General features: G+C 69.3%; 50 protein-coding genes and 1 tRNA gene (1 of these 51 cut by a window edge). 25 read left to right on the top strand and 26 right to left on the bottom strand.

The window, feature by feature from the left end; translation table 11 throughout:
* Positions 1-145: 145 nt before the first annotated feature.
* Complete coding sequence (locus tag Q0Q23_RS07005) at positions 146-910, bottom strand: IS6-like element IS6100 family transposase (protein ID WP_001389365.1); 765 nt, start codon at positions 908-910, stop codon at positions 146-148.
* A gap of 275 nt (positions 911-1,185) precedes the next feature.
* On the opposite strand from Q0Q23_RS07005, the gene Q0Q23_RS07000 reads away from it, so the two are divergent.
* Positions 1,186-1,311 (top strand): hypothetical protein, encoded by a 126-nt coding sequence (locus Q0Q23_RS07000; RefSeq protein ID WP_295121376.1) that lies wholly within the window; start codon positions 1,186-1,188, stop codon positions 1,309-1,311.
* A 67-nt stretch (positions 1,312-1,378) separates the two neighbouring features.
* Here Q0Q23_RS07000 and Q0Q23_RS06995 read toward each other — a convergent pair whose 3' ends face one another.
* On the bottom strand, positions 1,379-1,927 hold the full coding sequence (locus tag Q0Q23_RS06995) for a hypothetical protein (protein WP_295121374.1): 549 nt from the start codon (positions 1,925-1,927) through the stop codon (positions 1,379-1,381).
* A 2-nt stretch (positions 1,928-1,929) separates the two neighbouring features.
* On the opposite strand from Q0Q23_RS06995, the gene Q0Q23_RS06990 reads away from it, so the two are divergent.
* On the top strand, positions 1,930-2,070 hold the full coding sequence (locus Q0Q23_RS06990; protein WP_295121372.1) for a hypothetical protein: 141 nt from the start codon (positions 1,930-1,932) through the stop codon (positions 2,068-2,070).
* 34 nt (positions 2,071-2,104) lie between these two features.
* Here the strand turns inward: Q0Q23_RS06990 and Q0Q23_RS06985 are convergent, their stop codons facing one another.
* Complete coding sequence (locus tag Q0Q23_RS06985; protein WP_295121370.1) at positions 2,105-2,776, bottom strand: Type 1 glutamine amidotransferase-like domain-containing protein; 672 nt, start codon at positions 2,774-2,776, stop codon at positions 2,105-2,107.
* 133 nt (positions 2,777-2,909) lie between these two features.
* On the opposite strand from Q0Q23_RS06985, the gene Q0Q23_RS06980 reads away from it, so the two are divergent.
* Complete coding sequence (locus Q0Q23_RS06980; RefSeq protein WP_295121368.1) at positions 2,910-3,542, top strand: septum formation family protein; 633 nt, start codon at positions 2,910-2,912, stop codon at positions 3,540-3,542.
* A gap of 44 nt (positions 3,543-3,586) precedes the next feature.
* On the opposite strand, the gene Q0Q23_RS06975 is transcribed toward Q0Q23_RS06980, so the two are convergent.
* Positions 3,587-5,974 (bottom strand): excinuclease ABC subunit UvrA, encoded by a 2,388-nt coding sequence (locus tag Q0Q23_RS06975; RefSeq protein ID WP_295121366.1) that lies wholly within the window; start codon positions 5,972-5,974, stop codon positions 3,587-3,589.
* 176 nt (positions 5,975-6,150) lie between these two features.
* Between Q0Q23_RS06975 and Q0Q23_RS06970 the strand changes: the two genes are divergently transcribed.
* Positions 6,151-6,783 carry an HdeD family acid-resistance protein gene (locus Q0Q23_RS06970; protein WP_295121363.1) on the top strand — a complete coding sequence of 211 codons (633 nt, stop codon included), beginning with the start codon at positions 6,151-6,153 and terminating at the stop codon, positions 6,781-6,783.
* Here the strand turns inward: Q0Q23_RS06970 and Q0Q23_RS06965 are convergent.
* Entirely contained in the window at positions 6,780-8,777 is a 1,998-nt protein-coding gene (locus Q0Q23_RS06965; RefSeq protein ID WP_295121361.1) for a S9 family peptidase, read from the bottom strand. The two genes, Q0Q23_RS06970 and Q0Q23_RS06965, sit on opposite strands and share 4 nt — an antisense overlap.
* Entirely contained in the window at positions 8,774-9,562 is a 789-nt protein-coding gene (locus Q0Q23_RS06960; RefSeq protein WP_295121359.1) for an SDR family oxidoreductase, read from the bottom strand. Before Q0Q23_RS06960 ends, Q0Q23_RS06965 begins: the two co-directional genes overlap by 4 nt.
* Before the next feature lie 127 nt (positions 9,563-9,689).
* On the opposite strand from Q0Q23_RS06960, the gene Q0Q23_RS06955 reads away from it, so the two are divergent.
* The 4 genes from Q0Q23_RS06955 (at position 9,690) to Q0Q23_RS06940 (ending at position 12,401) form a co-directional block, all read left to right on the top strand.
* Positions 9,690-10,190: an NfeD family protein gene (locus tag Q0Q23_RS06955; protein WP_295121357.1), complete on the top strand. Its 501-nt coding sequence runs from the start codon at positions 9,690-9,692 to the stop codon at positions 10,188-10,190.
* Positions 10,187-11,152 carry an SPFH domain-containing protein gene (locus Q0Q23_RS06950; RefSeq protein ID WP_295121355.1) on the top strand — a complete coding sequence of 322 codons (966 nt, stop codon included), beginning with the start codon at positions 10,187-10,189 and terminating at the stop codon, positions 11,150-11,152. The genes Q0Q23_RS06955 and Q0Q23_RS06950 overlap by 4 nt, the downstream gene beginning before the upstream one ends.
* Positions 11,153-11,162: 10 nt before the next feature.
* Entirely contained in the window at positions 11,163-11,912 is a 750-nt protein-coding gene (locus Q0Q23_RS06945) for a glycerophosphodiester phosphodiesterase family protein (protein ID WP_295121353.1), read from the top strand.
* A 117-nt stretch (positions 11,913-12,029) separates the two neighbouring features.
* Positions 12,030-12,401 (top strand): RNA polymerase-binding protein RbpA, encoded by a 372-nt coding sequence (locus Q0Q23_RS06940; RefSeq protein WP_295121351.1) that lies wholly within the window; start codon positions 12,030-12,032, stop codon positions 12,399-12,401.
* A 24-nt stretch (positions 12,402-12,425) separates the two neighbouring features.
* Here the strand turns inward: Q0Q23_RS06940 and lnt are convergent, their stop codons facing one another.
* The 10 genes from lnt to Q0Q23_RS06890 form a co-directional block, all read right to left on the bottom strand.
* Complete coding sequence (gene lnt, locus Q0Q23_RS06935; protein ID WP_295121402.1) at positions 12,426-13,949, bottom strand: apolipoprotein N-acyltransferase; 1,524 nt, start codon at positions 13,947-13,949, stop codon at positions 12,426-12,428.
* Positions 13,950-14,082: 133 nt separating this feature from the next.
* Entirely contained in the window at positions 14,083-16,515 is a 2,433-nt protein-coding gene (locus Q0Q23_RS06930; protein WP_295121348.1) for an RNA helicase, read from the bottom strand.
* Between the two features lie 9 nt (positions 16,516-16,524).
* The gene (gene tatC, locus Q0Q23_RS06925; RefSeq protein ID WP_295121346.1) at positions 16,525-17,313 is read right to left on the bottom strand and encodes a twin-arginine translocase subunit TatC; all 789 of its coding nucleotides are present in this window, start codon (positions 17,311-17,313) and stop codon (positions 16,525-16,527) included.
* A 4-nt stretch (positions 17,314-17,317) separates the two neighbouring features.
* The gene (tatA, locus tag Q0Q23_RS06920) at positions 17,318-17,542 is read right to left on the bottom strand and encodes a Sec-independent protein translocase subunit TatA (RefSeq protein ID WP_295121344.1); all 225 of its coding nucleotides are present in this window, start codon (positions 17,540-17,542) and stop codon (positions 17,318-17,320) included.
* Positions 17,543-17,545: 3 nt separating this feature from the next.
* Positions 17,546-17,896, bottom strand: coding sequence for a hypothetical protein (locus tag Q0Q23_RS06915; protein ID WP_295121342.1), 351 nt, complete (start codon positions 17,894-17,896; stop codon positions 17,546-17,548).
* A gap of 9 nt (positions 17,897-17,905) precedes the next feature.
* On the bottom strand, positions 17,906-18,880 hold the full coding sequence (locus Q0Q23_RS06910; RefSeq protein ID WP_295121340.1) for a YafY family protein: 975 nt from the start codon (positions 18,878-18,880) through the stop codon (positions 17,906-17,908).
* Positions 18,873-19,910 carry a YafY family protein gene (locus tag Q0Q23_RS06905; protein WP_295121338.1) on the bottom strand — a complete coding sequence of 346 codons (1,038 nt, stop codon included), beginning with the start codon at positions 19,908-19,910 and terminating at the stop codon, positions 18,873-18,875. Before Q0Q23_RS06905 ends, Q0Q23_RS06910 begins: the two co-directional genes overlap by 8 nt.
* Before the next feature lie 20 nt (positions 19,911-19,930).
* On the bottom strand, positions 19,931-20,851 hold the full coding sequence (locus Q0Q23_RS06900; RefSeq protein ID WP_295121336.1) for an FKBP-type peptidyl-prolyl cis-trans isomerase: 921 nt from the start codon (positions 20,849-20,851) through the stop codon (positions 19,931-19,933).
* A 64-nt stretch (positions 20,852-20,915) separates the two neighbouring features.
* A complete protein-coding gene (locus tag Q0Q23_RS06895; RefSeq protein ID WP_295121334.1) occupies positions 20,916-21,959 on the bottom strand; it encodes a tRNA (adenine-N1)-methyltransferase in 1,044 nt (347 codons plus the stop codon).
* Complete coding sequence (locus Q0Q23_RS06890) at positions 21,956-22,618, bottom strand: HAD family phosphatase (protein WP_295121400.1); 663 nt, start codon at positions 22,616-22,618, stop codon at positions 21,956-21,958. The genes Q0Q23_RS06895 and Q0Q23_RS06890 overlap by 4 nt, the downstream gene beginning before the upstream one ends.
* A gap of 110 nt (positions 22,619-22,728) precedes the next feature.
* Here Q0Q23_RS06890 and Q0Q23_RS06885 point away from each other — a divergent pair, with 110 nt between their 5' ends.
* Complete coding sequence (locus Q0Q23_RS06885; protein WP_295121331.1) at positions 22,729-23,652, top strand: proteasome assembly chaperone family protein; 924 nt, start codon at positions 22,729-22,731, stop codon at positions 23,650-23,652.
* A 55-nt stretch (positions 23,653-23,707) separates the two neighbouring features.
* Here the strand turns inward: Q0Q23_RS06885 and Q0Q23_RS06880 are convergent, their stop codons facing one another.
* Both Q0Q23_RS06880 and Q0Q23_RS06875 read right to left on the bottom strand, forming a co-directional pair.
* Positions 23,708-24,571 (bottom strand): undecaprenyl-diphosphate phosphatase, encoded by an 864-nt coding sequence (locus tag Q0Q23_RS06880; protein ID WP_295121328.1) that lies wholly within the window; start codon positions 24,569-24,571, stop codon positions 23,708-23,710.
* Between the two features lie 8 nt (positions 24,572-24,579).
* Positions 24,580-25,917, bottom strand: coding sequence for a M20/M25/M40 family metallo-hydrolase (locus Q0Q23_RS06875; RefSeq protein WP_295121324.1), 1,338 nt, complete (start codon positions 25,915-25,917; stop codon positions 24,580-24,582).
* A 122-nt stretch (positions 25,918-26,039) separates the two neighbouring features.
* Between Q0Q23_RS06875 and Q0Q23_RS06870 the strand changes: the two genes are divergently transcribed.
* From Q0Q23_RS06870 to Q0Q23_RS06855, 4 genes are all read left to right on the top strand, one after another.
* A tRNA-Leu gene (locus tag Q0Q23_RS06870) sits at positions 26,040-26,124 on the top strand.
* Positions 26,125-26,214: 90 nt separating this feature from the next.
* Positions 26,215-27,204, top strand: a complete 990-nt coding sequence (locus Q0Q23_RS06865; protein ID WP_295121321.1) for a cation diffusion facilitator family transporter — start codon at positions 26,215-26,217, stop codon at positions 27,202-27,204.
* A 17-nt stretch (positions 27,205-27,221) separates the two neighbouring features.
* On the top strand, positions 27,222-27,887 hold the full coding sequence (locus Q0Q23_RS06860; RefSeq protein WP_295121318.1) for a YafY family protein: 666 nt from the start codon (positions 27,222-27,224) through the stop codon (positions 27,885-27,887).
* A 244-nt stretch (positions 27,888-28,131) separates the two neighbouring features.
* The gene (locus tag Q0Q23_RS06855) at positions 28,132-29,217 is read left to right on the top strand and encodes a VIT1/CCC1 transporter family protein (protein ID WP_295121314.1); all 1,086 of its coding nucleotides are present in this window, start codon (positions 28,132-28,134) and stop codon (positions 29,215-29,217) included.
* A 17-nt stretch (positions 29,218-29,234) separates the two neighbouring features.
* Here the strand turns inward: Q0Q23_RS06855 and Q0Q23_RS06850 are convergent, their stop codons facing one another.
* Positions 29,235-29,771 (bottom strand): DUF1707 domain-containing protein, encoded by a 537-nt coding sequence (locus Q0Q23_RS06850; protein ID WP_295121311.1) that lies wholly within the window; start codon positions 29,769-29,771, stop codon positions 29,235-29,237.
* Between the two features lie 105 nt (positions 29,772-29,876).
* Here Q0Q23_RS06850 and Q0Q23_RS06845 point away from each other — a divergent pair, with 105 nt between their 5' ends.
* From Q0Q23_RS06845 to Q0Q23_RS06825, 5 genes are all read left to right on the top strand, one after another.
* Positions 29,877-30,167, top strand: a complete 291-nt coding sequence (locus Q0Q23_RS06845; protein ID WP_295121308.1) for a DUF6504 family protein — start codon at positions 29,877-29,879, stop codon at positions 30,165-30,167.
* An 85-nt stretch (positions 30,168-30,252) separates the two neighbouring features.
* Complete coding sequence (locus Q0Q23_RS06840) at positions 30,253-31,092, top strand: DUF3097 domain-containing protein (protein ID WP_295121398.1); 840 nt, start codon at positions 30,253-30,255, stop codon at positions 31,090-31,092.
* A 103-nt stretch (positions 31,093-31,195) separates the two neighbouring features.
* The gene (locus tag Q0Q23_RS06835) at positions 31,196-31,906 is read left to right on the top strand and encodes a hypothetical protein (RefSeq protein ID WP_295121305.1); all 711 of its coding nucleotides are present in this window, start codon (positions 31,196-31,198) and stop codon (positions 31,904-31,906) included.
* Positions 31,907-31,908: 2 nt separating this feature from the next.
* Positions 31,909-33,489, top strand: coding sequence for a DNA polymerase Y family protein (locus Q0Q23_RS06830; protein ID WP_295121302.1), 1,581 nt, complete (start codon positions 31,909-31,911; stop codon positions 33,487-33,489).
* Positions 33,490-33,600: 111 nt separating this feature from the next.
* Positions 33,601-36,993 (top strand): error-prone DNA polymerase, encoded by a 3,393-nt coding sequence (locus Q0Q23_RS06825; protein WP_295121396.1) that lies wholly within the window; start codon positions 33,601-33,603, stop codon positions 36,991-36,993.
* A gap of 77 nt (positions 36,994-37,070) precedes the next feature.
* On the opposite strand, the gene Q0Q23_RS06820 is transcribed toward Q0Q23_RS06825, so the two are convergent.
* Both Q0Q23_RS06820 and Q0Q23_RS06815 read right to left on the bottom strand, forming a co-directional pair.
* Positions 37,071-37,622, bottom strand: coding sequence for a YceI family protein (locus Q0Q23_RS06820; RefSeq protein ID WP_295121300.1), 552 nt, complete (start codon positions 37,620-37,622; stop codon positions 37,071-37,073).
* 101 nt (positions 37,623-37,723) lie between these two features.
* Positions 37,724-38,893 carry a glycoside hydrolase family 3 N-terminal domain-containing protein gene (locus Q0Q23_RS06815; RefSeq protein ID WP_295121297.1) on the bottom strand — a complete coding sequence of 390 codons (1,170 nt, stop codon included), beginning with the start codon at positions 38,891-38,893 and terminating at the stop codon, positions 37,724-37,726.
* A 134-nt stretch (positions 38,894-39,027) separates the two neighbouring features.
* Between Q0Q23_RS06815 and Q0Q23_RS06810 the strand changes: the two genes are divergently transcribed.
* Positions 39,028-39,861 (top strand): UbiA family prenyltransferase, encoded by an 834-nt coding sequence (locus tag Q0Q23_RS06810; protein WP_295121294.1) that lies wholly within the window; start codon positions 39,028-39,030, stop codon positions 39,859-39,861.
* On the opposite strand, the gene Q0Q23_RS06805 is transcribed toward Q0Q23_RS06810, so the two are convergent.
* On the bottom strand, positions 39,843-41,231 hold the full coding sequence (locus Q0Q23_RS06805) for an MFS transporter (protein WP_295121291.1): 1,389 nt from the start codon (positions 41,229-41,231) through the stop codon (positions 39,843-39,845). The genes Q0Q23_RS06810 and Q0Q23_RS06805 overlap by 19 nt on opposite strands.
* A gap of 69 nt (positions 41,232-41,300) precedes the next feature.
* Between Q0Q23_RS06805 and Q0Q23_RS06800 the strand changes: the two genes are divergently transcribed.
* Positions 41,301-41,927, top strand: a complete 627-nt coding sequence (locus tag Q0Q23_RS06800) for a hypothetical protein (RefSeq protein WP_295121288.1) — start codon at positions 41,301-41,303, stop codon at positions 41,925-41,927.
* Positions 41,924-42,127 (top strand): DUF6186 family protein, encoded by a 204-nt coding sequence (locus Q0Q23_RS06795; protein ID WP_295121285.1) that lies wholly within the window; start codon positions 41,924-41,926, stop codon positions 42,125-42,127. Before Q0Q23_RS06800 ends, Q0Q23_RS06795 begins: the two co-directional genes overlap by 4 nt.
* Before the next feature lie 10 nt (positions 42,128-42,137).
* Here Q0Q23_RS06795 and Q0Q23_RS06790 read toward each other — a convergent pair whose 3' ends face one another.
* A complete protein-coding gene (locus tag Q0Q23_RS06790) occupies positions 42,138-43,457 on the bottom strand; it encodes an LCP family protein (RefSeq protein ID WP_295121282.1) in 1,320 nt (439 codons plus the stop codon).
* A gap of 196 nt (positions 43,458-43,653) precedes the next feature.
* Positions 43,654-44,247, bottom strand: coding sequence for a hypothetical protein (locus Q0Q23_RS06785; protein WP_295121279.1), 594 nt, complete (start codon positions 44,245-44,247; stop codon positions 43,654-43,656).
* A gap of 330 nt (positions 44,248-44,577) precedes the next feature.
* Between Q0Q23_RS06785 and Q0Q23_RS06780 the strand changes: the two genes are divergently transcribed.
* The 3 genes from Q0Q23_RS06780 (at position 44,578) to Q0Q23_RS06770 (ending at position 46,644) form a co-directional block, all read left to right on the top strand.
* Entirely contained in the window at positions 44,578-45,153 is a 576-nt protein-coding gene (locus Q0Q23_RS06780; RefSeq protein ID WP_295121276.1) for an RNA polymerase sigma factor, read from the top strand.
* A gap of 7 nt (positions 45,154-45,160) precedes the next feature.
* The gene (locus tag Q0Q23_RS06775) at positions 45,161-45,658 is read left to right on the top strand and encodes a hypothetical protein (RefSeq protein ID WP_295121273.1); all 498 of its coding nucleotides are present in this window, start codon (positions 45,161-45,163) and stop codon (positions 45,656-45,658) included.
* A gap of 638 nt (positions 45,659-46,296) precedes the next feature.
* Positions 46,297-46,644 carry a hypothetical protein gene (locus tag Q0Q23_RS06770; protein WP_295121271.1) on the top strand — a complete coding sequence of 116 codons (348 nt, stop codon included), beginning with the start codon at positions 46,297-46,299 and terminating at the stop codon, positions 46,642-46,644.
* Positions 46,645-46,646: 2 nt separating this feature from the next.
* On the opposite strand, the gene Q0Q23_RS06765 is transcribed toward Q0Q23_RS06770, so the two are convergent.
* Entirely contained in the window at positions 46,647-47,018 is a 372-nt protein-coding gene (locus Q0Q23_RS06765; protein WP_286264145.1) for a sulfate permease, read from the bottom strand.
* A gap of 196 nt (positions 47,019-47,214) precedes the next feature.
* Here Q0Q23_RS06765 and Q0Q23_RS06760 point away from each other — a divergent pair, with 196 nt between their 5' ends.
* Positions 47,215-48,246 carry a DNA-processing protein DprA gene (locus Q0Q23_RS06760; protein WP_295121266.1) on the top strand — a complete coding sequence of 344 codons (1,032 nt, stop codon included), beginning with the start codon at positions 47,215-47,217 and terminating at the stop codon, positions 48,244-48,246.
* On the opposite strand, the gene Q0Q23_RS06755 is transcribed toward Q0Q23_RS06760, so the two are convergent.
* Positions 48,204-48,512, bottom strand: the 3' portion of a protein-coding gene (locus Q0Q23_RS06755; protein ID WP_286264142.1) for an ImmA/IrrE family metallo-endopeptidase. 243 nt of this gene lie beyond the right edge of the window; 309 of the gene's 552 nt are visible here — the last part of the coding sequence; its start codon lies beyond the right edge, outside the window — the gene reads right to left on this strand; its stop codon occupies positions 48,204-48,206. The genes Q0Q23_RS06760 and Q0Q23_RS06755 overlap by 43 nt on opposite strands.

Below are 48,512 nucleotides of genomic sequence, written 5' to 3'. Positions count from 1 at the left end.
TGCGTTCGGTCAAGGTTCTGGACCAGTTGCGTGAGCGCATACGCTACTTGCATTATAGCTTACGAACCGAACAGGCTTATGTCCACTGGGTGGCTCTGTTGCAAAGATTGGCGGCAGTCAGAGGTAGGCTGTCGCTCTGCGCCGATCAGGCGGCTGCTGCGAAATGGTGGTTGAGCATGCCCATGGCCTCCGTCAGCGCCGAGGGCCCAATGCCAAAAGCTCTCTCCACAAGGCGCACCTCGCCCCTGATGCCGGGCTGCAGGCACCAGGGGCGAGCCTGTCCTTTGCGCAGGGCTCGCATGACTTCGAATCCCTTGATCGTGGCATAGGCCGTGGGGATCGATTTGAAACCGCGCACCGGCTTGATCAGTATCTTGAGCTTTCCGTGATCGGCCTCGATCACGTTATTGAGATACTTCACCTGCCGGTGGGCCGTCTCCCGGTCCAGCTTTCCTTCGCGCTTCAATTCGGTGATCGCTGCACCATAGCTCGGCGCTTTGTCGGTATTGAGCGTGGCAGGCTTTTCCCAGTGCTTCAGGCCTCGCAGGGCCTTGCCCAGGAACCGCTTCGCTGCCTTGGCGCTGCGGGTCGGCGACAGGTAGAAATCGATCGTGTCGCCCCGCTTGTCGACTGCCCGGTACAGGTAGGTCCACTTGCCCCGCACCTTGACGTAGGTTTCATCCAGGCGCCAGCTCGGATCAAAGCCACGCCGCCAGAACCAGCGCAGCCGCTTCTCCATCTCCGGGGCGTAGCACTGGACCCAGCGATAGATCGTCGTATGGTCGACCGAAATGCCGCGTTCCGCCAGCATTTCCTCAAGGTCGCGATAGCTGATCGGATAGCGACAATACCAGCGCACCGCCCACAGGATCACATCACCCTGGAAATGGCGCCACTTGAAATCCGTCATCGTTCCGTCCGTCCAATCTCCGCCAAGCATGCTCAAGCTTCACGATTTTTGCAACAGAGCCTGTCTGCGTAACCGGCTCAAACGCGTCCACGCACAGCCCCGGGCGCCTTACCGCTGCTCGACATCGTGTACGGAGAGGCATCTGCGCAGGTCAGAGCCCTCGCCAGACGTCTCGCAGCACCATGTCGCCCGGGGGACCGTGGTGATTCATCTGATGCAATACGCAGACTAGGAACTGACATAATGTGCATTATCAGCGTCCGTTGTTGCCTGTCATGACTCGCATCGACGTGCCCCACGCGGCCGCGCTGCTCATCGGTCGCGTCTTCGTCGCCGACGAGGCCGACCGCAGCACGGCACTGGCACTCGCGAAGCAGATCCACCTCGTGAAAGACACCTGAGGAGTCTGCCTCACGAGCGCTCACCAGAGCCGAACTGCTCAGTGCCGCTCGCCCACGACTAGTCGTATCAGGCGCTATCCGCCAGCGAGCCGCCATCGGCCCGGGCCGCGACCCGGAACGCGAATCGATCTCCCGCCGAGAAGCGGTACTCATCGTCGCACCGGTAACCGCGCAGCCACAGTTGGTGATCGACCACGCGCAGATAGAAGCCCTTCGGAAACTCCACATAGTCGCTCAGCGTCGCCGCGGCGACATTCAGCGCGCCCGTCGGCGACCGTCCGGCCGACAGCACCGAATCGGGTGCGTTGGCCTGTGACGTCAGCGCGAGCCGGAGGTACGGTCCCGTGTCGGGCGGACACAGAGCGAGTCCCTTCGCGCGGGCCGCTCCGAAGATGTCGGGCAACGTCCCTCCCGCGCTCAGGCCGAGATCGCCGGCCGAGCGTTCGACGACTTCGACCTCCTCGGCGTCCCGTAGCTCGAAGACCGGGTGTTCGAGCAGCGTCTGCGCGTGCGCGTTCAGCAGAATGCCGCCGGCCTCCAGTGCCGCTTTCAGCTCGGAGCGGGTGAGACCGCCGACCTGGAGACGCACGTCTCCCCCGGGCTCGACAGGTGGCATGGATGAAGTATATCGGCGGCCCGGGACGGGAGCCTGCGCCGTCGGCGGCCGCCTACGAGCTGTTCCCCGAGGAGTTCGCCGAGCGGCCCAGCGGACGGTTCCTGGCCTTCCTGCTGTTCGACTTGGAGTCGTCGAAGGCCTGAGTCGCGCACGAACCGCCCTCGCGCGCGGGTCCCGTCACCCGCTGAGCCGTTCCCAGTGGCCCTCGCTGATCACCTCGACGACTCCATCGGCGACGGCGATCGCGGTCTGGTCGTCGATCGCATACGCCGGGCCTGGAATCTGCTGCGCCCAACGTCGGGCAGCAGCCTCCGTGTTCCCCGACCATCCGGGGTAGTCCAGGTGCGGGAAGATCGAGAAGTCGATTAGTCCCAGTCCGTCGTCGGGGCCATCCGGCTGCCAGTCGAGGAATTCACGGCCGACGCGCGGGGTCAGCACCATGCTGCCGGCGCTGACGCCCACCCAGACGGTGTCGCGCAGCTCCGACATGAGCTCCGCCAGCTTCGACTGCAGCAGCCAGGTCAGCAGATACCGCGCCTCTCCCCCGTCGACCAGCAGCGCGTCGGCTGCGCGAACCCACCCCGTCCAGCGCTCCTCGGCGATGCTCGGCAGTGCCGTGAGTTCCAGCACACCCACCGACCTCCATCCCAGACCGACGAGGCTCGCGTCGTCGCCCCACCGGTCTGCGGTCGACTTCCACACGGTCTGCGGATTGCAGGCGGGCTGACCCCATTGCGCGGTCGGGATGAAGAGCGCATCGCTGTCGCCGATGGGTTTGCCGAGCAGGCCCACCAGAGCGTCGCGGATGCTCTCGTTGGTCACGCCGCCCGATGTCAACAGAAGCTTCATCCTGGTCCCCCGAATCGATCCGTGATCGCGCGTCGACGCCCCACCATAGCCCCCGCGCCGAGCCGGTGCACCCGCCTGCACGACGATCGCAGTCCACGCGAGAGCGGCGTGCGCGCACTCGTAGGATGAATCGGTGAGTAACAGCCGGCCGCATAGCACGTCCTCCGACGGGTTGTCCCGGCGTGGCTGGATCGTCTTCGTGGCGACCACGGTGGTGGTGCTCATCGCTCTCACGGGCGCTGCGGCCATCGCGCTGGGGGCCTCCACCGACTCCGCGCATACGACGACAGCGCCCGCCCAAGGGGATCAGCTCCGCACTCCCCCGGCTGCCCCGGCTGCCCCGACAGCCACCCCCCGCGGCCTGCCCGCACGAGCGGACACGACCCCTGCGGCGACAGCGCCCTCGCGGCCGATCGGTTCGCTCACCTCGGGTGACTGCCTGCAGACCTATCCGTCGCAATCGGCGGACTCGTATCCGGTCGTCGACTGCGCGTCGCCGCATCTCGCCCAGGTGCTGTGGACCGGTGAACTCCCGCAGCCGCCGGGCGCCGCCTTCCCCGGTACGGACGCCCTGCAGACACAGATCGGCGACCTGTGCCAGCAGCACCTCGACTGGGACTGGGTAGCGGTGTGGAACGAAGACGTCCAGATCGATGAGCGCTACCCGGATTCCGCGACGGCCTGGGCCTCCGGAGGGCGCACCTATTACTGCTTCGTCTACACGTACTCACGCCATGAGCTCACCGGGAGCGCCCTCGCGCGCTGACGACCCGGCCACGCCCCACGAAGATCGACCGGGGCCCGGGCGGCTCAGGCGTCGACGTACTGGGCCAGGTGCTGGCCCGTGAGAGTCGACCGTGCGGCGACGAGTTCCGCGGGCGTCCCCTCGAACACGACGCGACCGCCGTCGTGCCCTGCGCCGGGGCCGAGATCGATGATCCAGTCGGCGTGGGCCATCACCGCCTGGTGGTGCTCGATGACGATGACCGACTTGCCGGCGTCGACCAGGCGGTCGAGGAGCGTGAGCAGCTGCGCCACATCGGCCAGATGGAGGCCCGTCGTCGGCTCGTCGAGCACATACACGCCGCCCTTCTCGGCCATGTGCGTCGCCAGCTTCAGCCGCTGACGCTCGCCGCCCGACAGCGTCGTCAGCGGCTGGCCGATGGTGAGGTAGCCGAGGCCGACATCGGCGAGGCGCCGCAGGATGGCGTGGGCGGCCGGGAGGCGGCCGTCGCCGGTCGAGAAGAACGACTCCGCCTCATCGACCGACAGCGCGAGCACCTCACTGATGTCCCGTCCCCCGAACGTGTACCCCAGCACGGATGCGTCGAATCGCCGGCCCTCGCAGACCTCGCAGACCGTGGAGACACCGGCCATCACGCCCAGATCCGTGTAGATGACGCCGGCGCCGTTGCAGTTCGGGCAGGCGCCCTCCGAGTTCGCGCTGAAGAGAGCGGGTTTCACTCCGTTCGCCTTCGCGAACGCCTTGCGGATCGGCTCGAGCAACCCGGTATAGGTCGCCGGGTTGCTGCGACGCGAACCGCGGATGGCCGCCTGATCGACGGACACGACCTCGTCGCGCGGTGAGACCGAACCATGGATGAGCGAGCTCTTGCCCGATCCCGCGACACCCGTCACGACCACCAGGACGCCGAGCGGGATGTCCACGTCCACCTCGCGCAGGTTGTGGTCGCGCGCGCCGCGCACCTCCAGAACGCCGGTCCGCGACCGCACCGACTCCTTGACGGATGAGCGGTCGTCCAGATGCCGTCCGGTGAGTGTGCCGCTTCCCCGCAACCCGTCGATCGTCCCCTCATAGACGATCTCTCCCCCGGCCGCGCCCGCCCGCGGCCCCAGGTCGACTACGTGGTCGGCGATCGCAATCATCTCGGGCTTGTGCTCGACCACGAGTACGGTGTTGCCCTTGTCGCGCAACTGCACCAGGAGCCGGTTCATCCGCTGAATGTCGTGCGGGTGCAGCCCGACGGACGGCTCGTCGAAGACGTAGGTGATGTCGGTCAGCGACGATCCGAGGTGGCGGATCATCTTCGTCCGCTGCGCTTCGCCGCCCGACAGTGTTCCGGAGGGACGGTCCAGCGAGAGGTAGCCGAGGCCGATGTCGACGAACGAGTCGAGGGTGCCCTGGAGGTTGGCGAGAAGCGGGGCCACGCTCGGCTCGCGCAGCCGGCGCACCCATTCGGCGAGGTCGCTCAACTGCATGGCGCAGACGTCGGCGATGCTGACGCCCTCGATCAGCGACGAGCGTGCGCCCTCGTTGAGCCGGGTACCGTGACATTCCGGGCAGGGGGCGAAGGTGACAGCGCGCTCCACGAACGCACGGATGTGCGGCTGCATCGCGTCGACGTCCTTGGACAGCATCGACTTCTGCACGCGCGGCACGAGGCCCTCGTACGTGAGGTTGATGCCGTTGATCTTGACCTTCAGCGGCTCCTTGTAGAGGAAATCATGCAGCTCCGTCGCCGAGTAGTCGCGGATCGGCTTGTCGGGGTCGAAGAATCCCGACTCGCTGAACATGCGCACCGACCAGCCGTCGGCCGTGTACCCGGGAACGGTGATGGCGCCCCCGCTCAGCGACTTCGCGTCGTCGTAGAGCTGGGTCAAGTCGATCTCGGACGCCGTGCCCATCCCCTCGCAGTGGGGGCACATCCCGCCCGTCTGCTCGAAGGTGCGCCGTACGGTCGAGCCTTCCTTGCCCTCGATCGTGATCGCGCCGGAGCCCCGCACCGTCGGGATGTTGAACGAGAACGCCTGCGGCGAGCCGATGTGCGGTCGCCCGAGTCGGCTGAACAGGATGCGCAGCAACGCGTTCGCGTCGGTGACGGTTCCGACGGTCGAGCGTGCGTTGGCACCCATCCGCTCCTGGTCGACCAGGATCGCCGTCGTGAGGCCCTCGAGCACGTCGACGTCCGGGCGGGCCAGGGACGGCATGAAACCCTGCACGAACGCGCTGTAGGTCTCGTTGATCAGCCGCTGCGATTCGGCGGCGATCGTCCCGAACACCAGGGAGCTCTTGCCCGAGCCGGAAACGCCGGTGAACACCGTCAGGCGACGCTTCGGGAGGTCGACGCTCACGTCCTTGAGGTTGTTCTCACGCGCGCCCCGTACGCGGATGACGTCGTGGGCGTCCGCCGCGTACGCACTGTCGGCTGGGGTGTTCGTCGTGGTGGCCGTGGTCATACCTGCTCCGTCCGTTCGGTCTCCACCTCGATCTAAGCAGGTGCCCCCGACTCGGCACCCCTCCCCCGTGGCCGGGAAACGCCGATCACCGCTGCGATGTTCACAGCGCATTATCAGTAAAGTCGGCACCACGGCCCGGGAACACCGCGGCCGCGTCCTCTGAAAGGGTGTGTGCGATGTCCTCCACCGATCCGCTCCGATCCGCTGTTCACGACCTCTCCCTCGACGCTTCCGGGATGACGCGTTCCGCCATCAACGGGATCCGTGCCGTCATCGGCATCAGCGGCGCCGTGGCCGTCGTCCTCGGGATCGTGCTGCTCTTCTGGCCGGCGAAGACGATCGAGGTGCTCGCCGTCTTCCTGGGCATCTACTTCCTGATCGCGGGAATCATGCGCATCGGCATGGGGATCTTCAGCCGCGGGATCGGAGGCGGCATCCGGACGCTCAGCATCGTCCTCGGCGTCCTCCTCGTGATCGCCGGGGTGGTGGCACTGAAGAACGTCTCCACGGCCGCCACGGTGCTGGTCATCTTCGCGCTCGCGTTCATCGGCGTCGGCTGGATCATCGAGGGAGTGATGGCACTCGTCGACGCGGGGCGCGGCGTCGCCTCCGGCTGGGCGATCGCCTATGGCATCCTGAGCATCCTCGCCGGTCTCGTGGTGCTGTTCCTTCCGGCGTCCTCCGCGGTCTTCCTCATCCTGTTCGCCGCGATCTCGCTGATCGTCCTCGGCATCATCGGAATCGTCCGCGCGTTCACCTTCGGCCGCGACGCGCTCAAGACGACCGGCCCCGCGACCGCCGCCGCCTAGCGACTGCCGCCCGCCACCGGGAGGTGGCGCTGCCACCAATCGAGGATGATCTCGAAGCGCTCCCGACGATGCCGGGGACGACCGGAGCGGCTGAGCTCGTGGTCTTCGCCCGGGAAGATGACGAGCTCGGCCTCGACGCCGTTGCGCTTCAGCGCTGCGTAGTAGCGCTCGGCCTGACCCAGCGGGCAGCGCAGGTCGTTGGCGGAGTGCATGACGAGGGTCGGAGTGGACACCCGGTCGACGACCGCCTGCGGGCTCTGCGCCGCGATGGCGGCCGGATCGGTTCCGGTGTACTCGTCGCTGAAGAAGCTCCCGATGTCGCTCGTGCCCATGAACGCCGCCGGGTCGAGGAAGCCGCGCTCGACGATTGCCGCCGCGAACCGGTGATCGTGGGCGATCGTCCAGGCGGTGAGATAGCCGCCGTACGATCCTCCCATCACACCCACGCGCTCGGCGTCGAGACCCGGCACCGCCGCGCACGCGCCGTCGAGGTAGTCGAGGACGTCGTCGAGGTCGACCGTGCCCATCCGCTGACGGATGGTGCGTCCGTGCTCCTGCCCGTAGCCGGCGGACCCGCGCGGGTTGCACAGCACGACCGCGTAGCCGGCGGCGGCGTACACCTGCGCCTCGTCGAACAGCGCCGCCGTGTACGCGGCGAACGGTCCGCCGTGGATGTTCAGCAGGACCGGGTGCGGGCCCACGCCCTCCGGCGCGACGACCCAGCCATGGATCGGGTAGCCGTCGCGCCCCTCGATCGTGAGTTCGCGCGGGGCGATGACGCCGCGCTCGCGCAGTTCGCGCGAGAAGTCGGTCAGCGTGCGAACGCCGTCGCCGCCGACGACGGCGACATCGCCCGTCGTGCCGGCGTTCGCGATGCTCGCGACGATCGTCTCGCCCGCGGTTCCGACGCCGTTCACGACGGTGACGTCGTCGGTGAGCCGTCGTGAGGTGCCGTCGGCCTGGACCTCCGTCAGCACCAGCGCACCGCGGCGCCGGTCGGTCACGAGCACGCTGTCATCGCGGTAGGCGACGATGTCCGACTCGGTGAGGTCGACGGTCTCGGGGTCCGTCAGTCTCCGTGGCGTGGATCCGGGACGCTCGATGGTGTAGAGCGCAGTGTTCCTGGCCACGAAGTCGCGGCCGCTCTCCCCCACGTCCTGTGCACTGAAGTAGAGCGCACCGTTGAGCCCGTACCCGACGGCGACGATCGAGAAACTGCCGTGCTCTCCCGTCACGTCGACAGGATCGCCGCTGCCGTCGATCGGTACGGTGAACACGCTCGAACGGAGGTCGTCGTCGCGCGTCTCGTGTCGGGCCGACACGAACGCCACGGTGGTGCCGTCCGGCGAGAACGCGATGGTCGTGTCGTCCCACTCCCCCGAGGTGAGTGCCCGCGGCGTGGCCGACGTCGGCGCAGGGGCCGTGGTGCCGTCCGGCTCGGCGACCGGGACGATCGCCGGCTCGGCCCAGACGTCCGGGGCCGCCACGACGTACACGTGAGCGCGGCGATCGGTGATGTAGCCGAGGCCGTTCTGCTGATATTTCACGGTGTCGATGCGACGCGGGCGCTCCGCGCCGGCATCGATGCCCTCGACGGTGCCGTAACGGCCCTGCTCGGGCTCGCGGCTCACGAACGCGAGCGAGCGGCCGTCCGGCGCCCACGCCAACTCGGTGACTCCGAGCGTGCGATCTGTGACTGCGACCGGCTCGCCTCCCGCAGCGTCGACCACGTACAGCTGCGGTGCCGACTTCGGAAGGGACCGGAGGAAGGCGATCAGCCGCCCGTCCGGAGAGAAGCGCGGCGCGGTGTCGCGGAAGCCGCGGGTGAGGCGGCGCGGAGCCGCGTGCCCGGAGAGCGGGATGTTCCAGAGCTGGCCGACCGACGCGTCGGCCGTCAGCGAGGGATGCGTCACCGCCACGACCGCGCGGCCGCCTCCCGGGTGCACGGTGGGCCGGGAGACCCCGACGAGGAGTTCGAGGTCGGCCGGCCTCATTCGGAGACCGGCTCGAAGCTCGACACGTCACCGACCAGGCGGGTGTGGTCGGCCGGGACGGCGTCGACGACGGCGGCCGCCACCTCGGCTGCGAACTCGCCGACGTTGTAGAGCCGCCCGGCGGCCTCCTTGCGCGCGTCGATCGCGCCGGGGTTCAGCCGGTTGAGCAGTGTCGCCGTGATCGTTCCCTCGATCATGTCGCCGGAGACGACGACGAACTCGATCCCCTTCTCGGCGAGGCCGGGAAGCAGGGCGCGCAGGGCGTCCTCGCCCGCGCGCTTGCTCAGGGCGACCGCTTCGTACTCGGGCATGGTGGGCGTCGTGCGGATGAAGTGCGCCTGGTGGCTGGTGACGAACACCACACGCGAGCCCGGCCCCATCAGCGGCAGAGCAGCGTTGAGCACGTCGACCTGGGCGTCGCGGTTGAGCTGCATCGCGTAGTCCTCCGCCATGCCCGACTCCATGCCTCCCGAGGCGTTGAGCACCAGGATGTCGAGGCCGCCCCAGGCGTCGGCGACCGTTCGGAGCAGCGCCTCGACGGAGGTGCGATCGGTGAGGTCGGCGCCGACGGTGATCGCGGTGCCGCCCTTCTCGCGGATCGCGTCGGCCAGCTTGACGGCGCGCGCCTCCTTGTTCCGGTAGTTGATCGCGACGGAGGCGCCGGCGTCGGCGAGGTACTGCACGGTGTCGGCTCCGATCCCGCGCGACGAACCGGTGACGAGGGCGCGCTTGCCCTCGAGGCTGCCGGGTTCGAGCGGGCTGGCGGACGCGGACGGGTTGGACACGGATACTCCTCGAGCGTTGGACGACACGGCTTTCTGAGACTACCAAGTGGGTTCGCTGCGGCCGAGCCCGCTGATGCTAGCGTCGTATTAAGTTAGTGACATAGCGAATGCTGGGAGGGGGCCGCTGATGGACATCACATCGTTCGCCTGGATCGCCTGGCTGGTCCTCATCTTGATCTTCATCATCATCGAGATGCTGACGCTCGACTTCGTCTTCCTCATGATCGCGATCGGCAGCGTCGGCGGGCTGGTGGCAGGTCTGCTCGGAGCTCCGTGGTGGCTCCAGCTGGTGATCGCCGCCGCCTTGTCCGTCGTTCTGGTCTTCTTCATCCGACCTCCCCTGCTCCATCGCCTCAAGCGGGGCGGCGACCCCACCAAGAGCAACGTGGACGCGCTGATCGGGATGTCGGGCGTCGTCGTGTCGAACGTCTCGCGCACGGCAGGCCTCGTCAAGCTCGCTGTCGGGGAGACCTGGACCGCGCGCCTGTCGACGACGCCGGGCGGCCCGCTGGAGCTCGTCCCGGGCGAACACGTGATCGTTCTGAGCATCGAGGGCGCGACAGCCGTCGTCGCCCCGTCACCTGTGTCGGCGGGGGCCGACGGCCGCACCGAGAGGAGCATCCCGTGACCGATGTCACCCAGCTCGTCGTGACCATCGTCGTCTCGATCATCATCCTGGTGATCGCGATCTTCGTCCTGGTCACGCTGTTCCGCGCCATCCGGATCATCCCGCAGGCGCGGGCGGGTGTGGTGGAGCGGCTGGGCCGCTATCACAAGACGCTCACCCCGGGCCTGAATGTGGTCGTGCCCTTCATCGACAAGGTCCGTCCGCTCATCGATCTGCGCGAGCAGGTCGTCTCCTTCCCGCCGCAGCCGGTGATCACCGAGGACAACCTCGTGGTCTCCATCGACACGGTGGTGTACTTCCAGGTCACGGACGCTCGCGCCGCGACGTACGAGATCGCCAACTACCTCGGCGCGGTCGAGCAGCTGACCACGACGACCCTCCGCAACGTGGTCGGCGGCCTCAACCTCGAAGCGGCACTGACCAGTCGCGACAACATCAACGGCCAGTTGCGACTCGTACTCGACGAAGCCACCGGCAAGTGGGGAATCCGCGTGTCCCGCGTCGAGCTGAAGGCGATCGACCCGCCGGTGTCCATCCAGGACTCGATGGAGAAGCAGATGCGCGCCGAACGCGACCGGCGCGCGCTGATCCTGACGGCCGAGGGCACGAAGCAGTCCGAGATCCTCAACGCGGAGGGTCTGCGTCAGGCCGCGATCCTCAAGGCGGAGGGTGACGCGAAGGCGGCCGTGCTCCGCGCGGAGGGCGAGGCGAAGGCGATCACCACGGTGTTCGGCGCGATCCACGAGGGCAACCCCGACAATCTGCTGCTGGCGTATCAGTACCTTCAGACCCTGCCGAAGCTCGCCGAGGGCTCCGCGAACAAGCTCTGGGTGATCCCGAGCGAGCTGACGGAGGCGCTCAAGGGCATCGGACAGGCATTCGGTCCGAAGGACGCACCTGCCGCCGGCCCCGGCGCGCCCGGGGTCGTACCCGCCTCGACGCCGCCCGCTCCCCCGGCGTGACCGTGCTCGCGTGACGTTCCTGGACGGAGCGCCGCCGCGCATCATCGCGCATCGGGGACTCGCGATCGACGCACCGGAGAACACACTCCTCGCCTTCCTCACGGCGCTGAACGCCGGTGCCACCCACCTCGAGACCGACGTCCACGCGTCCGCCGACGGTGTCGCCGTGATCAGCCACGACCCGGATCTGACGCGTATCGCCGGCCGCGACCTCCGGGTCGAGCAGTTGACGATGGCCGAGCTGCGGCGCATCCCCCTCGAGCACGGGCAGAGCCTTCCGTCTCTGGCGGAGGCGCTCGATGCGTTCCCCGACGCCCGATTCAACATCGACATCAAGGACGAGCGGGCGGCGGCGCCGACTGCGGCCGCCATTCTGGACGCACGGGCCACCGATCGGGTGCTCCTCACGAGCTTCTCTGCATCGCGCAGGGCCGCGGCAGCAGCAGCCCTGCCCGGCGTGGCTGTGTCGCCGTCGGTTTCCGAGTTCGTGCCGGCCCTCATCGGCGCCAAGCTGGGCATCCGGCCGCTGACCGCCCGTGCGCTCCGTCCGTTCGTCGCGGTGCAGATCCCCGAACGGCGCGGTCCGCTGCGCCTCGTCACACCGCGCACGGTCCGTGCGATTCACGGCGCCGGCGCGGAGGTGCACGTCTGGACGGTCGACGATGTCGCCGCGATGAGCCGCCTGCTCGCAGTCGGCGTCGACGGCATCGTCACGAACCGGTGCGACCTGCTGAGCGACCTGGTCCACTCCCGCGACTGAGGCGAAGAGTCGGCCGTGACGCTGTGAGCCCACTGAGAGTGATGGGCCTCGCGGAAAGATAATCCCCAGCTTGTTGGTTTATAAAAGTGAGGATTCGCGCGAAGAGGAGACCACACGATGGCAGATCGCAGTTTGCGCGGAATGAGGCTTGGCGCCCAGAGCTTACAAAGTGAAGAAGGCGTCGTCTACTCTCCGCGTACCCGTTACACCTACCTGTGCCCGAGCTGCGGCAAGGAGACCGAAATGGTCTTCTCGGCCGAAGCCGAGGCCCCCGATGCCTGGGAGTGCAAGCACTGCGGCCACGAGGCCCGGTTGCTGATCGACGACAAGCCCGTCGAGATCGATCACTCCGACGTCAAGGCGCCGCGCAGCCACTGGGACATGCTCCTGGAGCGGCGCACCCGCGCCGAGCTCGAGGAACTCCTCGAGGAGCGCCTGCAGTACCTGCGCGCGCGGCGCGGCGCGAGCGAGCACAAGCACACCGCCTGACGCCGCTCGCCGACTCAGCCCCTCTCACCCACGCCGTGAGAGGGGCTTTACCGTGTGAGGATCCGGCAGTCGCCGCGCGAACGCTGCCACCATCAACCCGAAGAGCCCGAGGCCGGCGACCAGGAACTCGATTCCCCGGCTGAGCAGCGTCGCGGGCGTGGTCGTCGTGCCGATCGGCACGTCCGCCACCAGGTGGCCCGGGCGGAACGGCGGGATCATGGAGATCGTGCGGCCGTCCGGAGCGATGATCTGACTGCTCCCGACGGTCGAGATGTTCACCAGTGCACGTCCCGACTCGATCGCCCGCAACCGTGCGATGGCCAGCTGCTGCTGGTTCTCGTCGGTCTCGCCGAAGTCGGCGTTGTTGGTCTGGGCGAGGATGACCTGCGCCCCGCCCTGCATCATGTCGGTGAGCAGCTGGTCGTCGACGATGTCGAAGCAGATCGAGATGCCGGCCCGCACACCGTTGACGTCGAACACGTTGTCGCGCGTTCCCGGAGTGTAGTCGCGATCGATGAGGTCGATCAGCGACGGGGCGAACGGCCGCCAGAACGAGCGGTCGGGCACATACTCGCCGAACGGCACGGGATGCTTCTTGTCGTAGTAGTCGACGGCGCCCTTGCCGGCCTCCCACTGCAACGACGTGTTGTAGTACTTGCCGTCGCGGTACGTGATCGTGCCGACGATGAACGGGGCGCCGAACCTCCGCGCGAGGGTGTCGAGAGCGGCGGCGCTGGCCGGGTCTCGTGTCGGGTCGGGCAGGACGGCGCCTTCGGGCCAGACGACCATGTCGACCTTGTGGCGGCCGGTGACCTGCCGCAGCGGAATGGCCCTGGTCGCCTCGACCTGCGCGTTCAGCACGGCATACGGCTGGTTGGCCGGGTCGAAGAAGCCGGCAGGACCGTTGCCCTGCACAGCAGCGATCCGGGTGGTCCCGTGCGTCGTGGCCGGCCAAGCGGGCACGCCGAGTACGAGCGCCACGGCCGCGCCGGCGAGCGCGGCCCGGAGGGCCGGCCGCACATCGATCGCGAAGGCGGACTCGACGATCAGGGCGACCAGCCAGACCATCACGAAGCTCACTCCGGAGATTCCGAGCCAGGCCGTGAGCGGCGCGAACGGGCTCAGCGATTGCGACTCGGCGACCCGGCCCCATGAGAACCCGCCATAGGGCCACGTGCCCGTGACGTACTCGCGCAGAACCCAGAGACCGGCGACGACCACGGGCACGAGCCCCAGCCGGCCGGCGATCCCCGGCCACGCACGCGGAACCCACCGATACGCCAGCGAGATCAGGATGCCGCCCACACCCCAGAACAGCGCCTCGAGCGTCGACAGCGCCACCCAGGGAACCGGTCCCAGATAGAGAGCGGTCCACGACACGTGCACGAGATAGAACGACTCTCCGGCCAGCCAGCCGACGAGGAAGGCCGACCCCGCACGCCGGCCGCGCTGGGCGAGCAACACCATCGCGATCCCCACGAACGTGAGCGGCCACCAGTCCCGGTCGGGGAAGCCGGCATCGAGCACGGGCCCGGCTGCCAGGGCCATCAGCACTGCGAGCCACAACGGCAGCGGGGCACGCGCCAGGGGTGCGCGCAGCGATCGGGTCACGAAGGGAGAGCCTAAGGCATGCCGCTCTGCGCCCTGCTCAGGATGACCGCCGCGTCCTCTTCCAGCCCGTTCAGGCAACGGCGGAGTAGGCGACGATGCCGCGGCGGATCGATTCCAGTGCCTGCCGGGCGGTGCGGCCCACGTTGCCCTGCGCGACCAGCGAGAGCTGGTCCAGGAGGTCGATCGTCTGCTTGGCCCACCGCACGAAGTCACCCGCCGCCATGTCGGCCTCCCGCAGCACGACGTCGAGCGTCGCCCCGCGAGCCCACTGGTACATCGCCAGCGCGAGCGCCGTCGAGATAGGATCGCTGCCCGGAAGTCGGTTGTCCCGTTCCAGATCGTCGAGTCGGGCCCAGAGGTCGGTCGTGCGGTCGAGTGCCGGTCGGAAGGCGCCGCGCGGCAGATTCCTGTCGTGCGCCAGCCCTTCGTCGCGGCGCGGCTCGAACACCAGCGAGCACGCCATCGCGGCGAGACTCGCCGCGTCGAGGTCCTTCCACACGCCCCGGCGCAGGCACTCGGCCACCAGGAGGTCGCGTTCACCGTAGATCCGCTTGAGCGTGCGGCCGTGCACGGTCAGCGTCGTCTCGCCGTCGGCCTCCGTCAGGTACTCCAACTCCAGGAGTACGTCGGAGACGCGGTCGAAGACCTTCGCCACCGCACCGGTGCGCGACTGGATCTGCGCGCTGAGCCGGTCGGTGTCGCGTTTGAGCTTCCACCACCGCTCGGCCCAGCGAGCGTGCTGCTCCCGATCGGGGCAGCGGTGGCACGGGTGTTCCCGCAGGCGCTTGCGGAGCGCCGCGAGCTGGCGTTGCCGCTTGTCTCGATCCGACCGCGAGGCGTTCTCGCTGCGCTGACCCTTCTTCTCCAGATCGGTGAGCTCGCGCCGAATGCGGGAGTACTCGCGGAAGTCGCCCAGATGGCAGGTCATCGCCTTCTCGTAGCCGGCGAGCGACTCCTCCTGTTGTTTGACCTTGCGGGCCAGATCGACCACGGCGCGGTCGGCCTGGAACTGCGCAAAGGACGATTCCAGGATCTCGCGCGTGCGCTGCCGCCCGAACTGATCGACCAGGTTGACGGCCATGTTGTAGGTGGGCCGGAAGCTCGAGTTCAGCGGGTAGCTGCGCCGCGAGGCGAGCGAGGCCACCGACTGCGGGTCGAGCCCGTCCTCCCACTGGATGACGGAGTGACCCTCGACGTCGATTCCGCGCCGACCCGCGCGGCCGGTGAGCTGGGTGTACTCCCCCGGAGTTATCGGAACCCGGGACTCCCCGTTGAACTTCTCGAGCTTCTCGAGCACCACGGTGCGGGCGGGCATGTTGATGCCGAGCGCGAGCGTCTCCGTCGCGAACACGACCTTCACCAGCTTGCGGCGGAACAGCTCTTCCACGACCTCCTTGAAGGCAGGCAGGAGGCCGGCGTGGTGGGCGGCCACGCCGCGCTCGAGGCCCTCCAGCCATTCCCAGTAGCCCAGGACGGCGAGGTCTTCGTCGAGCAGCGTGCGGCAACGTTCTTCGACGATGGCACGGATCTCCTCGCGCTCACGTGCCTCGGTGAGTCGGATGCCTTCCCGCAGCGTCTGTCGAACGGCCGCATCGCAGCCGTTCCGGCTGAAGATGAAGAAGATGGCCGGCAGCAGGTTGTGCTCGCCGAGCAGCCGGACGAGATCCGCCCGGTTCATCCGGAACGTGTCCGGCCGGCCGCCGCGTGAGTGGTAGCGCCCGACATCGCGCATCTGGCGACTGCTGAGCACGCGGCCTCCGTAGCGCGCCATCTGCACGAGCTCCGGGTTCACCCGGTTGGTGGCGGCGAGGCCGGACGAGTCGAACAGGTCGATGAGCTTGGAGCGCATGAGGATGTGCTGCTCCAGCGGGACGGGCCGCTCCTCCGAGACGACGACGTCGGTGTCGCCGCGCACCGCCTGCAGCCAGTCGCCGAACTCCTCCGCGTTCGACACCGTGGCGCTGAGGGAGACCATACGGACCGCCGCGGGCAGGTGGATGATGACCTCCTCCCACACGGCGCCGCGGAAACGGTCGGCCAGGTAATGCACCTCGTCCATCACCACGTACGCGAGGTCGACGAGCAGATCCGAATCCGCATAGAGCATGTTGCGCAGGACCTCAGTCGTCATCACGACGATCCGGGCGTGCGAGTTGATGTTCGTGTCGCCGGTGAGCAGGCCCACGGAATCGGCACCGCAGGCCGCCACGAACTCCTGGTACTTCTGGTTGCTGAGCGCCTTCATCGGCGTGGTGTAGAAGACCTTCGCGTCGCCCTCGCGCATGGCGAGGAACACGGCGAACTCGGCCACGATCGTCTTGCCCGCGCCGGTCGGCGCCGCGACCAGGACGCTGCGGCCGTTCTCGAGGCTCGCGCACGCTTCGCGCTGGAACGGGTCGAGGTCGAAGCGCAGCCCCGCTCGAAACGTCTCGAGAAGCGGCTGTTTGGCTCGTTGCCGGGAGGCGGCGAACCGTTCGGCCGGAGAGAGCTGCTGGTCGGTCACCCGACCAGCCTATGCGAGCTCGGCCTCCAGCTTCATCGCGGCCTTCGCGACGCGGCGATCGTGCAGCCAGGCGACCGCGTAGGCGGCGAAGTAGAGCACCACCATCGGCACGGCCAGGAGGAACATCGACATCACGTCGGCCGCGGGCGTCGCGATCGCGGTGAACAGCGCGATCGCGATGATGGCCCAGCGCCAGGAGCCGATGATCGACTTGGCGCTCAGCACGCCGACGAAGTTGAGCAGGACGAGGAAGACGGGGAGGACGAAAGCGACGCCGATCGCGATCACGAGCTTGGTCACGAAGTCGATGTAGGTCTTCGCGTCGATGATGGCGGCGTCCTCTGTGGGAGCGAAGCTCGTCAGGAGGGCGACCATGTGCGGAACGACGAGCCAACCCGCGATCCCGCCCGCGATGAAGAGGGGGACCGCGGTGAAGAAGAACCCGAACGCGTACTTGAGCTCCTTGCGCGTGAGTGCCGGGACGAAGAAAGCCCAGATCTGCCACAGCCAGATGGGGCTCGACACGACGACCCCGATGGTGATCGCCACCTGCATCTTGAGGTCGAACGCCCCGGTGATGCTGCCGTAATTGAGCATCGCCTCGCGGCCCTGCTGCTTCGCGATCTCGGAGATGGGACCGCGAAGAGCGTTCATCACGGGTTCGGCGAGGAACCAGCCCGCGATCGCACCGGCCAGAAGCCCGAGCGCGGCGCGAAAAAGACGCTTGCGAAGCTCGATGAAGTGCTCGGCCAGGGACATCCGGCCATCGCGGTTCTTGCCTCGCTTGGTGGAGGCCACGCGATTACGACTTCGGCTTGGAATCGGTCGAGTCGGAAGCCGGAGAGGCCGCGGCGTCGTCGGAGGGGGCGCCCTTGCCGTCCTTCTTCATCTCGTCGACCTCGCCCTTGAAGATGCGCATCGACTGACCGATGCTCCGTGCGAGGCCGGGCAGCTTGGGCGCCCCGAAGAGAAGGAGGATGACCGCGAGAATGATGAGCAGGTGCCATCCGGTGAGGCCGCCGAGCATGATTTACGTCCTTTTGCCTAAGTCGCTGAAGCGGAGCGCGTCCGCTTTGACGAGTATTTTAGCGCGCCGGACTCGCTTATCTCTGCGAGCTTGCCGTGCGACACGTCGATCGGCCACGTCCTGCTCGCGTCGGGCGCGAAGCTCATCCGGGTCATCAAAGATCGCGCTGTGAAACTCAGTGTACCGCATGTCATCCGAGCGTTCGCTGAGGATCGCCGTCTTCTCGAGCAGCGCCCCGGCCTCCCGTGCGGCCGCCATCACCTTGCGGAACAGCGACCATCCGAAGTACGCGAGCATGCCGACGAGACCGAGCACGAGAACGGTCCAGATGAGAACCCACGACCACCAGGGCATGCAAGGAGCCTAGCGGTAGCGGTCGGCGCCGGCACGCGCCCATTCGGCGACGATCGTCCGGGCCTCCGGAGGATCGAGAACGGTCAGCACGCCCGCCAGGCCCGCGACGAGGCGCTTGAGACCGTGGAAATGGGCGACGCGAACGCTGGTGCGGACCAGGCCGCCCCGCTCCTGACGCGCGGCGCCCTCCGGGATGTAGTCCTCGATCAGCGGGATCGCCGACGCCGAGACCTCGATCGTGACGAGCTGGTCCTCCGGCGTGCCCTCGAAGAGCGTCTCGGGGAGGCGGAGGTCGCCCGGCCGGTACGTGATCGGGTCCTCCGTTGCGACGAGGTCGTCGATGCGATCCAGTCGGAACGTCCGGATGGCGGTACGAAGGTGGTCCCAGCCCCGCAGGTACCAGTCCTGGTCGGCCGACTCGACGCGCAGCGGATCGACCCGGCGCCGCTCACGCTCTCCGCGCGAGTTGAGGTAGTCGAACTCGAGCTGGGTCCCTGCGATCACGGCATCCCGGATGGTCGCGAGCGCTTCGTCCGACTCCGAGCGCGCCACCGCGACCTGGCTCGGAGCCGCGGAGGCGCCGCGAGCGAGCTTCGCCATGAGCGAGCCGATCACGTCGCGGTCGGCGTTCTCGGGCAGAGCCGTCAGGTACTGGAGGCCGGCGATCAGTGCCGCGGCCTCCCGAGCCGAGAACCGCGGGGAGTCGTCGATCGCGACCTGATGCGTGAGGACGATCCGGTCGTTCTCCTCGAAGTCGTCCCAGGAGATGTCGAACAGGTCGCCCGGCTGATAGGCATTGGTCTCCCCGGGGATTCCGGACACGGCGATCAGCCGCACGGCGTCTCGCATGCTCTCTTCGTCCACGCCGAAGTGCTCCGCCGCCTCGGCCACGCTCACCCGGTCGCGGTCCATGAGGTAGGGCACGAGGGCGAGCAGGAACGCCAGCTTGTCCTGCGCCTGCATGGGACGCTTGCGCTCAGCCACGGGTGTCCTCCTGCGGTTCCTCGTGGGCACGTGCGACGGTCAGCAGGCGTTCGACGACCTTGTCGCGCAGCTCGGGAGGCGACACGACCAGCACTTCGGGACCGAAGGCCGCGAGCTGGTCGGCGAGGATGTTGATGTCGGAGAAGTTCACGGTGAGCCGGAACGCTTCGCCGTCTCCCGCCGACGGGACCGCGTCGCCGTAGCGCTTGCGCAGACGCGTGGCGGCGTCCGTGCCGGCGGTGACCTCGATCTCGGCGACGTTCGCCGTCCAGATCCGCTCCAGCTCTTCGAGGGCGTGTTCGGCGAAATCGCGGCCCTCGGGCTGGAAGGTGCGATTGGTCACCTTGACCGGGCCGACCATGCGTGAGAGCAGGAACGTCCGTGATCCGCCCGCGTCCTGATCGATGCCCTGGAGATGCCAGCGGCCCTGGTGCTGGACGAGCGCGAGCGGGGCGACCGTGCGCACGCGTGACGCGCTCTCTCCCGGCTTCAGGTACGGGAACTGGACGATCGCGTGGCGCTCCAGCGCCTGGCTGAGCGGGTCGAACGCGCTCTCCCGCGCCCGCAGTCGCGGCGCGTAGCCGACGACGGGATCATCGGCCTCCACACCGAGCGAGCGCAGCTTCATCAGTGCGCGCCGGGACTCGCCGGACAGCGATCCCTCCCGCCAGACGGTGGCAGCCAGGCCCAGCAGCGTGATCTCCTCGGGCGAGAACACCACGTCTTGCGGGAGGTCGTAGGCGCCTTTCGGAATGCGGTACCGCAGCAGCTGGTTGTTGCCGGCTGCTTCGGGCGACTCCACGGTCTCCAGTGGCACGCCGAGCTCGCGGATGTCGTCTTTGTCGCGCTCGAACTGCCGTTCGAGGCTGCTGTTGTCGCCGTGGGCCTCGTAGCGCTGACGGTAGCCCTGCACCGTCGACAGGATCTCGCTCTTGGTCAGGCCGTTCTCGGTCGCGAGCAGCGCCAGCACAAGGCTGAAGAGACGCTCCTCGACCGGGACGCGCGACGGCGAAGACGAGGATCGGGGCACCCGACCATCCTAGTCCGCGCTCAGCGGATACCGAGGATGTCGACCACCCATGCCGACGCCGGGACGTTGCCGCTCGCCGGAGCCTCGATGACGAGCTGGGAGCCGACCTGCTGGCCGATCAGCGGCTTGAGCACGTCCCGCGGCAGCGCCTGGTTGAGCGCGCTCTGCCCGGTGTTCATCACGACGATGTCGGGCGACTTGCTCTGCCAGCTGCTCATGACGACGTTCTTGTTCTCCCAGCCGACCGCGGTGTAGTGCAGCACGACCTGCGAGTCCTTCTTGACGGTGGCGCCGCCGCCCTGCTTGAGCACCTCGCTGCGCACCTGCTTGGGTGCGCCTCCCGACGACGGGATCGTGATGCCGGGCTGACCGGTCGGCGCGAGCACGACCGTGGGGAAACCGGAGGTGGACGGGCGCACCGCGCCGTCGGCCGCGGGCAGGTAGGCGCCCACGATGTCGGCGACCAGGATGGTCGTGTTGCCGGACCCGGCGCCGCCGGCATCCTTGGGCGAGATGGCGACGGCCACGCGCGAGCCGACCGGTGCGCAGAGCAGGCCCTTGCTGATCGCGGCGTTGGAGTTGCCGATGGTGATCGGCGTCGCTTCGCCGCCGTAGTTGCCCTTCTCGCCCACCTGACCCGACTGGCCGTCGAGGAGGGTGTACTGGATCTCGATCATCTGACCGTTGATCACCGGCTCGCCGGTGCCTTCGGTCAGGATCGTGCGCTGCGAGGTCGTGGTGTCGACCGGAGTCGGCACGCTGATCTTCGGCTCCTTGCCGATCGGGCCGGTCGCGCTGACCAGATCCGACGCCTGGCCGCTCTTCAGGGCGCTGCTGCAGTCGGCGTTCGGGTTGGACGAGCATCCGGTGAGCGCCACCGCGGCGATGCCGACGGCGAGGAGGGCAGCGGACGATCTTCCGAGTGCGGTGATTCTGCGCACGGGTCCTCTTTCGGTGCGATCGGTGGGGAGGCTCGGAGGCACACGCCTCACGACCTCATTCATGCTAGTCGACGTACGGGTCGCGCTCGTCACCTGCAGCGCTCCCGGTGTCGGAGCCGGCCCCCGACTCGGCTCCGCGAGCCAGCTCGGCGCTGGCCGAAGCCTCCCGCATGCGCTTGCGCAGGCTCTTCGGGCTGGACTGCCGCTCGCCCAGCGCGCCGGGCGTCCAGGCCTCGACGTCGGCGTCGTCGTAGTCGCTCTTGGACGGGCGCCGCTTGAGCTCGGGAAGCACGGTGCCGGGAGCCAGCCGTCTGGCGGTGATGAGGAAGCCCGTGTGCGCGATCATGCGGTGATCCGGGCGCACGGCCAGCCCTTCCACGTGCCAGCCGCGCACCATCGTCTCGCTCGACTGCGGGTGCGTGTAGTGGCCGGTGGCGCGGATCGCCTCGGCGACCCGGGAGAGCTGTGTCACCGTGGCGACGTAGCAGAGCACGACGCCGCCGGGCTTGAGGGCATCGGTCACCACGTCGAGGGTCTCCCACGGCGCGAGCATGTCGAGCACGACGCGATCGACGCTGGCGGGCTCGACCGCGGCCGGGAGGGCGTCTTGGAGGTCGCCGACGGTCACCGTCCAGTTCTCGGGGTCGGAGCCGAGGAAGGTCGCGGCGTTCGCCCGCGCGACGTCGGCGAACTCGTCCCGGCGCTCGAACGAGAGCAGCCGGCCTTCCGGCCCGATGGCCCGCAGCAGCCACAGCGACAGAGCGCCGGAGCCGACGCCGGCCTCCACGACTGTCGCCCCGGGGAAGATGTCGGCCAGCGCCAGGATCTGCGCGGCGTCCTTCGGGTACACGATCGCCGCGCCGCGCGGCATCGACATCACGAAGTCGTTGAGGAGCGGGCGCAGCGCCAAGTGCTCGACGCCCGCATTGTTGGTCACCACGGAGCCGTCGGGCAATCCGATGATGGCGTCGTGCGCGAGCACGCCCCGATGACTGTGGAACAGCTTGCCCGGCTCCAGGGTGATGGTGTTCATCCGGCCCTTGGGCCCGGTGAGCTGCACCCGGTCGCCGACACGGAAGGGACCGGAACTGCGACGATCGGCGCTCATCGCGCCCCCTCCCGCGCTGCCGCGACGGCCGCGACGTCGTCGGCCGTGCGGCCGGCGAGCGACTCCCACAGCGTGTGCTCATCCGACTCCGGCAGCGGGACGATGTGCGGGACGCCGATGGTCGTGGCGCCGGAGGCCACGGCCGACGACAGCCCGACCAGCGAGTCCTCGATGGCGACGGCGTCGACCGGTTCGACGCCCAGCAGCTCGGCGGCGCGGAGGTAGGGCTCGGGATGCGGCTTGGGCTCGCCGACCTCGTCTCCGCTCACGATCACGTCGAATGCGTCGAACGGGATGGCGGAGACGATCTGCTCGGCCATGCTGCGTACCGACATGGTCACCAGGGCGGTGCGGACCCCGCGCTCCCGCAGCGACTGCAGCAACTCGCGCGCGCCCGGGCGCCACGGCACGCCCTGCGTCACGAGCCTCTCGCGGACCCGCTCGGTCAGCCAGTGCACGATCTCGTCTGCTGAGAGCTCGACGCCCCGCGACTGGAGGATCTCGGCCGAGTTCCACAGTCCCAGACCGACGAGCAGGAGCCCGTCGTCGTGGGTCCAGGTGCCTCCGAACGAGCCGACGAGCTCCTGCTCGGAGGCCATCCAGTACGGTTCGGTGTCGACGAGGGTGCCGTCCATGTCCCAGAAGACGGCGGCCGGCATCGCAGAAGTGGTCGATTCGGTCACGACCGGCAAGTCTATCGCGACGGGGTCGGGCCTATCCTGGATGGATGGCGCCCGCCCGGTCGCCGACGAGAGGACGAGTAAGCCACGTGACTGACGCGAAGAACATCCTCGGCGGCCGCATCCTGGTGGTGGCCTTCGAAGGGTGGAACGACGCAGGCGAGGCCGCCAGCGGCGCCGTGAAGACGCTGAAGGAGCAACTCGACGTCGTTCCGATCGCCGAAGTGGATCCCGAGCTGTACTTCGACTTCCAGTTCAACCGCCCCGTCGTCGCCGACGACGACGGGCGGCGACGGCTGATCTGGCCGTCGGCTGTGATGATGGGTCCGGCGCGTCCCGGGCGCGTCGGCGATGCGCTCGCGGGCGATGCCGAGCTCGACGTCACGGGCGACAACGCGGGCAACATCTTCCTGCTGCTCGGCACCGAGCCGTCTCGCAGCTGGCGCAGCTTCACGGCCGAGATCATGGATGCGGCGCTCGCGGAGGACATCGGGGTGATCGTCTTCCTCGGCGCGATGCTCGCGGACGTGCCGCACACCCGGCCGATCTCGGTGTTCGCGTCGAGCGAGTCGGCGGCCGTGCGTGCCGAGCTCGGCATCGAGCGATCGACCTACGAGGGTCCGGTGGGCATCCTGAGCGCGCTCGCCGAGGGCGCGGAGGACGTGGGAATCCCGACGATCTCGATCTGGGCGTCCGTGCCGCACTACGTGCACAACGCGCCCAGCCCCAAAGCGGTCCTCGCCCTGATCGACAAGCTCGAGGAGCTCGTCGACGTGACGATCCCCCGCGGTTCGCTCGTCGAAGAGGCCGCCGCTTGGGAGGCCGGCATCGACGCGCTCGCCTCCGACGACGAGGAGATGGCCGCCTACATCCAACAGCTCGAGCAGGCACGCGACACGGTCGACTCCCCCGAGGCCAGCGGCGAGGCGATCGCGCAGGAATTCGAGCGCTACCTGCGCCGGCGCGGCGACGGCCGCGACGGTCACGCGGGCGACGACCCACGGCGCGGCTGATTCCGCGCAGGAATTCACCCGCGGCGACGTGTCGACGCGGGCGGCACGACGAGCCTCAGGCCGCGAGCACGCCGGTGGCGAGCAGGATCATCAGCAGCACGCCGAGCGCGATGCGGTAGATCACGAACGGCAGGAAGCTCCGCCGGGAGATGTACCCCATGAAGAACGCGATCACGAGCAGGCCCACCACGAACGCGACCACTGTCGCCACAGCCGTCTCGGCCGGTCCGAAGACCTCGGGCGTGCACGTCCCGGCGGACGCCAGTGCCGACGTGCACGGCTCCTTGACCGCCTTGTAGAGCTGGTAGAAGCCACTGCCGAACACAGCGGGCAGTGCCAGCAGGAACGAGTACCGCGCGGCCGCCCGGCGCTGGTAGCCCATGAACAGCCCGGCCGTGATCGTGCCGCCGGAACGGGAGACGCCCGGGATCAGCGCGAGCGCCTGGGCGAACCCGAAGACGATGCCGTGGCCCCAGGTGAGCTCCCGCAACCGGCGCGTCTTGGCGCCCACCCGGTCCGCGATGCCCAGCAGCACGCCGAACACGATGAGCGTCGTCGCGACGATCCACAGCGACCGGAAGGTCGTCTCGATCGCGTCCTGGAACAGGAGCCCCAGGACCACGATCGGGATGCTGCCGAGGATGACCAGCCACCCCATCCTGGCGTCGGGATCGTTGCGCGGCACCCGGCCGAACAGCGACTGGAACCAGCGCGACACGATGCGGGTGATGTCCCTCCAGAAGTACAGCAGCACAGCGGCCTCCGTGCCCAGCTGGATGATCGCGGTGAACCGCGCGCCCGGATCGGCTCCGGTGCCCAGCAGCTCGCCCACGATGCGGATGTGCGCGCTGGAGGAGATCGGCAGGAACTCGGTCAGTCCCTGGACGAGCCCGAGGATGACGGCGTTGATGAAGTCCATGTGCTCTTTCAGTAGCTGCGCAGGAGGTCGCGCAGAACGGTCCTGCCGAACACTAGCGCGTCGAGAGGCACGCGCTCGTCGACGCCGTGGAACATACCGGGGAAGTCGAGATCGCTCGGCAGGCGCAGCGGCGCGAAGCCGTAGCCGGTGATCCCGAGCCGGCTGAGCGCCTTGTTGTCGGTGCCGCCCGAGAGCAGGTACGGCAGGACGGGTGCGCCCGGGTCGTGGCGCTCGAGGGTGCCGGCGATCGCATCGACGAGCTCTCCGCCGAAGGAGGCTTCCAGGCCGATGTCGCGGTGCATGATCTCGATCTCGACATCGTCGCCCACCAGTTCGCGCACCTCGGCGAGCACCCGGTCCTCGTCGCCCGGCAGCGTGCGGATGTCGACCAGCGCCTCCGCCGTGTCGGGGATCACATTGTGCTTGTAGCCCGCCTCCAGCACCGTGGGATTGCTGGTCGCACGCAGGGTCGCGAGGATGAACCCCGCTGCCGTGCCCGTGCGCAGGACGATCTCGTCGGGGCCGACCCGCTCGGGATCCACCTCGAGGAGCCGCGCGAGCTCCGCGATGAGGCGGCTCGTGGTGTCGGTGAGCTGGACGGGCCACTCGCGTCGGCCGATGGCGACCACGGCCTCCGCGAGCCTCGTGAGCGCGTTCTCGCGGATGAGCCGGGATCCGTGCGCCGCCCGGCCGCGCGCGATGAGCTTGATCCAGACGAGGGACTTCTCGCCGGTCTGCAGCAGGTAGGCGCGGCGACCCGCGAGGTCGATGGAGTAACCTCCCACTTCGCTGATCGCCTCGGTCGCCCCCGCGAAGAGCTCGGGCTGCGTGTCGACCAGGAAGTGCGAGCCGCGACGGCCGCCGTCCTCCTCGTCGGCGAAGAAGCCGAGAACGAGGTCACGCTCCGGCTGGTCCCCCGCGGTCAGGATGTCGCCCACCGCGGTCACGATCATCGCGTCCATGTTCTTCATGTCGACCGCGCCGCGGCCCCAGAGCAGCCCGTCGCGGATGACGCCCCCGAACGGGTCGACCGTCCAGTTGCGCGGATCGGCGGGCACCACGTCGAGGTGACCGTGCACGACGAGGGCGGGCTTGCTGCGGTCGCGTCCCTCCACCCGTGCGACCACACTCGTGCGTCCCGGATCGGACTCGAACATGCGGGGCGCCAGGCCCAGCGCGCTCAGGCGTGCCTCGACATACTCGGCCGCGTCGGTCTCGCCGTTGGAGCGGCCTTCGCCGTAGTTCGTGGTGTCGAACCGGATGAGGTCCCGCGCGATGATCGCGGTCTCATCGAGTCCGGCCGTGTCGGAGACGGCCGCTTCGGGGGTGTCGGGAGCGTCGGTCATGGCTCAACGCTACCGGGGGCCGTTCCGCCACGCCCGGGCTGCGCGACGATGTGAAACCGGCGCGACGTTTCGTGCTAATGTCTTTCTTCGGCAGCCGGAACCACGGCGGCCGGCAATCACCTGTCCGGGTGGCGGAAATGGCAGACGCGCTAGCTTGAGGTGCTAGTGCCCGTATAGGGCGTGGGGGTTCAAGTCCCCCCTCGGACACCGAACAGACGAAGGCCCCGATCGAAAGATCGGGGCCTTCGTCGTCCACGATGCCCTGTCCGGGATCGCAGCCCGTCGTAGGGTGGCTGCATGGCGTCCCGCAAGCGGTCCTCGGAGAGTCTCTCCACCGTGATCCTCGCCTTCGGCGCGAACCTCGTCATCGCCATCGCCAAGACCATCGCCGCCACGATCACCGGATCGGCGTCGATGGTGGCGGAAGCCGCGCACTCCTGGGCCGACTCCGGCAACGAGGTGTTCCTGCTGCGGGCGGAGCGTCAGGCCGCACGCCCCAGCGACGCCTCGCACCCGAGCGGGTACGGCAGGGAGACCTACGTGTGGTCGCTCTTCGCGGCCGTCGGGCTGTTCACGGCCGGCGCCGTGGTGTCGATCCTGCACGGGGTCGGTCAGCTCGGCGCGCGCGAACCGGAGACGGACTACCTCGTCAACTACGTCGTGCTCGCCGTGGCCTTCGTGTTCGAAGGGATCTCGTTCGCGCAGTCGTTCCGGCAGGCTCGCTCGATGGCCGCCGCACGCGACACCGGCACTCTCGAGCATGTGTTCCGGACGTCCAACCCCACGCTGCGGGCCGTCTTCGCCGAGGATGCCGCCGCCCTGATCGGACTCGTCATCGCTTTCCTCGGGGTGCTGCTCCACGAGCTGACCGGAAACGCGATCTTCGACGCCCTCGGCTCCATCCTGGTCGGGGTGCTGCTGGCGGTCGTCGCCATCGTGCTGATCGACCGCAACCGCCGGTTCCTGCTCGGTGAGCAGACGCCTGACCGGGTGACGCAAGCGGCGCTCGCCGCGATCCTGCGTCATCCCGACGTCGAGAAAGTCACCTATCTGCACCTGGAATACGTGGGTCCCGGGCGCGTCTTCCTGGTCGCCGCCGTCGACCTCGTGGGCGACGACAGGGAGTCCGACGTCGCGGACGATCTCTACGCGATCGAGCAACAGCTCGAGAGCGACGAGCATGTCGCGGAGGCGGTGCTGACGCTCTCGCGCCGGGGCGCACCGGCGCTGCTCCTCGCCGATCCCCCGCCACGCGATTCGGATAGCGGCCACATCCCGACCGCTTGAGGCGCCAGACTGGACGCATGGCCTGCACAGGCTCCCGCACACTCCAGCTGCTCTCACTCCTGCAGACGCATCGGTACTGGCCGGGCCAAGAACTCGCCGACCGGCCGCAGGTGTCGCCTCGCACCCTCCGCAGAGACGTCGAGCGGCTGCGGGAGCTCGGCTATCCGGTGGATGCGACCCGGGGCGTGGCCGGCGGGTACCAGCTCGCCGCCGGCGCATCGCTGCCGCCGCTCGTCGTCGACGACGACGAGGCGGTGGCGCTCGCCGTCGGCCTGCGCACGGCGGCACAGAGCGGTATCGCCGGCGTCGCCGACGCGTCGGTCCGGGCGCTCGCCAAGGTGGTTCAGGTGATGCCGCCGCGGCTGAAGCGGCGCGTGGATGCACTGCGTGTGGCGACCCTCGCGGCCGACCTGCGCCCGGCGCCCGTCGTCGACGCGGACGCGCTCACGGTCGTCGCCCAGGCCTGCCGGGACGAGGAGCGGCTTGCGTTCTCGTACACCCGCCGCGACGGGGCGGCCTCGGAGCGCGCCGTCGAGCCCCATCGCCTGGTCTCGGTCGGGCGCCGCTGGTATCTGGTGGCCTACGACCTCGAGCGCCACGACTGGCGCAGCTTCCGGCTCGACCGGATGACCACGCCGCGGAGTATGTCACGGCCTCCCTGGCCGGCACGACCGACTCGCTGATCGTCGAGGCCGTCATCGAAGCGTCGCTCGGCGACGTCGAGCAGGCCATCGGCCGCTGGGCGGAGGCCGCCCCCGAGGATCCCCAGCGCACGCGCGTCAGGATCACGGCGGACTCGCCGGAATGGGCGCTCTTCGGTCTCGCGGCGGTCGACGCGCCGTTCACCATCGAAGGCCCGCCCGAGGTGCGCGAGCTGGCCCGGCTCTGGGGGCGGCGCTTCGACGCCGCAACTAGACTCGTCAACCGATGACCCCCACGGAACGAACCCCCTCCCCGGCCGATATCAAGCGCTGGCGCCGCTACCTGGCCGACGAACGCGCGGAGGCGGCGGTCTACCGCGATCTGGCCGGCCGCCGCCACGGCGAGGAGCGCGAGATCCTGCTCGCCCTCGCCGAAGCGGAGGGCCGCCACGAACAGCACTGGCTCACCCTGCTCGGAGACCAGGTCGGCCGGCCGCTCCGCGGGGACGTCCGCACCCGCATGCTCGGTTTCCTGGCGCGCCGGTTCGGCTCGGTGTTCGTCCTCGCCCTCGCCCAGCGCGCGGAGGCCCGGTCGCCGTACGCCGACGACGCCGACGCCACACCCCGGATGGCAGCGGACGAGCAGGTGCACGAGGAGGTCGTCCGAGCGCTCGCCGCCCGCGGGCGGCAGCGCCTCTCCGGCACGTTCCGCGCCGCCGTGTTCGGCGCGAACGACGGTCTCGTCAGCAACCTCGCGCTGGTCCTCGGCGTGAGCGCGAGCGGGGTTCCGACGCACGTCGTACTGCTCACCGGCATCTCGGGTCTGCTCGCGGGCGCCCTGTCGATGGGAGCGGGCGAGTACGTTTCGGTGCGGTCGCAGCGCGAGCTGCTGGAGGCCTCCAGCCCGAACCCGGCCACCAGCTCCGCGCTGTCGCACCTCGACGTGGACGCCAATGAGCTGACGCTCGTCTATCGCGCGCGCGGAATGGACGAGACCGAGGCGCAGGAGCACGCCAGAGAGGTGCTGTCGACCCTGGGCGCCTACACGTCCCCGGTGGCCGTCCAGAGCGCCACCGCCGACGAGCACGAGGCCGTCGGCAACGGCTGGAGCGCGGCGGTGTCGAGCTTCTGCTTCTTCGCTTCGGGAGCGCTCATCCCGATCCTCCCGTTCCTGTTCGGGCTGACCGGGACGGCCGCGATCATCGTCTCCGCCGTCCTCGTGGGGCTGGTGCTGCTCGGGACGGGCGCGGTGGTCGGCCTGCTGTCGGGCGCCTCCCCGCTCAAGAGGGCGCTGCGCCAGCTGGCGATCGGCTACGGTGCGGCCGCCGCCACCTACCTCCTCGGGCTGCTCTTCGGCGCGACGGTCGGCTGACGGGAACTGCTGCGGCGTCAGCGCCTTCTGCGGTCGCCGCCGTCGACACCGTAGACGATCGCGCCCGCGAGCGGGATGAGCAGGAACCAGAGCCAGCTGTACTGGTAGCCCCACGCGAGACCCGTCACGAAGAACAGGATGACGGCGACGAAGGGCATGATCGACACCACCAGCAGACCCCAGCGGTTGACCGGACGCCCGTGGTCGCTCGACGGGGGCGGCGTGTCGTACGGGCGCTGGCCGTAGGGGCTCTGGCCCGGACCGGACGCCTGCCAGGCGGACGAGGCCGGTTCCGACGCTGCGGCGCCCGGTGCGGCTCCCGGCGCGGCTCCCGTCGCGACGTCGTCGAGATCGAGCACACCGGGCAGATCGGCGAACAGCGGTGCGAGATCGCCACGGGTCACCGCAGAGCGCGCGGCGGTGACGCGCGACTGCAGCTCGCCGTCGCTCAGCCGCCCCTGAGCGGCGTGCGACTGGAGGGCGGCCACGGCGCGCTCCCTCTCGTCGTTGCTGAGGCGCAGCGATGCGCCGGACGGATCCCCGAAGTCGGTCATGCGCCCCAGTATGGCAGGTGCGGACGTCGGTATGGCAGTGCGGACGTCGGTCGCCGGACGTACACTCGTATTCGAACATACGTTCGACTGGAAGGGAGCACGCTGATGACCGACATCGACGAAGCGGTCGCCGTGTGGACGACGGAGGAGGGCGTCCCGGTCCGCCTCGTGTGGCGCTCGACCCGCTACCGGGTGAGCGACACCCCGACCGTGTGGTCCGAGACCTGCGCCTGGTGGCGTCCGTTCGGCGAGCACCGTTACGGGGTCGGCAGCCTGCCCCGGGAGATCGGCGGCTGGCGGTTCCAGGCGACCAGCGAGCGCGGCGTCGCGCACGTGTTCGACGTGCGCCACGACGCAGGCGACCGCAGCTGGCGCCTGGTTCGCATCTTCGACTGATCGACGGACGGAGCCGGACATCCGCGTCGCGGACGGGGAGCCTCCCGCACGGTCGAGCGCCGATCGCTTACCCTCTCTCCTCGTGATGGAAGACGACCGCTACGGATCCGATGTGCTGGCGACCGACTGGAAGAACGCGGGCCGCACGGCCGTGCCGAACGTGGAAGCGGTTCGCGACCTGGTCGTCGAGGAGGCCGCCACGGGCTTCTGCGGCGCGATCGTCCGCCTCGAGGCGCAGACGGTGGAACTCGAGGACTACTTCGGGGCGAAGCGCGTGTTCCCGCTGGGCGCCTCCTTCCTGATCGACGGCAAGCCGGTGCGGTTGGTCGTGCCGAGCCGCGCTCCTGCCGGTCGCGGGCGCACCGCCTCCGGGTCGTTCGCCGTCGGAGAGCAGAAGGCTCGCGTCGCCCGGGCCAGCAGGATCTTCGTCGAGGGCCGGCATGATGCCGAGCTCGTCGAGCGGGTCTGGGGCGACGACCTCCGGCTCGAGGGCGTCGTGGTGGAGTATCTGGAGGGCGTGGACGACCTGGATGCGATCGTGCGCGAGTTCGCACCCGACCGCGGGCGGCGCATCGGCGTGCTGGTGGACCACCTCGTGCCCGGCTCGAAGGAGAGCCGGATCGCCGAGCAGGTGGCGCGCGGTCCGTTCGGCGCCCACGTGCTGGTGGTCGGGCATCCCTACATCGACGTCTGGCAGGCCGTGAAGCCCGCCAGGGTGGGCCTGGAGGCCTGGCCGTCGATCCCCCGCTCGGTGCCGTGGAAGCACGGGATCTGCGCGGCGCTGGGCCTCCCCCATGAGACCCAGGCCGATATCGCGCGCGCGTGGAAGCTCATCCTCGGCCGCGTGCGGACGTACGCCGATCTGGAGCCGGAGCTGCTCGGTCGTGTCGAGCGGTTGATCGACTTCGTGACCGAGCCGGCGTAGCCTTTCCGCGCACCGCCGGGACGGTTCGCGGGAACCCTCCGGGCACACGCCCGGATACTCAAATACATTTGCGGTATTCGAACATGTGTTCGAAAATAAGAGTATGTCCCTGGCAGTTGCGCGCACCATCGTCGACCCGGCCGTCACCGGCCCGGGGGCCGACCGCGCGCAGGTGCACGAGCTGCAGACGCGCATCCGCCAGATGCAGGCGACGAAGCTCGACACGCGCCGGCTGGAGACGCATCCCGCCCTCGCCCCGCTGCTGCCCGGCGGAGCGCTCAAGGCCGGCGCCGCCTACACGGTGCACGGCTCCACCACGCTGCTGATGGCCATGCTCGCCGGCCCGAGCGCCGCGGGAGCCTGGTGCGGCGTCGTCGGGATGCCCGACTTCGGGGCGGAGGCGGCAGGGCGGTTCGGCATCGATCTGGAACGGCTCGTACTGGTGCCCCACCCCGGGCCGCAGTGGCTGACGGTCACCGCGGCGATGGCCGACGTGCTCGGCGTCGTCGCCGTCGCCCCGCCTGAGCGGCCCGCGAACGGCGATGTGGCCCGGCTGAGCGCCCGTCTGCGCCAGCGGGAGTCGACCCTCCTCGTGGCCGGCGACTGGCCGCAGCCCGAAGCAGCGCTCTCGGTCGTCCGCAGCGGCTGGGACGGCCTGGGCGCCGGCGCCGGCTACCTCTCGTCCCGCCGGGTGACCGTGGAGGCCGCACCGCGTGGCGGTGCAGGCCCCCGCCGGCGTGCCGAGCTCTGGCTGCCCGCGCTCGACGAGACGTTCCGCGCCTCCGGCCCCACACGCCTGGAGGCGGTGAGTTAGGCATGTCTCCCACGATGCGCCAGGTCACCCGCGCGATCGTGCTCTGGTGCCCTGACTGGCCGGTGATCGCCGCCCGGCAACGACTCGAACTGCCCGCGGAGGCCCCGCTGGCTCTGGTCGAGAAGGGGATGGTGTTCGCCTGCTCCGCCGAGGCCAGGGCCGACGGCGTCAAGCGCGGGCTGCGGGTGCGCGAAGCGCAGTCACGTTGCCCGCAGCTGGAGGTCGTCCTCTACGACCCGGTGCTCGATGCGCGGGCTTTCGAGCCGGTCCTGGCCGCGATCGAGGAGATCACACCCGGCGTGCAGGCGGTGCGCCCGGGCACCTGCGTGCTGCGGGCGCGCGGCCCCGCCCGGTACTACGGGGGCGAAGAGGCCGCGGCGGCCGAGCTGCTGCGACGCCTGGAGCACCTGGAGGGCGTCGCCGGGCCGGCGCTCGGCGACGTGCGGGCCGGCATCGCCGACGGCCCCTTCGCGGCAGAGCAGGCCGCGCGCTCAACGGGAACGGCCCGGGTGCGCATCGTCCCTCCCGGAGGCTCCCCCGCGTTCCTGGCTCCTCTGCCCGTCGCCCAGCTGGGGCTCGTCGAGCTGACGCCGCTGCTGCGCCGGCTGGGCCTGCGCACGCTCGGCGACCTCGCCCGCCTCGACCGGGTCGACGTGCGGGAGCGGTTCGGGGAGCGCGGCGAGCACGCCCACGACCTGGCGAGCGGGATGGACGGTGCCGCGGTGGTCCCGCGCGTGCCGCCCCGGGTGCTCGACAAGGCGATCGAGTTCGAGCCTCCTCTCGACCGGGTCGACCAGGTGACCTTCGCCTTCCGCGCCACCGCGGAGCAGTTCGTGGCCGGCCTCACCAAGGCCGGGCTGGTCTGCACCTCGGTGCGTATCGAGGTGACCGACGAGAGCGGCAGGGTCAGCGACCGCACCTGGCTCCATCCACGGCTGTTCTCGGCGTCGGATGTCGTCGACCGGGTGCGCTGGCAGCTGCAGGGCGCCGGATCGGTCGAGTCCGGCCTGGCGTCGCCGATCAGCCGGGTGACGGTCGCGCCGCAAGCGGTCGACGACATCGGCCACCACGAGGACGGCCTGTGGGGCGGCGGCGCGGACGAGCGCATCCACCACGGGCTCACCCGGGTGCAGGGCATGCTCGGCCACGACGCCGTGGTCACCGCGACCATCGGCGGCGGCCGGGCGCTGTCCGACCGGCAGGTGCTCGTGCCGTGGGGCGACCGGCCGGTCGGCGTGGCCCGCACCGACCGCCCGTGGCCGGGTTCGCTGCCTGCGCCCGCGCCCTCCACGGTGTTCGAGGTGCCGCGGCCGGTGGCGGTGCTGTCGGATTCCGGCGAGCCGGTGGAGGTCACCGACCGCGGTGATCTCACCGCCCCGATCGTGAGTTTCTCGCCCACCGGAGCAGCGCGCGATGCTCGTCCCGTCGACTCCTGGGCGGGACCGTGGCCGGTGCGGGAGCGCTGGTGGGACGCGACGCTCGCCCGCGCGATGCACCGCTTCCAGCTCGTGGACGCCGACGGCACCGCCTGGCTGCTCTCCCTCACCGGCACGGCCTGGTTCGCGGAGGCCCGCTATGACTAGCGCGCGCCGCCCATCCCGCCGCAGCGGGGACGCGACACGCCGCGATCCCCACAGGATGGCGGCGTGTCGCGTCCCCTGTGCGCGGGTGCCAGCGGGATGGAGGGACGACTGATGGGGTGGAACAATCCGCCGATTCCGTGGGCCGAGTTCGAGCGACGGCTGAGCGGCCGGCGCACGGGAGAGCAGGAGCAGCCGGAACGGCCGTCGTCGCGCAAGCGGCAGAAATACGTGCCGCAACCGATGCCGGACGAACCCGACACCGGCCATGTCGCCTACGCCGAGTTGCACGCGCACAGCACCTTCAGCTTCCTCGACGGAGCCAGCGCTCCGGAGGAGTTGCTGGAGGAGGCGACACGCCTGCGGCTGCACGGCCTCGCCCTCACCGATCACGACGGCTTCTACGGCGTCGTGCGGCTCGCGGAGGCCGCGGAGGCCTACGACCGCGTGAAGACCGTGTTCGGCGCCGAACTCTCCCTGTCGCTCAGCAGGCCGCAGAACGGCGAGCCCGACCCCGAGGGCAGCCACCTCGTGCTGCTCGCCCGTCAGCAGTCCGGGTACCACCGGCTGGCATCCGCCATCACGGCGGGGCAGCTCGCCGGCGAAGAGAAGGGCCGGCCGCAGTACAGCCTCCCCGACCTCGCCGAGCAGTCGGGCGGCGAGTGGATGGTGCTCACGGGCTGCCGCAAGGGCGACGTGCGCCTCGCGCTGGCCGAGCACGGCGAACGCGCCGCCGAACGAGAGGTCGCCCGGCTCGCCGACCTGTTCGGCCACGACAACGTGCTCGTGGAACTGATCGACCAGGGCGCCCCCCGCGACACCACCGACAACGACGTCCTCGCCCGTATCGCCGGCCGGCTGGGGCTGCCCGTCGTCGCCACCAACAACGTCCACTACGCGACACCCGCACAGTACCCGCTCGCCACGGCGGTCTCTGCGGTGCGCGCCCGCCGGAGCCTCGACGAGATGGACGGCTGGCTGCCTGCCTCCGCCGCCGCGCACCTGCGCAGCGGCCGCGAGATGGCCGCCCGGTTCGCCCGGTACCCGGGGGCCGTGGAGCGCACGGCCGACATCGCCGACGACCTCGCCTTCCGGCTGCGCAGCGCCCGGCCGCGGCTGCCCAAGCAGGAGGTGCCGGCCGGCCACACGCCGATGAGCTGGCTGCGGGAGCTCACCTGGCGGGGCGCAGCCGAACGCTACCCCGACCTCGACCGCGACCCGGTGAAGCGGGAGCGGATCGAACGCGAGCTCGACGTGATCGAAGCGAAGGACTTCCCCGGCTACTTCCTCATCGTCCACGACATCGTGCGCTTCGCCCGCGAGCGCGGCATCCTCTGCCAGGGTCGCGGCTCGGCGGCCAACTCGGCGGTCGTCTACCTGCTCGGGATCACCGCCGTCGACTCGATCAAGTACGACCTGCCGTTCGAGCGGTTCCTGTCCTCGATGCGCGAGGAGGAGCCCGACATCGACGTCGACTTCGACTCCGACCGCCGCGAGGAGGTCATCCAGTACGTCTACGCCAAGTACGGCAGGCACAACGCCGCCCAGGTCGCCAACGTCATCACCTACCGCCCCAAGAACGCAGTGCGCGACATGGCGAAGGCGCTCGGTCACTCCACCGGGCAGCAGGACGCCTGGAGCAAGCAGATCGACTCCTGGAGCCGCGTCGCGACGACCGACGACCACGACATCCCCGAGGCCGTCGTCGACCTCGCCCAGCAGGTGCTGAAGTTCCCACGGCACCTCGGCATCCACTCGGGCGGTATGGTGCTCACCGACCGGCCCGTCGGCGAGGTCTGCCCGATCGAGCACGCCCGCATGGAGGGCCGCACGGTGCTGCAGTGGGACAAAGACGACTGCGCCTGGATGGGGCTGGTGAAGTTCGACCTGCTCGGGCTCGGGATGCTCTCGGCGCTCGACTACGCGATGCGCACGATCGAGGCGTCGCTCGGCGAGCGGTGGACGCTCGACAGCATCCCGAAAGAAGAGCAGGGCGTCTACGACATGCTGTGCCGGGCCGACTCGATCGGGGTGTTCCAGGTGGAGAGCCGTGCGCAGATCGGCACCCTGCCGCGGCTGCAGCCGCGCAGCTTCTACGACCTGGTCATCGAGATCGCCCTGATCCGGCCCGGCCCCATCCAGGGCGGCGCCGTGCACCCGTACATCCGCCGCAAGCTCGGGCAGGAGGAGGTGACTTACCTGCATCCCGCGCTGGTGCCGGTGCTCGAGCGGACGCTGGGGGTCCCGCTGTTCCAGGAGCAGCTCATGCAGATGGCCGTCGCCGTGGGCGACTGCACCGCGGAGGACGCCGATCTGCTCCGCCGGGCGATGGGCTCCAAGCGCGGGGTCGAGAAGATCGGCGCGCTGCGGGCGAAGCTTTACGAGGGGATGGCGCACAACGGGATCGTCGGAGACGACGCAGACGCGATCTACGCGAAGATCGAGGCGTTCGCCAACTTCGGTTTCGCCGAAAGCCACGCGATCAGCTTCGCCCTGCTGGTCTATGTGAGCTCGTGGATGAAGCTGCACTACCCCGGCGCTTTCCTCGCAGCGCTGCTGCGGGCCCAGCCGATGGGGTTCTACTCGCCGCGCACGCTCACCGCCGACGCGCGGCGGCACGGGGTGGTGGTGCGCAGGCCCGACATCCAGCTCTCCGGGGTGTTCCCGCTGCTGGAGGCGATCGACGGGGCACGACCCGGCCCGACCGGTACGGACCCGTGCCTCGAGCCCGACCAGCCACCGGTCGGCGACTTCGACCGGCGGGTGCCGCTCGACTTCTCCGCTCACCGCAGAGACGCAGGCCATGCGGTGCGGCTGGGACTGGCGGGAGTGACCTCCATCGGCGAGACCCTCGCCGGGCGCATCGTGGCCGAGCGCGAGACATCCGGCCCTTTCCGCGACCTCGGCGACCTTGCGCGGCGGGTCGGCCTCACGACGGCGCAGCTGGAGGCGCTCGCCGCGGCCGGCGCGTTCGAGGGCTTCGGCCTGAGCCCGCGTCAGGCGATCTGGGAGGCGGGGAACGCCGCCCAGGAGCGCCCGGAGTACCTCGCGGGCACCGCCATCACCGTGCAGCCTCCGCTGCTGCCGCTGCTCTCCCCTGCCGAGCAGCTGGCGAGCGATCTGTGGGCCACCGGGATCTCGACCGACGACCATCCGATCCGCTTCCTGCGCCCGGCGCTCGACGCGCGCGGCGTGCGGGCGGCGGACACGCTCGCCGTGGCCGAGTCGGGGCGCCGCATCGAGGTCGGCGGCGTGGTGACGCACCGCCAGCGGCCGGCGACAGCGGCCGGCGTGACCTTCCTCAACCTGGAGGACGAGACGGGGCTCGTGAACGTGATCTGCCCGGTCGGGGTGTGGAACCGCTACCGCCGGGTGGCCAGGCAGGCTCCCGCGATGATCGTGCGCGGCATCCTGGAGCGCAGCGAGGAAGGTGTGGTGAATGTGCTCGCGGATCGGCTGGAGCCGTTGGAGACCACCATCCGAACGGTGTCCCGTGACTTCCGCTGACTCCGGCGACGACGAAGGGCACGTCGTTGTCACTCATCGCGAGCGAATGCGACAACAACGTGCCCTTCGGGAGCGACTCAGGCCTGGTTGAGGACGGCCTGGAGCTCGACGGTGATGGTGACGTCGTCGCCCAGCAGCATGCCGCCGGTCTCGAGGGCCGCGTTGTACGTGAGGCCGAAGTCCTCACGGTTCACCTTGGTCTTGGCGGTCGCGCCGGCCTTGTAGTTGCCGTACGGGTCCTGGCCGAAGCCGCCGAAGTCGAACTCGAAGGTGACGGGCTTGGTCACGCCCTTGATGGTGAGCTCGCCGTCGACCAGGAACTCGCCGTCCTCGTGGCGGACGCCGGTGGAGACGAAGTCGATCGTCGGGAACTCCTCGGCCAGGAAGAAGTCGCCGGTGCGCAGGTGCGCGTCACGATCGCTGTTCTTGGTGTTGATCGAAGCGACGTGGGCCTTGGCCGAGACAGTGGACTCGAGCGGGTTCTCGGCGGTGACGAAGGTGGCGTCGAAGTTCTCGAAGACGCCCTTGACCTTGCTGATCATGAGATGACGGATGCTGAAACCCACCTCGCTGTGCGCGGGGTCGATGGTCCAGGTGCCGGCCTTGTATCCGGGGATGTCGATGGTCATTCGGTTCTCCTTGCTGAAGCTTGCGCTGTCGGACGCTGTCAGATCCATGCAACTGCATGTATCGCCACGGTATTCCGGATGAGCGAAAAAAAGTTGACGCGTCACCCTCGGACGGCGATGGAGTGCCTCAGCTCGAGCAGTGCGCGAGCATCGGAGTCGATCCGAGACGGCGCGATGCGCCCGTCCTGCACCGCTGCGACGACGGCATCGATGAGGACGTCGGGGTCGGTGTCCGCCCCCTGGACCAGGAGGATCATCGTGTTGCCCGCTGCGATCGCGGCCACCGCATTCGCGGCGGCGTCGGCGTATTGCGGGAGGCCGGTGTCCTGCAGCATCCGCAGGTCGTCCGTGATCGTGACCCCGTGGAAGCCCAGCTCGTCGGCGAGGATGCGATGCCACACCGGTGACAGCGACGCCGGGGCAGCGTCGACACCGGTGTAGGCGAGGTGGCCGAACATGACGACCTCCGCGCCCGCCGCGATGCCGGCGCGGAAGGAGGGGGCGTCCTGCGCGGCCCAGCGGTCGTGGTCGACGGGAGCGTTCGGCACCGTGTGGTGGGAATCCGCGTCGGTCTCCCCGTGCCCCGGAAAATGCTTGAGGGTGCTGAGCACGGTCCCCCGCTCGCCGGTGACGGAGGCTGCGACGCGGGCGGCCGCAGAGGCCGGGTCGGTGCCGAGGACGCGATCGGCGATGAACGAGTTCGGGTCCGCGGTGACGTCGGCGACCGTGCCGAAGTTGAGATTCACGCCCACCGCCTTGAGGAGCGCGGCTCGTTGGGCGAACACGCGTTGCGTGACGTCCGGCGGCTGCGATCGCAGTGCTTCGGCGCCCGGAAGCCCGTCCCACGGCAGTCGCGTGACGTCACCGCCCTCCTCGTCGATGCCGATGAGCGGGGGGAGGTCGGGGTCGGACGAGCGGAGAGCGGCCGTCTCGGACGCGAGCGCCTCGGGCGTGGCGGGCACGTTGTCGCCCATGAGGATCACTCCCCCGAGCCCGTGCCGATCGACGAACTGCCGCAACGCGGCGGGATCGGTCCCCGGGGCGTGCAGCATGAACAGACCGGCGACCTTCTGGCGCAGCGTCATGTTGCCCAGCCGCTCGTCGGCGTACGCCGCCGGCGGGTCGGTCGCCGCGGGCGCAGGGGACGGCACCGGCGAACGGTGCGTCCGCGCATGGGCCGACAGGCTCGTCGAGCCACCGGCCGCGCAGCCTGCGAGCGTCGAGACGAGCATCACCAGAGCCACGGCCGTCATCCATCTGTGGCGCTGCATCGACCGATCGTACCCGCTTCTCCCTCAGCGCTTCCTCCGAGCGGGTCGCCGACGGCCGGCACCCGACCGAGACCCGCTCGCGCACCGAGAGTGTGTAGCCTGCGCCATCACCCGCCACCGCCTACGATGGCGGCATGGCGTCCAAGCCGATCGCGTTGCTGCTCGCCAGTCACCCGGGACCGACCCTCGTCGTCACGGCGGTGGCGACGGTCCTCGGAGTCGGCCTCGGTTATCCACCCGGACGGCTCGCCCTGCTCGCGTTCGCCATCCTGCTCGGCCAGCTCTCGATCGGCTGGTCGAACGACTGGCTCGACGCCGCACGCGACAGCGAGGTCGCTCGCGCCGACAAGCCGGCCGCTCGCGGCGACATCCCGGCCGCGGCGGTGCGCGCTTCGGCATTCGTCGCCCTTGGACTCGCCCTGCTGAGCACGGCACTCCTCGGTGTGGCGGCGCTCCTCGCGCACACAATCGCCCTCGCGGGCGGTTGGGCGTACAACCTCGGACTCAAAGCGACCGTCTTCTCGTTCGTGCCGTTCGCCGTGAGCTTCGGGCTGCTGCCCGCGATCGTCACGCTCGGCCAGGAGACTCCCGCGTGGCCGGCGCCCTGGGTGCTCGCCGCCGGCGCCCTGCTCGGCGTCGCCGCCCACGTCACCAACGTCCTGCCCGACCTCGCCGACGATGCCAGGACGGGGATCAACGGCCTGCCGCATCGCCTCGGCGCACGCGCCAGCGGGCTGCTGGCCTTCACGTGCCTGGCAGTGGCGACAGCCCTGATCACCTTCGGCCCGGGTCTGCCGGTACGCCCGCTGCTGCTCGTCGGACTCTTCGCCGGCCTCGCCGCCGCCGTCCTGGGCGTCGTGCTGCTGCTGCGCCGGAGCCCGACCCGGCTGCTGATGCAGCTCATCATGACCTGCGCGATCATCGACGTCGTGATGCTCGCGCTGGTGGGTCAGTCGACCGCCGTCTGAATCGGCTCGGCCGCCGGTTCGTGGTTGCGGATGCCGATGGCCGAGACCACGCCACCGATGATCAGGAGACCCGCTGTGGCGAGCATCGCACGGTGCATCCCGTCGACATCGAGCTTCTGACCGATCACGATCCCCGCCATCGCGACGGTCAGCAGACCCGCGATACGCGCGACGGCGTTGTTCACCGCAGACCCGATGCCCGCCTGGCCGGGGTGGATGGAGCCGAGGATCGCGCTCGTGAGCGGCGCGACGGTCATCGACAGACCGACGCCGAAGAGGAGCACCGCGGGCAGCAGTTCCAGCCAGTAGCTCACGTTCGTCCCCAGCATCAACAGCCAGAGGAAGCCCAGCGATCCGAGGATCGGCCCGAACGCCATGAAGAAGCGCGGTCCGTACTTGCCCGCCAATCCGCCGAAGAAGCTCGAGAGAAGCAGCATGCACAGCGTCGACGGGATGAACACGAAGCCGGCGACGAATGCCGAGAACCCGGCGACCTGCTGGAGGAACAGCGTCACCATCAGCGGGCCGAACGACAGTGCACCGTAGACGAAGGCGGTGGCGAGGTTGCCGACCCAGAAGTTGTGCACCGAGAACAGTCCGAGTGGCAGCATCGGCTGCTTCACCCGTGTCTCTGCGATGAAGAACCCGATGAGGGAGAGCACGCCGACGACGAAGGGGATCCACACGCGCGGGCTCCCCCAGCCGTACGAACCCTGCTCGATGAGTGCGAACACCGTGCCGGCGAGTCCGAGCGAGCCGAGCACCGCGCCGATGACATCCACGCGGCCGCCCGTCCCCGTGTCGGTTTCACCGAGGGTCAGCATCAGCACGAGGGTCACCGCGATCGGCACCACGTTGATCACGAACACCCACCGCCACGACAGCGCGTCGACGAAGAAGCCGCCGACGACCGGCCCCGCGATCATCGCGATGCCGGTCCACGCCGTCCAACGCCCGATCGCCTTGGCCTGTGCAGCGCCCTCGAAACGGGAGATGATGATGGCCAGCGAGCTCGGTACGAGCAGAGCGCCCGCCACGCCCTGCAGGGCGCGCGACAAGACGAGGAAGACGCCGTTCGGCGCGAACGCGCAGAGCAACGACGTGATGGCGAAGCCGAACAACCCGACGTAGAGGATCCGCTTGCGGCCGAAGACGTCGGACAGCGAGCCGGCGATCAGGATCAGAGAACCCAGCGTGACCAGATAGGCGTCGACCACCCACTGCTGGAGAGGCAGCCCTCCGCCGAGTTCCCTGTCGATCGCCGGCAGCGCGACGTTGATCACCGCACCGTCGAGGAACGCGACGAAGCTGGCCAGGATGGCGATGACGAGGACGCGCACCTGCAACGACGTCATCTTCTCCCCGGCCATGGACTCATTCAACGACCCGGCGGCGTCGCGCGCAAGCGTCCGCCGCAGACCGGGCGTAGCGTATGGCGCGTGGATGAGGGGCAGCGCTCGATACCGTCGTCGGGCCGCCGGTGGATGTCGGCGACCGTGATCATGCGCGCGGGCTGGACGGCGGTCCTGATCATCACGGCCGTGTTCCACGTCGTCCGGGGCGCCCCCGCCGACGCGGCGATCTATGCGGCCGGTGCCGGCGTCCTGATCTTCGACGCCCTCGGCTGGCTGCGCATCCCGCTGCGGATGCCCGCTGATCGGGACACCCTCTCGCGGCGGGTCATCGCGGGCACCCTCATCGCGGTGGCCGCTCTGACGCTCGGTTTCACGCGCCTGTACAGCCCGGCGGACACCGCGATCGTCGTCGGCCTGGGCGTCCTCCTGCTGCCCGTCGCCTGGGCGGACCGCGGCAGCGGCCCGCGCGGACCGCTCACCCCGGTGATCCGGCGTACGGCGATCGCCTGGTCGATCGTGATCGTGGCCGGATGCCTCTGGGAGATCGGTGTCTTCTTCCTCGGCCGCGACCTCACGGGGAGCGAGGCCGCGTTCCCGGCGCTCTCCGACCTCATCGATCCGGTGCTCGCCTGGCCGCCCGCACGTGCGCTGCTGGTCGCGTGCTGGCTCCTCGGTGGCTACACGCTGCTCCGAAGGGGGCGGCGACCGTGAGGTGGGTGACGATCGGCGGCTTCGTCGTCTGCGGTCTGCTCATGGCCGCACTCGTCGTCCAGTCGCGGCTCCGGCCCGACCGGATCGTCCCGCTCAGCACCCTTCTGGACCGTGTGATGGCCGACCGCGCCGCGCGGTTCACCATCCTGCTGTTCTGGTGGTGGCTGGGCTGGCACTTCCTCGTGACACCGCCCGACTGAGCGTGGTCGATCAGTTGTTGCCCTTGGTGCACGTCTGCTGCGCCGCCGTCTGGCCGGTCACCGTGGACGGCAGCTCCACGGTTCCGGAGGTCGCTGTCGGCGCGGGCGCCGCCGCACCCGTGTCACCGGGCGCCGGGGTCGTGCTGTCCGCTGGCGGCGTCGAGGGGGTCGGCGTCGGAGTCGCGGTCGCGGACGGGTCCTCTGCGGCGCGGCCGGTCGATCCCGTGAGCGCGACGGGCTGGTCGTTGACCAGCGCGTCGTTCACCGCGGACGCCGCCTCCTCGTCCGGGATCACCCGGTTGGGGTTGTCCGGGTCCCCGACCGCCGGGTACTGCAGGAACACCATGTTCTGGAGTCCGGTGTCTTTGAGCGCGAGCGCGATCTGAACCAGGGTCGTCGGGTTCGTCAGCGAGTCCGACGGGGTGATGTTCTGCACGGCCGCCTTGGCGAGAGCGTAGAGCTGCACGGGGTTGGACAGCACCCCTCCGCCGACGATCTTGCGAGCGAGCGCCGACAGGAAGACCTGCTGGTTCGAGATGCGCCCCAGGTCGCTGCCGTCGCCGACGCCGTGGCGACTGCGCAGGAACGACAGGGCCTCATCGCCGACCAGCGTGTTCTCTCCCGCGGGCAGGTCCAGCGCCGGATTGGTGTATCGGTCGGTCACCGGGGAGGCGAGGCAGACCGTCACGCCGCCGACCGCCGTCGACATCGCGCTCACGCCGTTGAAGTTGATGACGGCCCCGAACGGGATGGTGACGCCCGTGAGCTTTTCGACCGTGAGCACCACGCAGGCCAGGCCGCCGCGCGAGAGCGCCGTGTTGAACTGCGCGTACGACGATCCGCTCACCGTCCCGTTGCCGTCCGGCGCCGGACAGGTCGGGATCCGCACCATCAGGTCGCGCGGGAAGCTCACGACCATCATGCTCTTGTGGTCCTGGGCGATGTGCAGCAGCATCGTGACGTCGTTGTTGCCTGCACCGGAGCTGGCATCCTGCTCGGCCGCCGAGTTGTAGACGCCGCCCAGGTTGCTGCGGCTGTCGGTCCCCGCCAGCAGCAGGTTCACTCCGCCGTCGATCGCGCCGACATTCGGGATGTCCTGCGGAACCGCGGTATGACCGGGCAACGCCGCCAGATGCACCCCGTGCTTCACGGACCGGGCGACATCCCACACCGCGTACGCCGCGAGGGAGACGCTGCTCACCAGCGCGACCGCCACCACCCCGGCCAGCAGCTTGACGACCGACACGCCGAGACGCCGACGCGGCAGCCGGCCATGCCGAACCGGCGCCGGGCCGCGCGCACGCTGATGACGGCGTGGCAGGTCGGTCATGGCGGAAACCCCCGGCGGTCGTGGATACGGCTGGTGGAATCCTAAGCGATCGTGCGTATTCGGGAGCGTATCGCCGCCGTAGCGGAGTGCCTCTTCAGAAGTGAAGCCGCACCCGGCGGGTGTGTCGCCCAAGCCGGGTGCGGCTTCGGCGGCAGCCATATCCCCCCTGGTGGGCTGCCGCGGTCCAGCGGCCCTGTCAGCCGGAGACCCGCCAGGACTTGGCGAGGTCGTTCAGCGACCCCATCGACGTCTGGCTGGTGACGTAGCCGGTGGACGATCCGGAGTAGTTCGTTCCGGTGAACAGCGCCGTCTTGCAGGTGCCGTAGCTCGTGAACGAGGAGACCCGCCCGTACCAGCCGAGCGGGCCGATGTCGGTGAACCCGTACGCGGAGGTGGCACAGCTGCCCGACGACGTCGACATCGTGTACGACCCTCCGCCGTAGCCGTTGTCGTCGTAGATCGTGGACAAGGCGACCGTCGTCTGAATCCCGGCCGGCACCAGCGCCGCGTCTCGGCGGGCATCCACCTCCACCCCGGAGACGGTCTCCGGGTCCGGAATGACCAGGCGGACACCCTTCTGTTCGGCGACCGCGGCCACCAGGTCCTCCCCCGTCTTCACGCACAGGCTCTCACCCGTGTCGACCGCGTACCAGCAGCTCTCCCCCGCGGCGGCCGCCGGAGGTGTCGCCGACCCGTCGGCGGCGTTCGCGGTTCCGCCGCCCAGCACCGTCATCACCGCCGACAGCCCGAGGACGCCGAGCCCTCCCCCGACGCCCGCGAACCTTCGCATGTGACTCCCCCAATCGTGGATGCTTCTTCTCCTGGCGACCGCCTGAGCACGATTCAAGAGGTCCGAGGTCCGCTCAAGCAAGCGCCGTGTCACGACACGCGGGGGCATCGGACTGTTTTGAGACGCATTCGTCCGAGCGCACATTCACAGCCTCGACCGGTTGCGGGATGCGGCACCCGCCGGACATACCGACAAGCGTTAACCGCGAGTGGTTCACACGCGGTTGTGGCGGGACCTTCACCGCGTCGCGTGATCGGCCGGACATCGGTGAGACACTTCGGCCGAACCGGACATGATGAGTGTGAGGGACCATTTCACCAGGGGGAGATCGTGCAGGCGCTTACCGACGACACGACGGGCGAGTCGGTCTCCGACGACCGCCCTGCGGTCGAGCGCCTCCGCCGCGGTGACCGCGACGCCCTGACCGTCCTGTACACCCGGCACGCCGGCACCGTCTACTGGAACGCGTTCGGTGTGCTCCGGTCCCGGCCTGACGCGGAAGAGATGACCGCCGACGCGTTCCTCACCCTGTGGACCAAACGCCACGACGTCGTCATCTACGGCATCTCCGCTCTCCCGTGGCTGGTCGTCACCGTCAAGAACCTCAGCCGCAACCGGTTGCGCGCCAACGAACGACGCAGCACCGACCACCTCGACGACGTCGAACCCGCCTCCAGCACGCCGTCCGCGGAGGACCTCGCCGCGCTCGACGAGGCGATGCGTCTCGTCCGCGACGTCATCAGGCAACTGCCCGCAGTGGACCGGGACATCTTCCGCCTCTGCGTGATCGAGGAACTCACCTACAAGGAGGCCGCAGCCCAACTCGGCCTCAAGCACGGTTCCGTGCGCAATCGCCTCTCCCGGGTGCGGCTTCGCCTGCAGAGCGAGCTGGGACCGAGGAGCTGAGGACACCATGATCGACACACCGACGCTTCCTCCCGGGTCTGACGCCCGGATCACCGGCCTCCTCGACGACCGGCTGACCGGCTATACCCGCCGGCAGAAGAAGCGCGGCCGCATGATCGCCGCGGCCGCAGGCACCGCCGTCCTCCTCGGCGCCGGCAGCCTCGCCTGGGTGACGCTCGCGCCGCACGTGCAGCAGACCCGATCCACCTACTGCTACAGCGCGGACAGCACCGACTCGCGGTACACCCAGGTCGGCATCCCCGACGAGCAGACCGGACCCGACGGGACGACACAGCCGGCAACCCCGACCGACCGCGCCGCCGGCGCACGAGACCTGTGCGCGTCGGCGTGGACAGCCGGCATCCTCAGCGACGACACCACGGTTCCACCGCTCGTCGTCTGCGTCCGCCCCGACAACGTGCCCGCCGTCTTCCCGAAGAAGGCGACGGACACCCGCACCGACGAGACGTTCTGCTCCGACCTCGACCTCGCACTGGAAAGGTGACACCGATGAACGCATCGATCCGACCCGACTCCACCGAACTGCCGCCCACCCACTCCGTCGACATCAGCTGGGCCGTCGAAGCTGGTCTCCCGAGACCATGACCGCGCGCTGCGACCGATGCCGGAAACGGCTCGACGATGACGGCAACCGCACCGCCACCCGGGTGCTCTGCGACACCTGCTACGGCCAGTTCATCGGACTCGCCGCAGGGTTCATGACATCCGCCACGGTGGAGGACGCCATCCCAACCGCCGGGTGGAATGAACGACGAAGGAACCAGGCGAATCCGAGCGAGTAGCGGCGCTAGCGGGCTCGTCGCGAGTCGGAGCGGCTACGCGCGACACCCAACTGCTTCAGCTTCGACGCACCGCCCCGACCAGGATCACGATCAACGGTACGAACCCGACACGCGACGAGCACACGCCGCAAGGTAAAACCCCCGGCCGATGGCCAGGGGCTGCTTAACATGAGTTCTCGCGACTCATCACAGAGTGGACCTCCGTAGAGAGTTTGAGAACCCCTGCCCACACCTGAAAACCTTGTCTTTGCGCAGGTCACGGGGCTTCTACGACCACGACCAGCGCTCCTCTGAGCCTACCGTTTCCGACTCAAGGGGGCGAGTGGTGCGATCACTTGGGATGGTTCAAACCCTCCTTCGCACGGAGCAGGTCGACGATCTGGTGGCGCAGTACCGCGAGGGCGCAACGCTCGTGGAGCTGGCATCCGTGTTCGGCGTGAACCGCCGCACGGTCGCCACTCACCTCACCCGGCGGGAGGTGACAATCCGCCGCGGGCGGTTCGACCCTTCCCGCATCCACGAAGCGGCCGACCTCTACCTCAGCGGGTTGACGCTGGTAGAGGTCGGGGCGAAGGTTGGCGCGGGGCCTCAGGCTGTCCGACGAGCGCTCGCTTCGCACGGCGTCGTGATCCGGCCTGGCGGGCGCTGTGGTTCTCGCATCACGGCATCCACTGCCGTGGGCGGTTGAGCCTAAACACGAAGGGCTGGCTCATGCAGGCTCGCCTCGACGCGCGAGTCATGGCGCTGGTGACGACGGACCGCAGCCTCGTGCAGGCGCGCACGGATGAGCAGAGCGACGCTCACGGGTCCCATGATGATGAACTTGAGCGCGTTCCAGCATGCCCACAGCACGATGAGGTGCAGCCAGCCCGGGCCGCCGTCGGCTGCCGAGCCAGAGCAGATGCTGGCGATCAGGATGTACGGAAGCGCGACCAGCATCGCGGGTATCCCCCACTTGAGTCCGCGACGTGTGCGGATGGCAGCGAGCAGTCGGTTGCTCGGCATGTAGCGGAGCAGGTAGTCGCGGGTGCGAACGCTGAGCGTCCAGATAAGGCGGAACATGTCGGGCCTCTCGTCACACGTGTTACTCCGTCGAGGAGGCAGAACGTGTGTGAGTGCCCGAAGGCCGTCCCGGAGGACCCGCAATATGAGGAGAACCTGCCTCACCATCCACTGTACGCCGGGGGCGGCGTTCATGGAACCCTCGCCGTCGCGTCGCCGCGCGCACCTCTCTGTGTAGGAGTGAGAGGACCCGACGATGACGAACCTGAGCCAGGTAGTCCAGGACGAGCGCACGGCGCGCATGGTGCTGTCGATGCTCGTTGAACCGGACGATGCCGTGACCGGTCGCCTCCTGGGTGAGCTCGGTGCGCTTGAGTTGCTCCGACTCGCCGAGGGTGATGAGGTGGTGCCGGGCCTCAGCCCCGTTGACGCTCAGGTGTGGCGTGCCCAGTTCGAGCGCTCAGATGCTCGGACACTTGAACAGAACCTCGTCGGAGCCGAGCGCGCCGGTATCGGCACGCTAATTCCCGGCGACGAAGAATGGCCTTCCGCGCTCGACGATCTTGGCGACCGACGGCCGTACGTCCTCTGGACTCGTGGCACGGCATCGTTCCTCGCGCGACCGCTCAACGATCTCGTCACGATCACCGGCGCGAGGGCTTCGACCTCTTACGGCGAGCATGTGGCCGGGCAGCTTGCCTCCGACCTCGCCAGCGCTGAGCGGATCATCGTGGCCGGCGGTGCGTACGGCATCGAAGGTGCTGCCCATCGAGCGGCCCTGGCATCCGGTGGCGACACGATCGCGGTCATGGCGAACGGCGTTGACCGCATGTACCCGATGGGTCACCGTGAACTGCTTGAGCGGGTGGCCGACCTCGGCCTCGTGCTCAGCGAGGTTCCACCTGGCGCAGTGCCGACGCGCCACCGCTTCATTGCTCGGGCGCGGGTTATGGCTGCACTCTCCGCAGCGACCCTCGTGGTTGAGGCCGGCGCTCGCTCTGGATCAATGACCGTCGCCCGGCGCGCGCACGAACTCGGGCGCGCCGTCGGAGCTGTACCAGGACCCGTGACCAGCGCCACGAGTGCTGGGCCACACCGCCTCCTTCAGGATGGCCTCGCGAGGCTGGTCACCGACACCGGCGATATCGAGTCGTTGGTCGCGCACAAGAACCGTCCTGATCCTGGTCAAGCGATCGGTCGCCGAGATTCACAGCGGCAACCAACCGCGGACCGTTCTCGACCCGCCTATCGGGACACAGCCTGCTTGGCGACACCGGTGGTGTTGTAACGGAAGCGCGCCATCTCGACCGTCACGTCGTACTGGCTGGCAATTTGGTCAACGGGCGTTCGTCGACGCGCTGCACTGAGAAGCAGTGGGCGCGGGAGAAGAAGTGTGCCCCCGAAGGCCGTGGCCTCCTCCTCTTCCTCTGGTTTGCAGGTCCGGAAGGGCATCCCGTTGAGTTCACGAATTTCAGCAAGGTCGTGTTTCAGCATGATGTGCGCCAGTTCGTGCGCAATATCGCTGTTCTGCCGACCCGGAGTCCGGAGCGGGCT

The sequence above is a fragment of the uncultured Leifsonia sp. genome (assembly GCF_945957465.1).
Lineage (GTDB): Bacteria > Actinomycetota > Actinomycetes > Actinomycetales > Microbacteriaceae > Leifsonia.
The sequence above is the reverse complement of the archived record's forward strand: the minus strand, read 5'-3'. Positions and strand labels throughout refer to the sequence as shown.

Bases quoted from the DNA above. Each gene is read 5' to 3' on its own strand.
- Q0Q23_RS07000 (WP_295121376.1), top strand. From the start codon at position 1,186: ATGACTCGCATCGACGTGCCCCACGCGGCCGCGCTGCTCATCGGTCGC.
- Q0Q23_RS06830 (WP_295121302.1), top strand. From the start codon at position 31,909: ATGTCTCCCACGATGCGCCAGGTCACCCGCGCGATCGTGCTCTGGTGC.
- Q0Q23_RS06850 (WP_295121311.1), bottom strand. From the start codon at position 29,771: ATGACCGACTTCGGGGATCCGTCCGGCGCATCGCTGCGCCTCAGCAAC.
- Q0Q23_RS06785 (WP_295121279.1), bottom strand. From the start codon at position 44,247: ATGCGAAGGTTCGCGGGCGTCGGGGGAGGGCTCGGCGTCCTCGGGCTG.
- Q0Q23_RS06890 (WP_295121400.1), bottom strand. From the start codon at position 22,618: ATGCCGGCCGCCGTCTTCTGGGACATGGACGGCACCCTCGTCGACACC.
- Q0Q23_RS06955 (WP_295121357.1), top strand. From the start codon at position 9,690: ATGGACATCACATCGTTCGCCTGGATCGCCTGGCTGGTCCTCATCTTG.
- Q0Q23_RS06940 (WP_295121351.1), top strand. From the start codon at position 12,030: ATGGCAGATCGCAGTTTGCGCGGAATGAGGCTTGGCGCCCAGAGCTTA.
- Q0Q23_RS06840 (WP_295121398.1), top strand. From the start codon at position 30,253: ATGGAAGACGACCGCTACGGATCCGATGTGCTGGCGACCGACTGGAAG.
- Q0Q23_RS06760 (WP_295121266.1), top strand. From the start codon at position 47,215: ATGACGAACCTGAGCCAGGTAGTCCAGGACGAGCGCACGGCGCGCATG.
- Q0Q23_RS06915 (WP_295121342.1), bottom strand. From the start codon at position 17,896: ATGCCCTGGTGGTCGTGGGTTCTCATCTGGACCGTTCTCGTGCTCGGT.
- Q0Q23_RS06765 (WP_286264145.1), bottom strand. From the start codon at position 47,018: ATGTTCCGCCTTATCTGGACGCTCAGCGTTCGCACCCGCGACTACCTG.
- Q0Q23_RS06835 (WP_295121305.1), top strand. From the start codon at position 31,196: ATGTCCCTGGCAGTTGCGCGCACCATCGTCGACCCGGCCGTCACCGGC.
- Q0Q23_RS06815 (WP_295121297.1), bottom strand. From the start codon at position 38,893: ATGCAGCGCCACAGATGGATGACGGCCGTGGCTCTGGTGATGCTCGTC.
- Q0Q23_RS06995 (WP_295121374.1), bottom strand. From the start codon at position 1,927: ATGCCACCTGTCGAGCCCGGGGGAGACGTGCGTCTCCAGGTCGGCGGT.
- Q0Q23_RS06990 (WP_295121372.1), top strand. From the start codon at position 1,930: ATGAAGTATATCGGCGGCCCGGGACGGGAGCCTGCGCCGTCGGCGGCC.
- Q0Q23_RS06865 (WP_295121321.1), top strand. From the start codon at position 26,215: ATGGCGTCCCGCAAGCGGTCCTCGGAGAGTCTCTCCACCGTGATCCTC.
- Q0Q23_RS06810 (WP_295121294.1), top strand. From the start codon at position 39,028: ATGGCGTCCAAGCCGATCGCGTTGCTGCTCGCCAGTCACCCGGGACCG.
- Q0Q23_RS06790 (WP_295121282.1), bottom strand. From the start codon at position 43,457: ATGACCGACCTGCCACGCCGTCATCAGCGTGCGCGCGGCCCGGCGCCG.
- lnt (WP_295121402.1), bottom strand. From the start codon at position 13,949: ATGGCCCTGGCAGCCGGGCCCGTGCTCGATGCCGGCTTCCCCGACCGG.
- Q0Q23_RS06965 (WP_295121361.1), bottom strand. From the start codon at position 8,777: ATGAGGCCGGCCGACCTCGAACTCCTCGTCGGGGTCTCCCGGCCCACC.
- Q0Q23_RS06875 (WP_295121324.1), bottom strand. From the start codon at position 25,917: ATGACCGACGCTCCCGACACCCCCGAAGCGGCCGTCTCCGACACGGCC.
- tatA (WP_295121344.1), bottom strand. From the start codon at position 17,542: ATGCTCGGCGGCCTCACCGGATGGCACCTGCTCATCATTCTCGCGGTC.
- Q0Q23_RS06775 (WP_295121273.1), top strand. From the start codon at position 45,161: ATGATCGACACACCGACGCTTCCTCCCGGGTCTGACGCCCGGATCACC.
- Q0Q23_RS06985 (WP_295121370.1), bottom strand. From the start codon at position 2,776: ATGAAGCTTCTGTTGACATCGGGCGGCGTGACCAACGAGAGCATCCGC.
- Q0Q23_RS06825 (WP_295121396.1), top strand. From the start codon at position 33,601: ATGGGGTGGAACAATCCGCCGATTCCGTGGGCCGAGTTCGAGCGACGG.
- Q0Q23_RS06845 (WP_295121308.1), top strand. From the start codon at position 29,877: ATGACCGACATCGACGAAGCGGTCGCCGTGTGGACGACGGAGGAGGGC.
- Q0Q23_RS06880 (WP_295121328.1), bottom strand. From the start codon at position 24,571: ATGGACTTCATCAACGCCGTCATCCTCGGGCTCGTCCAGGGACTGACC.
- Q0Q23_RS06975 (WP_295121366.1), bottom strand. From the start codon at position 5,974: ATGACCACGGCCACCACGACGAACACCCCAGCCGACAGTGCGTACGCG.
- Q0Q23_RS06805 (WP_295121291.1), bottom strand. From the start codon at position 41,231: ATGGCCGGGGAGAAGATGACGTCGTTGCAGGTGCGCGTCCTCGTCATC.
- Q0Q23_RS06855 (WP_295121314.1), top strand. From the start codon at position 28,132: ATGACCCCCACGGAACGAACCCCCTCCCCGGCCGATATCAAGCGCTGG.
- Q0Q23_RS06970 (WP_295121363.1), top strand. From the start codon at position 6,151: ATGTCCTCCACCGATCCGCTCCGATCCGCTGTTCACGACCTCTCCCTC.
- Q0Q23_RS06820 (WP_295121300.1), bottom strand. From the start codon at position 37,622: ATGACCATCGACATCCCCGGATACAAGGCCGGCACCTGGACCATCGAC.
- Q0Q23_RS07005 (WP_001389365.1), bottom strand. From the start codon at position 910: ATGACGGATTTCAAGTGGCGCCATTTCCAGGGTGATGTGATCCTGTGG.
- Q0Q23_RS06895 (WP_295121334.1), bottom strand. From the start codon at position 21,959: ATGAGCGCCGATCGTCGCAGTTCCGGTCCCTTCCGTGTCGGCGACCGG.
- Q0Q23_RS06860 (WP_295121318.1), top strand. From the start codon at position 27,222: ATGGCCTGCACAGGCTCCCGCACACTCCAGCTGCTCTCACTCCTGCAG.
- Q0Q23_RS06770 (WP_295121271.1), top strand. From the start codon at position 46,297: ATGGTTCAAACCCTCCTTCGCACGGAGCAGGTCGACGATCTGGTGGCG.